Source organism: Achromobacter colocynthidis (genome assembly GCF_057334535.1).
The window spans coordinates 74,472-124,818 of record NZ_JBHFIZ010000025.1; the positions used below are offsets into that span (position 1 = coordinate 74,472).

The 50,347-nt window shown below is 62.5% G+C and carries 44 protein-coding genes, 1 tRNA gene and 1 pseudogene; 27 read left to right on the top strand and 19 right to left on the bottom strand.

Annotated elements, in window-relative coordinates:
- Positions 1 to 53: 53 nt before the first annotated feature.
- From ACE04A_RS11190 to ACE04A_RS11220, 7 genes are all read left to right on the top strand, one after another.
- On the top strand, positions 54 to 1,628 hold the full coding sequence (locus ACE04A_RS11190; protein WP_448719162.1) for an ABC transporter substrate-binding protein: 1,575 nt from the start codon (positions 54 to 56) through the stop codon (positions 1,626 to 1,628).
- 102 nt (positions 1,629 to 1,730) lie between these two features.
- Entirely contained in the window at positions 1,731 to 2,738 is a 1,008-nt protein-coding gene (locus tag ACE04A_RS11195; RefSeq protein ID WP_100855145.1) for an ABC transporter permease, read from the top strand.
- The gene (locus tag ACE04A_RS11200; protein ID WP_230693998.1) at positions 2,735 to 3,574 is read left to right on the top strand and encodes an ABC transporter permease; all 840 of its coding nucleotides are present in this window, start codon (positions 2,735 to 2,737) and stop codon (positions 3,572 to 3,574) included. Before ACE04A_RS11195 ends, ACE04A_RS11200 begins: the two co-directional genes overlap by 4 nt.
- 9 nt (positions 3,575 to 3,583) lie before the next feature.
- Positions 3,584 to 5,215 (top strand): ABC transporter ATP-binding protein, encoded by a 1,632-nt coding sequence (locus tag ACE04A_RS11205; RefSeq protein ID WP_438858593.1) that lies wholly within the window; start codon positions 3,584 to 3,586, stop codon positions 5,213 to 5,215.
- Between the two features lie 55 nt (positions 5,216 to 5,270).
- Positions 5,271 to 5,561: a cupin domain-containing protein gene (locus tag ACE04A_RS11210; protein ID WP_100855142.1), complete on the top strand. Its 291-nt coding sequence runs from the start codon at positions 5,271 to 5,273 to the stop codon at positions 5,559 to 5,561.
- A gap of 19 nt (positions 5,562 to 5,580) precedes the next feature.
- Positions 5,581 to 6,645: a histone deacetylase family protein gene (locus ACE04A_RS11215; RefSeq protein ID WP_448719164.1), complete on the top strand. Its 1,065-nt coding sequence runs from the start codon at positions 5,581 to 5,583 to the stop codon at positions 6,643 to 6,645.
- Between the two features lie 15 nt (positions 6,646 to 6,660).
- A complete protein-coding gene (locus ACE04A_RS11220; protein WP_259249178.1) occupies positions 6,661 to 7,554 on the top strand; it encodes a DMT family transporter in 894 nt (297 codons plus the stop codon).
- Between the two features lie 9 nt (positions 7,555 to 7,563).
- Here the strand turns inward: ACE04A_RS11220 and gntR are convergent, their stop codons facing one another.
- Positions 7,564 to 8,589 carry an HTH-type transcriptional regulator GntR gene (gntR, locus tag ACE04A_RS11225; RefSeq protein WP_259249179.1) on the bottom strand — a complete coding sequence of 342 codons (1,026 nt, stop codon included), beginning with the start codon at positions 8,587 to 8,589 and terminating at the stop codon, positions 7,564 to 7,566.
- Between the two features lie 132 nt (positions 8,590 to 8,721).
- On the opposite strand from gntR, the gene ACE04A_RS11230 reads away from it, so the two are divergent.
- The 4 genes from ACE04A_RS11230 (at position 8,722) to ACE04A_RS11245 (ending at position 13,500) form a co-directional block, all read left to right on the top strand.
- Positions 8,722 to 9,264 carry a TRAP transporter small permease gene (locus tag ACE04A_RS11230; RefSeq protein ID WP_448719165.1) on the top strand — a complete coding sequence of 181 codons (543 nt, stop codon included), beginning with the start codon at positions 8,722 to 8,724 and terminating at the stop codon, positions 9,262 to 9,264.
- A 55-nt stretch (positions 9,265 to 9,319) separates the two neighbouring features.
- Entirely contained in the window at positions 9,320 to 10,600 is a 1,281-nt protein-coding gene (locus tag ACE04A_RS11235; RefSeq protein WP_279997478.1) for a TRAP transporter large permease, read from the top strand.
- Between the two features lie 31 nt (positions 10,601 to 10,631).
- Complete coding sequence (locus ACE04A_RS11240) at positions 10,632 to 11,648, top strand: TRAP transporter substrate-binding protein (RefSeq protein WP_100855136.1); 1,017 nt, start codon at positions 10,632 to 10,634, stop codon at positions 11,646 to 11,648.
- A 70-nt stretch (positions 11,649 to 11,718) separates the two neighbouring features.
- The gene (locus ACE04A_RS11245) at positions 11,719 to 13,500 is read left to right on the top strand and encodes an IlvD/Edd family dehydratase (protein WP_259249183.1); all 1,782 of its coding nucleotides are present in this window, start codon (positions 11,719 to 11,721) and stop codon (positions 13,498 to 13,500) included.
- Between the two features lie 43 nt (positions 13,501 to 13,543).
- Here ACE04A_RS11245 and ACE04A_RS11250 read toward each other — a convergent pair whose 3' ends face one another.
- On the bottom strand, positions 13,544 to 13,942 hold the full coding sequence (locus ACE04A_RS11250) for a YbaN family protein (RefSeq protein ID WP_448719168.1): 399 nt from the start codon (positions 13,940 to 13,942) through the stop codon (positions 13,544 to 13,546).
- Positions 13,943 to 14,005: 63 nt separating this feature from the next.
- Positions 14,006 to 14,722 (bottom strand): hypothetical protein, encoded by a 717-nt coding sequence (locus tag ACE04A_RS11255; RefSeq protein WP_259249185.1) that lies wholly within the window; start codon positions 14,720 to 14,722, stop codon positions 14,006 to 14,008.
- Positions 14,723 to 14,842: 120 nt separating this feature from the next.
- Here ACE04A_RS11255 and ACE04A_RS11260 point away from each other — a divergent pair, with 120 nt between their 5' ends.
- The 3 genes from ACE04A_RS11260 (at position 14,843) to ACE04A_RS11270 (ending at position 16,057) form a co-directional block, all read left to right on the top strand.
- Entirely contained in the window at positions 14,843 to 15,121 is a 279-nt protein-coding gene (locus ACE04A_RS11260) for a hypothetical protein (protein ID WP_100855132.1), read from the top strand.
- A 26-nt stretch (positions 15,122 to 15,147) separates the two neighbouring features.
- Positions 15,148 to 15,396: a hypothetical protein gene (locus tag ACE04A_RS11265; protein WP_100855131.1), complete on the top strand. Its 249-nt coding sequence runs from the start codon at positions 15,148 to 15,150 to the stop codon at positions 15,394 to 15,396.
- A gap of 139 nt (positions 15,397 to 15,535) precedes the next feature.
- Positions 15,536 to 16,057 (top strand): anti-virulence regulator CigR family protein, encoded by a 522-nt coding sequence (locus ACE04A_RS11270; RefSeq protein WP_438859976.1) that lies wholly within the window; start codon positions 15,536 to 15,538, stop codon positions 16,055 to 16,057.
- A 76-nt stretch (positions 16,058 to 16,133) separates the two neighbouring features.
- On the opposite strand, the gene ACE04A_RS11275 is transcribed toward ACE04A_RS11270, so the two are convergent.
- Positions 16,134 to 17,684 carry an EAL domain-containing protein gene (locus ACE04A_RS11275; RefSeq protein ID WP_448719169.1) on the bottom strand — a complete coding sequence of 517 codons (1,551 nt, stop codon included), beginning with the start codon at positions 17,682 to 17,684 and terminating at the stop codon, positions 16,134 to 16,136.
- Positions 17,685 to 19,000: 1,316 nt separating this feature from the next.
- Between ACE04A_RS11275 and ACE04A_RS11280 the strand changes: the two are divergent.
- The 5 genes and pseudogenes from ACE04A_RS11280 (at position 19,001) to ACE04A_RS11300 (ending at position 21,227) form a co-directional block, all read left to right on the top strand.
- A pseudogene (locus tag ACE04A_RS11280) lies at positions 19,001 to 19,666 on the top strand (SOS response-associated peptidase).
- Positions 19,667 to 19,877: 211 nt separating this feature from the next.
- Positions 19,878 to 20,006, top strand: coding sequence for a hypothetical protein (locus ACE04A_RS11285; protein ID WP_448719170.1), 129 nt, complete (start codon positions 19,878 to 19,880; stop codon positions 20,004 to 20,006).
- A gap of 192 nt (positions 20,007 to 20,198) precedes the next feature.
- Positions 20,199 to 20,507 (top strand): BrnT family toxin, encoded by a 309-nt coding sequence (locus ACE04A_RS11290; protein WP_448719171.1) that lies wholly within the window; start codon positions 20,199 to 20,201, stop codon positions 20,505 to 20,507.
- A gap of 57 nt (positions 20,508 to 20,564) precedes the next feature.
- Entirely contained in the window at positions 20,565 to 20,915 is a 351-nt protein-coding gene (locus tag ACE04A_RS11295; protein ID WP_448719172.1) for a hypothetical protein, read from the top strand.
- 189 nt (positions 20,916 to 21,104) lie between these two features.
- Complete coding sequence (locus ACE04A_RS11300; RefSeq protein WP_448719173.1) at positions 21,105 to 21,227, top strand: hypothetical protein; 123 nt, start codon at positions 21,105 to 21,107, stop codon at positions 21,225 to 21,227.
- Between the two features lie 180 nt (positions 21,228 to 21,407).
- Here the strand turns inward: ACE04A_RS11300 and ACE04A_RS11305 are convergent, their stop codons facing one another.
- From ACE04A_RS11305 to ACE04A_RS11315, 3 genes are read right to left on the bottom strand one after another with little or no spacing between them, the layout of a single operon-like run.
- Entirely contained in the window at positions 21,408 to 21,854 is a 447-nt protein-coding gene (locus ACE04A_RS11305; protein ID WP_448719174.1) for a hypothetical protein, read from the bottom strand.
- Positions 21,851 to 22,258: a M15 family metallopeptidase gene (locus ACE04A_RS11310; protein WP_485820126.1), complete on the bottom strand. Its 408-nt coding sequence runs from the start codon at positions 22,256 to 22,258 to the stop codon at positions 21,851 to 21,853. Before ACE04A_RS11310 ends, ACE04A_RS11305 begins: the two co-directional genes overlap by 4 nt.
- Positions 22,255 to 22,545: a phage holin family protein gene (locus ACE04A_RS11315; protein ID WP_448719176.1), complete on the bottom strand. Its 291-nt coding sequence runs from the start codon at positions 22,543 to 22,545 to the stop codon at positions 22,255 to 22,257. Before ACE04A_RS11315 ends, ACE04A_RS11310 begins: the two co-directional genes overlap by 4 nt.
- 98 nt (positions 22,546 to 22,643) lie before the next feature.
- Here ACE04A_RS11315 and ACE04A_RS11320 point away from each other — a divergent pair, with 98 nt between their 5' ends.
- Complete coding sequence (locus tag ACE04A_RS11320) at positions 22,644 to 23,735, top strand: acyltransferase family protein (protein ID WP_448719177.1); 1,092 nt, start codon at positions 22,644 to 22,646, stop codon at positions 23,733 to 23,735.
- Positions 23,736 to 23,742: 7 nt separating this feature from the next.
- On the opposite strand, the gene ACE04A_RS11325 is transcribed toward ACE04A_RS11320, so the two are convergent.
- From ACE04A_RS11325 to ACE04A_RS11335, 3 genes are read right to left on the bottom strand one after another with little or no spacing between them, the layout of a single operon-like run.
- A complete protein-coding gene (locus tag ACE04A_RS11325; RefSeq protein ID WP_448719178.1) occupies positions 23,743 to 24,162 on the bottom strand; it encodes a tail fiber assembly protein in 420 nt (139 codons plus the stop codon).
- A gap of 11 nt (positions 24,163 to 24,173) precedes the next feature.
- Positions 24,174 to 24,401, bottom strand: a complete 228-nt coding sequence (locus ACE04A_RS11330) for a gp53-like domain-containing protein (RefSeq protein WP_448719179.1) — start codon at positions 24,399 to 24,401, stop codon at positions 24,174 to 24,176.
- Positions 24,398 to 24,637 (bottom strand): hypothetical protein, encoded by a 240-nt coding sequence (locus ACE04A_RS11335; protein WP_485820127.1) that lies wholly within the window; start codon positions 24,635 to 24,637, stop codon positions 24,398 to 24,400. The genes ACE04A_RS11330 and ACE04A_RS11335 overlap by 4 nt, the downstream gene beginning before the upstream one ends.
- Positions 24,638 to 24,859: 222 nt before the next feature.
- On the opposite strand from ACE04A_RS11335, the gene ACE04A_RS11340 reads away from it, so the two are divergent.
- Positions 24,860 to 26,881, top strand: a complete 2,022-nt coding sequence (locus ACE04A_RS11340; RefSeq protein WP_448719180.1) for a tyrosine-type recombinase/integrase — start codon at positions 24,860 to 24,862, stop codon at positions 26,879 to 26,881.
- A 164-nt stretch (positions 26,882 to 27,045) separates the two neighbouring features.
- On the opposite strand, the gene ACE04A_RS11345 is transcribed toward ACE04A_RS11340, so the two are convergent.
- From ACE04A_RS11345 to leuC, 9 genes are all read right to left on the bottom strand, one after another.
- Positions 27,046 to 27,122 (bottom strand) — tRNA-Val (locus ACE04A_RS11345).
- Positions 27,123 to 27,259: 137 nt separating this feature from the next.
- The gene (locus ACE04A_RS11350) at positions 27,260 to 27,922 is read right to left on the bottom strand and encodes a phosphoribosylanthranilate isomerase (RefSeq protein ID WP_448719181.1); all 663 of its coding nucleotides are present in this window, start codon (positions 27,920 to 27,922) and stop codon (positions 27,260 to 27,262) included.
- Between the two features lie 61 nt (positions 27,923 to 27,983).
- Positions 27,984 to 29,078, bottom strand: coding sequence for a TRAP transporter substrate-binding protein (locus ACE04A_RS11355; RefSeq protein WP_448719193.1), 1,095 nt, complete (start codon positions 29,076 to 29,078; stop codon positions 27,984 to 27,986).
- A gap of 67 nt (positions 29,079 to 29,145) precedes the next feature.
- Positions 29,146 to 29,955 carry a tRNA pseudouridine(38-40) synthase TruA gene (gene truA, locus ACE04A_RS11360; protein ID WP_259249188.1) on the bottom strand — a complete coding sequence of 270 codons (810 nt, stop codon included), beginning with the start codon at positions 29,953 to 29,955 and terminating at the stop codon, positions 29,146 to 29,148.
- 3 nt (positions 29,956 to 29,958) lie between these two features.
- A complete protein-coding gene (locus ACE04A_RS11365; RefSeq protein WP_448719182.1) occupies positions 29,959 to 31,770 on the bottom strand; it encodes a type IV pilus assembly protein FimV in 1,812 nt (603 codons plus the stop codon).
- A gap of 344 nt (positions 31,771 to 32,114) precedes the next feature.
- Complete coding sequence (gene asd / locus ACE04A_RS11370; protein ID WP_259249190.1) at positions 32,115 to 33,245, bottom strand: aspartate-semialdehyde dehydrogenase; 1,131 nt, start codon at positions 33,243 to 33,245, stop codon at positions 32,115 to 32,117.
- A 235-nt stretch (positions 33,246 to 33,480) separates the two neighbouring features.
- On the bottom strand, positions 33,481 to 34,557 hold the full coding sequence (leuB, locus tag ACE04A_RS11375) for a 3-isopropylmalate dehydrogenase (protein ID WP_259249191.1): 1,077 nt from the start codon (positions 34,555 to 34,557) through the stop codon (positions 33,481 to 33,483).
- A 29-nt stretch (positions 34,558 to 34,586) separates the two neighbouring features.
- Complete coding sequence (leuD, locus tag ACE04A_RS11380; protein ID WP_448719183.1) at positions 34,587 to 35,237, bottom strand: 3-isopropylmalate dehydratase small subunit; 651 nt, start codon at positions 35,235 to 35,237, stop codon at positions 34,587 to 34,589.
- A gap of 26 nt (positions 35,238 to 35,263) precedes the next feature.
- A complete protein-coding gene (gene leuC, locus ACE04A_RS11385) occupies positions 35,264 to 36,667 on the bottom strand; it encodes a 3-isopropylmalate dehydratase large subunit (protein WP_259249192.1) in 1,404 nt (467 codons plus the stop codon).
- Between the two features lie 517 nt (positions 36,668 to 37,184).
- On the opposite strand from leuC, the gene ACE04A_RS11390 reads away from it, so the two are divergent.
- The 6 genes from ACE04A_RS11390 to ACE04A_RS11415 all read left to right on the top strand — a co-directional run.
- Positions 37,185 to 38,702, top strand: coding sequence for a TolC family outer membrane protein (locus tag ACE04A_RS11390; protein ID WP_259249193.1), 1,518 nt, complete (start codon positions 37,185 to 37,187; stop codon positions 38,700 to 38,702).
- A gap of 25 nt (positions 38,703 to 38,727) precedes the next feature.
- The gene (locus ACE04A_RS11395; RefSeq protein WP_006218695.1) at positions 38,728 to 38,940 is read left to right on the top strand and encodes a hypothetical protein; all 213 of its coding nucleotides are present in this window, start codon (positions 38,728 to 38,730) and stop codon (positions 38,938 to 38,940) included.
- Positions 38,924 to 41,089: a type I secretion system permease/ATPase gene (locus ACE04A_RS11400; RefSeq protein WP_424917758.1), complete on the top strand. Its 2,166-nt coding sequence runs from the start codon at positions 38,924 to 38,926 to the stop codon at positions 41,087 to 41,089. The genes ACE04A_RS11395 and ACE04A_RS11400 overlap by 17 nt, the downstream gene beginning before the upstream one ends.
- Before the next feature lie 7 nt (positions 41,090 to 41,096).
- Positions 41,097 to 42,518: an HlyD family type I secretion periplasmic adaptor subunit gene (locus ACE04A_RS11405; RefSeq protein ID WP_259249195.1), complete on the top strand. Its 1,422-nt coding sequence runs from the start codon at positions 41,097 to 41,099 to the stop codon at positions 42,516 to 42,518.
- Positions 42,519 to 42,537: 19 nt separating this feature from the next.
- On the top strand, positions 42,538 to 43,194 hold the full coding sequence (locus ACE04A_RS11410) for a response regulator transcription factor (RefSeq protein ID WP_485820128.1): 657 nt from the start codon (positions 42,538 to 42,540) through the stop codon (positions 43,192 to 43,194).
- An 84-nt stretch (positions 43,195 to 43,278) separates the two neighbouring features.
- Positions 43,279 to 50,347, top strand: a 7,069-nt coding sequence (locus tag ACE04A_RS11415) for a retention module-containing protein (protein WP_485820129.1), incomplete at its 3' end; no start/stop codon positions are given.

Sequence of the window (50,347 nt, forward strand, 5' to 3'; positions counted from 1 at the left end):
CCGCCGCGCCGGGGCGCTCACCTGTCAGTCCCTTTCCAGCCCGGAGGCTCGCAGTGAAATCGAAGAAATGGTTCTCCCTAAGCATCGGCGCATTGGTCCTTGCGGCCGCGCTACCCGCCACCCAGGCATTGGCCCAGACCAAGGGCGGCACCCTGAACATGATTGTTCAGCCCGAGCCGCCTGTGATCGTCACGGCCATCAACCAGCAAGGGCCCACGCAATTCGTCGCGGGCAAGATCTACGAAAGCCTGCTGACCTATGACACCAACCTGAAGCCCAAGCCGGGCCTGGCCAAATCCTGGGAGGCGTCGGCCGATGGCTTGACCTACACCTTCCACCTGCAAGACAACGTCAAGTGGCATGACGGCAAGCCGTTCACGTCCGAAGACGTCGTGTTCTCGCTGGCCGAGATGCTGCCCAAGACGCATGCGCGCGCCCGCGTCATCCTGAACAAGTTCGTTGACTCGGTCACCGCGCCCGACGCCAAGACCGTCGTCATCAAGCTGAAGACCGCCTTCCCGGCCTTCATGCTGATGTTCGAACCGGGCTTTGCCCCCATGATGCCCAAGCATCTGTACGCCGGCACCGACTTCATGACCAATCCGGCGAACCAGAAGCCGGTGGGCACGGGCCCGTTCATGTTCAAGGAATGGAAGCGTGGCGAATACATCAAGCTGACGCGCAACCCCAACTACTGGAAGCCGGGCATGCCGTACCTGGACGAGTTGGTGTTCAACGTGATTCCGGACGCAGCCTCGCGCGCGGTGGCCTTCGAACGCGGCAGCGTGGACGTGCTGCGCGGCGGCGACGTGGACAACGTCGACATCAAGCGCCTGCGCGCCCTGCCCAAGGTGGAATACACCACCGCCGGCTGGGAGATGTTCTCGCCCCAGGCCTACCTGCTCTTCAACATGCGCAAGCCGCCCTTCGACAATCTGAAGGTGCGTCAAGCGGTCATGGCTGCGATGAACCGGCAGATGGTGGTCAACAATATTTTCTTCGGCCTGGGCAAAGTGTCGACCGGCCCGTTCGTCACCACCGAAATGTTCTACGACAAGAACACGCCGCCCATGCCTTTTGACATGAAGAAGGCGCGCGCGCTGATCAAGGAATCGGGCATCAAGCCCGAGGACTACACGATCCGCCAACTGAGCTTTCCGTACGGCTCCACCTGGGACCGCCTGGGCGAATACACCAAGCAGGCGCTGGAACAACTGGGCTTCAAGGTGAATCTGGAATCCACGGATGCAGGCGGCTGGGCCAGCCGCACCGGCAACTGGGACTTCGACCTGACCACCAACTTCACCTACCAGTACGGCGACCCGGCGCTGGGCGTGCAGCGTCTGTATATCTCGTCGAACATCGTCAAGGGTTCGCCGTTTGCCAACGTGCAGGGCTACAGCAACCCCGAGACCGACAAGCAGTGGGAAGCAGCCGCCTCTGAAGTCGACCCCGCCAAGCGCCAGGAGATCTACTCCAAGCTGCAGACGACGCTGGTCAACGAAGTGGCCAACGGCTTCATGGTGGATATGGAGTTCTCCACCCTGTACCGCGCCAACGTCAAGAACCTGGTCAAGACCGCCATTGGCCTGAACGAATCGTTCGACGACGTCTACATCGAAAAGTAAGCGCAGCAAGACGCCGCCGCGGAGCTCCCCGCGGCGGCGGATCCCGGCCGCGCGGCGGGCAGGCCCTTGGCTGCCCACGCCAGCCTGAGAAGGACTTCAAGCATGAAATTCCTGTCTTTTCTGTTGTCCCGCATCGGCAAGGCCCTGGTGGTCGTGCTGGGCGTGGTGATCATCAATTTCTTCCTGATCCGCCTGGCGCCCGGCGACCCCGCCGCCGTGCTGGCGGGCCAGGCCGGCGCGGGCGATGCCGCCTACGTCGACCAGTTGCGCGTGGCCTTCGGGCTGGACAAGCCCATCATGACGCAGCTCATGCTGTACCTGAAGGGCGTGGTGCAGCTGGACCTGGGCTTTTCGTATCGCAACCACGTCCCGGTGCTGGACCTGATCGTTGAACGCCTGCCCGCGACGTTCCTGCTGATGTCCTGCGCCTTTGTGTTTTCGATCGTGCTGGGCGTGTTCCTGGGTGTCGTCGCCGCCAAGGCGCGCTACCGCAACAAGCGCCGCTGGATCGACAGCTCGGTCATGACGGGCGCGCTGCTGCTGTACGCCACGCCGCTGTTCTGGCTGTCGCTGATGGGCATCCTGCTGTTCTCGGTGGTGCTGGGCTGGCTGCCCGCCTTCGGCATGGAAACCGTGGGCGCCGGCCTGACCGGCTGGGCCCGCGCCTCGGACATCGCGCAACATCTGATCCTGCCTACCGTCACCCTGGGCTGCTTCTTCATGGCCGTCTACGTGCGCTTGACGCGGGCATCAATGCTGGAAGTGATCGGCATGGACTTCGTGAAGACGGCGCGCGCCAAGGGGGTTAGCCCCAGCCGCGTGATCCGCGCCCACGTGTTGCGCAACGCCCTGCTGCCCGTCATCACCTTCGCCGGCATCCAGCTTGGCCAGATGGCCGGCGGCGCGGTGCTGACCGAAACCGTGTTTGCGTGGCCGGGCATCGGCCGCCTGATGTTCGACGCCCTGCTGCAACGCGACTACCAATTGCTGCTGGGCATCTTCCTCGTCACTTCCATCATGGTGGTGGTGTTCAACCTGCTGACCGACGTGCTGTACCGCCTGATCGATCCGCGCATTGGCGCCGGTGCGCAGCAAGGAGCCGCCGCATGAAGTCATTTGCCCAACGTTATATGCGCAACTACGGCGCGGTGGCTGGCCTTGCCATCATGCTGATCGTGGTGATCGTGGCGCTGGCCGCCCCGCTGCTGTATGAAGAGTCGCCCTGGATGATGGTGGCCGACCCTTTGATTCCGCCGTTCACCAATGCCGCCTACCCCTTCGGCACCGACATGCTGGGGCGCGACATCACGGCGGGCCTTGTGTGGGGCGCGCGCGTGTCGCTGATGGTGGGCCTGCTGTCGACCGCGGTGGCCTTGCTGTTCGGGATCCTGATCGGGTCGGTGGCCGGTTACTGCGGCGGCCGGGTGGACGACGCGCTCATGCGCTTCACCGAGTTCTTCCAGACCATTCCGCAATTGGCCATGGCGGTGGTGCTGGTGGCCATCCTGAGCCCATCGGTGTATTCCATCATGGGGGCCATCGCGGTGGTGTCCTGGCCACCGGCGGCGCGGCTGGTGCGTTCGGAATTCATGACGCTCAAGCAGCGCGAATTCGTCCAGGCCGCCATCGTCATTGGCCAGACGCCCGCGCGCATCGTCGGCACCCAGATTCTGCCCAACGCCATGTCGCCCATCATTGTGTCGGCCTCGTTCATGGTGGCGACCGCCATCCTGACGGAATCGTCCCTGTCCTTCCTGGGCCTGGGCGACCGCAACCTGATGAGCTGGGGCTTCATGATTGGTGCTGCGCGCACGATGATCCGAGAAGCCTGGTGGATGAGCGTCTGGCCCGGCGTGGCCATCTTGCTGACGGTGCTGGCCATCAACCTGATCGGTGAAGGCTTGAACGACGCCCTCAACCCCCAACTGCGCAAGCGCGGCGAATAGGAGGCCGACATGACTGAAGCCACGCCTCTGTTGTCCATTCAAAACCTGAGCATTGCGCTGCCCCGGGGCGGCGACCGACCCTTTGCCGTGCAGGACATTTCCTACGATATCCACGCCGGCGAAATCCTCTGCATCGTGGGCGAGTCCGGTTCGGGCAAGTCCATGAGCGCCAACGCCATCATGGGCCTCTTGCCCGACTACCTGACGCCGCAGCAAGGCCGCATTCTGTTCCGTGGCAAAGACCTGCTGCGGCAAGACGAAGCCACCCTGCAAGCCATGCGCGGCAAGGACATGGCGATGATCTTCCAGGAACCGCTGTCGGCCCTGAACCCGCTGATGACGGTGGGCGAACAGATCAGTGAAGTCATGCGCGTCCACAACGCCTATCCGGGCGCCGAACGCATGCGGCGCACGCTGGAACTGCTGGACTTCGTGGGCCTGCCGGACCCGGCAACCCTCTACCACGTCTACCCGTTCCGTTTGTCCGGCGGCCAACGCCAGCGCGTCATGATCGCGATGGCGCTGGCGCTGGAGCCCGCGCTGCTGATCGCCGATGAGCCCACCACGGCGCTGGACGTCACCACGCAGGCGCAGATATTGGCGCTGATTGCCCGCATCCAGAAGGAAAAAGGCATGGGCGTGATGTTCGTCACGCACGACTTCGGCGTGGTGGCCGAAATTGCCCATCGCGTTGCCGTCATGGAAAAAGGCATCTTGGTGGAGCAAGGCCCCGCCGACGAGGTCTTGAACCGTCCGCGCCATCCCTACACCCAGCGCTTGATCGCGGCGGTGCCGCACCGCCGTGGCGAAGAACGCGTGGCAACCGGCGACGACACGCCCGTGCTGGAAGTGAAAGACTTGAAGAAAACCTACGTGATCGGCCATGGCTGGCTGGGCGGCAAGCGTGAGATACATGCCGTGGACGGTGTCAGCTTCACCGTGCGGCGCGGCGAGACGCTGGGCATCGTGGGGGAATCGGGATCGGGAAAATCGACCATCGGAAAATGCCTGTTGAAGCTGGTGGGCATCAACGGCGGGCAATTGATCTTCAACGGCCAGGACATCGCCAAGATGTCGGAGTCGCGCTTTCGCCCGCTGCGCCACGATATCCAGATGATCTTCCAGGATCCGTTCGCATCGCTCAACCCGCGCCACACCGTGGGACGCATCATCAGTGACGGCCCGGTGGCCAACGGCGTGCCGCGCGCGAAGGCCGAGGCCCGCGTGCGCGAACTGTTGTCGCTGGTGGGCCTGGACCCGTCCGCCTTTGACCGCTATCCGAATCAGTTTTCGGGCGGGCAGCGCCAGCGCATCGGCATCGCGCGCGCGCTGGCGTTGGAACCCAAGGTGCTGGTGGCCGATGAATCGGTATCGGCGCTGGATGTGTCGGTGCAGGCCCAGGTGCTGCAACTGCTGCATGACCTACAACAGCGCTTGCAGATTGCGCTGGTGTTCATCACGCACGACCTGCGGGTTGCCGCTCAGATCTGCAATTCGGTGCTGGTGATGCATCGCGGCAAGGTGGTCGAGTACGGCTCGCCGTCACAGATTTTCGACAACCCCCAGGATGCCTACACGCGGCAGTTGATCGCCGCCGTGCCCGGCCAGCACTGGGACCCCACTCAGGCGACAATGGCCTGATCACAAACGCCCTTCCCCGCAAGACAATCCCAAGCAAACCTCAGGAGCATTCCTCGTGCAACGTCCCGCCGCCATTCCCACCGTGCAGATCGATAACGAATTGGTCACCGTCACCGAATGGCGCTTTCCGCCCGGTGGCGAAACGGGCTGGCATCGCCATGGCATGAACTACGTGGTGGTCCCGCAGACCACCGGCCCCTTGCTGTTGGACACGCCTACCGGCCAGGTCACCAGCCAGCTTACGACGGGCATCGCCTACTATCGACCGGTTGGCGTTGAGCACAACGTCATCAATCCCGGCGATACCGAATTCGTTTTTGTCGAAATCGAAATCAAGCAGGCCTGACGCATCAGCGAGGATCATCATGAAGGCGTTTTTCTCGGAAGAACAATTGCTGCACACCCCGCAGCAGTTCATGCGGCTGGGCCGGCTCAGCGCCCCCACCGATCTGCCGTCGCGAGCGGAGAGCCTGCAAGGCGCGCTGGCGGCGCGCGGCATCCTCGTGGAAGCCCCTTCCGACTACGGCCGCAAGCCGCTAGAAAGCATTCATAGCGCCGACTACCTGAACTACCTGGAAACCGCGTACACCCGCTGGCAGTCGCTGAAGGCGCCTGGCGTGGACCCCGGACCGGAAGTCCTGCCCAACCTGTCGCCCTACTACAGCGGGCGCATCGAACAGGCCGGGCGCGGGCCCTGCCCTTCGCCGTCCATCGTGGCGCAAACGGGCTACTACCTAAGCGACCTGTCTTGCCCGATCGGCCCGCACACCTGGCGCTCGGCGCTGCGGTCAACCCATAGCGCGGTGGCGGCGGCGGACCATGTCGCCAGCACGGCGGGCATGGCCTACGCGCTGTGCCGTCCGTCCGGGCATCACGCGCATCGTGACCGCGCCGGCGGCTTCTGCTACTTGAACAGCAGCGCGGCGGCGGCCAGCCGCTTGCTGCAAACCTGGTCCAAGGTGGCGGTGCTGGACGTGGACGCGCACCATGGCGATGGCACGCAGAACATCTTCTACCAGCGCGCCGACGTCATGACCGTGTCGCTGCACGCCGACCCCAGCGCCTACTACCCTTTCTACACCGGCTACGCGGACGAACGCGGCCACGGCGCGGGCGAAGGCTACAACCTGAACCTGCCGCTTGCGCATGGCTCGGGCAACGATCCCTTCCTGGCCGCGCTGGACACGGCATTGACGGCGCTGGCAGGCTACGGGCCGCAAGCGCTGGTGCTGGCATTGGGCTTCGACACCTACAAAGACGACCCGATCAGCGTGCTCAAGCTGGACATCGACGCCTACCGCGACATCGGCGCGCGCGTGGCCAGCCTGCGTGTGCCGACCGTCGTGGTGCAGGAAGGCGGCTACATGGTCCAGGCCATCGGCCCCGCGCTCGACGCCTTCATGCAAGGCATGAGCCAGGCCAGCGCCTGACGCGCGCATCCTTCCATGGCCTCCGTTCCAGACGCCGTCCTGCCCGCCCCCGCCGCGTCGCGCAACGCGGGCATCCTGCTGTTCTTCGCGGCGCTGGTGGCATTCGCCACGTTTGACGCCGGTTCCAAGCACATGCTGGAACGCTATCCCGCGCCCTTTCTGAACGTGATGCGGTATTTGGCGGTGATTGTCCTGGCGGTGTACATGCTGTGGCGCCACGCCCCCGGCCTGCGCTTGCGCGACGCGCCCGAGAAACCGCTGCTGGTGCTGCGCGGAGTAACGCTGGCCACGGTGGCCACGTGCTTCATGACCGCGCTGATCTGGATGCCGCTGTCGGAAGCCACCGCCATCTATTTCACCTCGCCGCTCATCATGGTGGCGCTGTCGCCCTGGCTGCTGCGCGAACGGGTGCGGCCCGTGCAGTGGGTGGCGGTAGCCGCGGGCTTTGCCGGCATGCTGTTGATTGTGCGCCCCGGCGCCGACCTGCCGCTGCTGGGCACACTGTTGATGGCGGTCTCGGCCGTGTGCTACGCGATTTTCCAGGTGCTGACGCGCAAGCTGTCGGGCAAGGTGCCCGGGCCGGTCCAATACGCCTATACCGCGATCATCTGCCTGATTGTCACGGCGCTGCCCGCCCCCTTCTTCCTGCCGGACCCCTGGCCTGGCGCCGCCGACGCCACGCTGATCATCGCGCTGGGCGCATGCAGCGGCTTGGCGCAGGTGTTGCTGATTGCCGCGTTCCAGCGCGTATCGGCCGCCACGCTGGCGCCCTTGAATTACTTCCAACTGCTGCTGGCGGTCTTGTTCAGCACGTTCTGGTTTCAACGGCCGCCAGACGGCCTGGCCTTGGCGGGCATGGGGCTGATCATGGCCTCGGGCGTGTTCCTGGCGCTGCGCCGCGCGGCATGACGCCGCCCTTCAACTGGTTTCGCGCTGCACCAGCGTAAAGCCCAAGTCCACATGGCGCTGGGCGACAGGCTCGCCGGCCAGGTGCCGCATCAACAGGTCGGCCGCCGACAGGCCGATCTGGTAGCGCGGCGTGGCGATGGTCGACAAGGGCGGAGTGGTCCAGGCGGTTCCGGCCAGGTCATGAAAGCCAATGATGGCCATCTGCTCCGGCACGCGCACGCCCAGCCTGCCGCACTGAAACACCGCGCCCTGCGCCAGGTCATCGTTGCAGAAGAAGACGGCATCGCAATCGGGATGCTGGGTGCGCAGCGTGTCTAGCAAGGACGCGCCAAGGCTGATGGACGATTTCTCCGGCGTCATGATTTCCAGCGTGGCGTCGTAGCAGCCCGCATCGCGCAGCGCCTGCCGCGCGCCTTCGCAGCGGCGCAGCGAACGCGGGTCCAATTGCGCCCCGATGATGCCGATGCGACGGCGGCCGCGCTCAACCAGGTGGCGGCAAGCGGCGTAACCCGAATCGAACTGGGAAAAGCCCACGCTCATGTCCTCGCCATCGGCCAGCGTTTCGATGGTGTGCACCGTGGCAATCCGCTGCGTGCGCAGCAACGCCCAGGTGCCTGGGTTGTGGTCGATACCGGTCAAGATCACGCCGTCCGGCGAATGCTGAAGATATTTGCGCAGCAAGGCTTCTTCCGCGTCGGGCGAATACCCCGTCACCCCGATCAGCATGTGATAACCCTGCTGGTCCAGCACTTCCTTGATGCCGGAAATAATGTCCACGAACACCACGTTGCTCAACGACGGAATCAACACCACGATGGTTTGCGACCGCGCCGACGCCAACGCGCTGGCGGCATGATTGGGCACGTAGCCCAAATCCTGGCAGACCCGGGCGATGCGCAGGCGCAAGGCCTCGGCCACCTTGTCAGGCGTGCGCAACGCGCGCGACACCGTGATGGCGCTGACGCCCGCACGGCGTGCAACCTCTTGCATGGTGACGCGGCCGGCGTGTGAGCTGCGGGGTTTACGGACGGACATTGGGCCTCGTGGTCGAATGGGAAGCGCGTAGTCTGACGCAAAAAACAGGGCTTGCCAAAGCCGAAATGTTAGCGCTAACATCCGCAAAAGCATAAGCGAAAAAAGCCCCGGAAAACGGGGTAGGAGACAAACATGCAAGCTTCCCGATCCGGGCGGCCCGGCGGTTCCCCGTTGGCCCGCGCCGCCGACTGGTGTTTCAAGTTGCAGACCTGGCTGATGGTGGCCTGTCTGGTCGTCATGGTCGTGCTGCTGTTCGGCAATGTGACGCTGCGCTACCTGTTCAATTCCGGCATCAATGCGTCAGACGAGGTGTCCCGCCTGGCCTTCGTCTGGCTGATCTTCCTGGGCGCGGTGATTGCCCTGCGCGATCACCACCACATTGGCGTCACCATGCTGGTCGACCGCTTCGGCCCCACGGCCCGCCGCGTGTCGCACGTGTTCTGCCAGTTGCTGGTGTTGTGGGTGCTTTGGCTGATGGCGCAAGGCAGTTGGGTACAGACCGTGATCGGCATGGGCACCGTGCTGCCCGTGACGGGAATGCGCCTGGCGGTGTTTACCAGCGCGGCGCTGTACGCCTCGGTCGCCATGGGCATCCTGACCGTGATCGACATCATCCGTGTGCTGGCAGGCGGCCGCTTGCCGGCGGAATCCAGCCCGGAAGACCCCGCCATCTGATCGCGGCCCTGCCCGCCCCCCGCATCCGCCTCACTGCCCCGCCCGGAAACTCGTAATGATCCTGACCGTCTTCCTGCTAGTGCTGCTTGGGCTGATCGCCCTGGGCATGCCGATTGCCTTCGCGCTGCTGCTTAGCGCCCTGGCGATGATGTTCCAACTGAATTTCTTCGATACGCAGATCCTGGCGCAGAACATGTTGACGGGCGCCAACAGCTTCACACTGATGGCGGTGCCGCTGTTCATGCTGGCGGGCGAGCTCATGAACGCGGGCGGCATTTCGCGCCGCATCGTGCGCCTGGCCAGCATGTTCGTCGGCCATATTCAGGGCGGATTGGGCTACGTGGCCATTTTTGCCAGCGTGCTGCTGGCCGCGCTGTCCGGCTCGGCCGTGGCCGATGCCGCCGCGCTGGGTTCCCTGCTGATCCCCATGCTGCGCGAAAAAGGCTATGACGCCGGGCAGGCTTCGGGGCTGATCGCCGCCGGCGGCATCATCGCCCCCATCATTCCCCCGTCCATCTCGTTCATCATTTTTGGCGTGGCCACGAATGTGTCGATCACCAAGCTGTTCTTTGCGGGCATCGCGCCCGGGCTGATGATGGGCATGACCTTGGTGGCGGTATGGACCTGGGTGGCGCGCAAGCACGGCAGCATCACGCCTACGCCGCGCGAGCCCTGGAGCAACCGCTGGAAAGCGCTGCGCGAATCGCTGTGGGCGTTGATGTTGCCCGTCATCATCATCGGCGGGCTACGCGGCGGCATTTTCACGCCGACCGAAGCGGCCGTGGTGGCGGCCGTCTACGCGCTGGCCGTCAGCCTGTTCGTCTATCGCGAAATCGGCTTGCGGGACCTGGTGCCGTTGTTCGTCAACGCCGCGCGCACCACGGCCGTGGTGATGTTCCTGGTGGCCGCCGCGATGGTGTCGTCCTACATGATCACGCTGGCTGACATGCCGCAAGATCTCATCGCGCTGCTTGCGCCCATCATGGACCAGCCCAAGCTGCTGATGTTCGCGCTGCTACTTCTGTTGATCCTGATCGGCACGGTCATGGACCTGACGCCCACCATCCTGATCCTGGCGCCGGTGCTGATGCCGGTTGTCACCAAGGCCGGCATCGACCCCGTCTACTTCGGCGTCATGTTCGTCATGGTCGGCTGCGTGGGTCTCCTGACCCCGCCCGTGGGCACGGTGCTGAACGTGGTGTGCGGCGTGGCCCGCATCAATATGGAAACTATCTGCAAGGGCGTGTGGCGCTACGTCGTGGCCTACGCGATCTTGCTGATTCTGTTGGTGATCTTCCCAGAACTGATCACCGTACCCGCACGCTGGATGCACTAGCGGCATAGAGAAAACCCCAAGGAGGAGCACCATGACCATTCGATTCAAGACCCGTCTACTTGTGCTGGCTACCGCGCTGTCCTGCGCCGTGGCCGGCGTGGCCGCGGCGGCCGACGTCAAGCCGCGCCTGATCCGCTTCGGCTACGGCCTGAACGAAGAAAGCGTCCAGGGCCGCGCCGCGCGCTTCCTGGCGCAAGAGCTTGAAAAAGTCAGCGACGGCAAGCTGAAGATGAGGACCTTCGGTTCCGCCACACTGGGTTCCGATGAACAAATGCAGGGCGCCCTGGCCGGCGGCGCACAGGAAATGATGGTGGGTTCCACCGCGCCATTGGCAGGCATGGTCAAGGAATTTGGCGTGTTTGACCTGCCCTTCCTGTTCAACAGCGAAAAGGAAGCCGATGCCGTGCTGGATGGCAAGGTGGGCCAGGACCTGTTGAAGAAGCTGGAAGCCAAGGGCTTGGTCGGCCTGGTCTATTGGGAAAACGGCTTTCGCAACATGACCAATTCCAAGCATCCGATCGTGCGCGCGGAAGACATGCAAGGCATCAAGCTGCGGGTCATGCAGAACCAGATTGCGTTGGGCGTCTTCAACACGCTGGGCGCGAACGCCGTACCGATGCCGTTCTCGGAACTGTTCACCGCCTTGGAAACGCGCACGGTCGACGGCCAAGAAAACCCCATTACCACCATCCAAAGCAGCAAGTTCTACGAAGTGCAGCCCTTCCTGACCATCACGCGCCACGTCTACACGCCGTGGGTGGTGCTGGCCTCGAAGAAATGGTGGGACACCTTGTCGCCTGACGAACAGAAGCTGATCCGGCAGGCAGCCGCGGCCTCGCGCGATTTCGAACGCAAGGACAGCCGCGAGGATTCGACCAAGGCCATGGCGACGCTTGAAAAGGCCGGCATGAAGATCAACACCGTCAGCCCCGAAGAAGTGGCCCGCATGCGCCAGAAGGTTCAGCCGGTGGTCGACAAGTACACCCAGGAACTGGGACCCGAGCTCATCAAGCAGATGAACGACGAGATCCAGAAGGCGCGTAACTAAGGCCTGTTTACTGACGTCTCAATATTGGCGTCTTATTACCTGACGCCCAAGCGAAGCAAGCGAGTCACCCATGTCTCAGATACCCCGCAAGTTGCGCAGCCAGAAATGGTTCGACGACCCCTCGCACGCCGATATGACGGCGATCTACGTCGAGCGCTATCTTAACTACGGCCTGACGCGGCAAGAGCTGCAGTCCGGGCGGCCGATCATCGGCATCGCCCAGACCGGCAGCGACCTGGCGCCCTGCAACCGGCATCACCTGGCGCTGGCCGAGCGCATCAAGGCGGGTATCCGGGACGCGGGTGGCATCCCGATGGAGTTCCCGGTACATCCGCTGGCCGAACAAGGCCGGCGGCCCACGGCGGCGCTGGATCGCAACCTGGCCTATCTGGGCCTGGTTGAGATCTTGCACGGTTATCCGCTGGACGGCGTGGTGCTGACCACCGGATGCGACAAAACCACCCCCGCTTGCCTGATGGCCGCCGCCACGGTCGACCTGCCCGCCATCGTGCTGTCGGGCGGGCCGATGCTGGACGGCTGGCACGATGGCCAGCGGGTGGGATCCGGCACCGTCATCTGGCATGCGCGCAACCTGATGGCGGCGGGCAAGCTGGACTACGAAGGCTTCATGACACTGGCTACGGCATCGTCGCCGTCGGTCGGGCACTGCAACACCATGGGCACGGCGCTGTCCATGAACTCGCTGGCGGAAGCGCTGGGCATGTCGCTGCCCACCTGCGCCAGCATTCCGGCGCCTTATCGCGAACGCGCGCAGATGGCCTACGCCACCGGCATGCGCATTTGCGACATGGTGCGCGAAGACCTGCGACCGTCACACATCCTGACCCGCCAGGCCTTCGAAAACGCCATCGTCGTGGCGTCGGCGCTGGGCGCGTCCAGCAACTGTCCGCCCCACTTGATCGCCATGGCCCGCCACGCCGGCATCGACCTCAGCCTGGACGATTGGCAGCGCTTGGGGGAAGACGTGCCGCTGCTGGTCAATTGCGTGCCGGCCGGCGAACACCTGGGCGAAGGCTTCCACCGGGCGGGCGGCGTACCCGCCGTCATGCACGAACTGCTGGCCGCGGGCCGCCTGCACGCAGACTGCGCCACCGTGTCCGGCAAAACCATCGGCGACATCGCCGCCGCCTCCAAGACCCGCGACGCCGACGTCATCCGCACCTGCGAGGCGCCGCTTAAGCACCGCGCCGGCTTCATCGTGCTGTCGGGCAACTTTTTCGACAGCGCCATCATCAAGATGTCGGTCGTGGGCGAAGCCTTCCGCCGCACGTATCTGTCGGAGCCCGGATCGGAGAACGCCTTCGAGGCGCGCGCCATCGTGTTCGAAGGCCCCGAGGACTATCACGCCCGCATCGAGGACCCGTCCCTGAACATCGACGAGCACTGCATTCTGGTGATACGTGGCGCCGGCACGGTGGGCTATCCGGGCAGCGCGGAGGTCGTCAACATGGCCCCGCCTTCGCACCTGATCAAGCGCGGCGTGGACTCGCTGCCTTGCCTGGGCGACGGCCGCCAAAGCGGCACATCGGCCAGCCCCTCCATCCTGAACATGTCACCGGAAGCCGCTGCGGGCGGGGGCCTGGCGCTGCTGCGCACGGGCGACAAGATTCGTGTCGACTTGAACCAACGCAGCGTGACGGCATTGGTTGATGACGAAGAAATGGAACGGCGCAAACAGGAACCGGCATACCAGCCACCGGCGTCGCAAACGCCTTGGCAGGAGCTCTATCGGCAACTGGTCGGCCAATTGTCGACCGGCGGTTGCCTGGAACCCGCAACGCTTTATCTGAAAGTGATCGAAACGCGGGGCGATCCCCGGCATTCACACTGAACGCAGAAGGCTGAATGCCCCCGCGCCGATTCGGCGCGAAGCCCTATCGTTGCAAAGGCTCGCTACCGGCACCCGTCGTCATCTTGGGTGCCGGGCGGCTGAGCACATACGCCGCGCTGGCCAGAAAGAACAGGCCAACGCCCACGGCCAGCGGCCACGACGGATGCGCGCTCCACCAGAAAATGCCGTATCCCACCATCATGCCCAGGCAAGCGAACGCTTTGCCCTTGCGCGACACGGCCTTCTGTTCGCGCCAGATACGCAAGGGCGGCCCGTAAGTCGGACTATCCAGCAGCCATTTTTCCAGGCGCGGAGACGAGCGCGAAAAGCAGCCCACCGCCAAAATCAGGAAAATCGTCGTCGGCATGACCGGCAAGAACGCGCCGATGACGCCCAATGCCAGCATCACGCAGCCCAACGCCAACCATAGAGCTTTGATCATGATGGTCAGCAGAATATCGCAAATGCCGCCAACGCAGCCGGATTCACCCGCATGATGCGCGGCCTATGTGCGAGGCTCCGGCATTTGGGCGCTTAGCATGTCGATGAATTTCGGGCTTGGCGATCCGCCCGCCGCGCGCGCGCGCACCACCATTGCCCAGGCCTGGTCATATTGCCCGCGCCAGTAATAGGCGGTGGCCCAGGACGAATACAGATACCCCTTATCCGGTTCGACGGCCTCGCCTTTGCGGTACCACTCGTCGGAACGGGCAGTTGCCGCCACCCGCGCTTCAGGAGGCAGCGTCTTGTCTTCCGCCGCGCAGCGGGCCGCGATACGCCCGGCATCCGCATAGATACCCTGGAAGGTGGGTGGATCATGGCTGATCGCCAAATCCATCATGCTCATGGCCTGGCAGAACTTATTCTGGTCATGCAGCACGGCGGCAAAGCCGGTATAGACCTCGGGGTTGTTCGGATTCAACAGCCAGGCCTGATTGAAGCGGCGCATCGCCATGCCCAACTGGTCGGCTTGATAAAAACGGTATCCCTGGGACACCCACGCCCGCGACGCCTTGTCGGCGGATCCGAACGCCTGGACAGCATCCGCAACAAGCTTTTTATCGCTGGCCTCAAGTTCGGCGGCGGCGGATCGGTCCATACCCCCGTACATGGGCAATTCGTCGATGCGTGGCTGCGCTTGCGTTGCAGGCGGCGGCTTGATGGCGCAAGCCGCCAGTCCCAGGCAGGGAACCAGCAGTAGTGCCTTGAGCGATTTATTCATGGTGTGGCCGGTAGGAAAGATACGCCGGACCTTATCAGATATGGCGCGGCACTGGCGCACGCCGTGCCTGGCATGTCACTTGCTGAGTGGGACCCAGTTTCTATTCTTTGGGGGACCACCATGAAATCCGACGACGTTGTGGAAATGGAACCGGTCGAGCGCGGCAATCGCTCGCTACTTCGCGATTTGAAAGACATAGATGCCAGACGCCCCGACTTTCCTGGCGAGCATGTGATCGTATTTGGCTTGGGCGCATTGCTGATGGTGGCCGGCCTGAAGGGCCGAACCTTCTTCAAGCGCACCGTGCTGACGGCTGCCGGTACCGCGCTGATGGGCCGAGCCGCAAGCGGCACGGGCGGCATCGCGAAACTGGCGCGTGTCGTCAAGAAATTAGGCTGAAGACGACCGCGAGCCAAATACGCACCATGGAAGCGCTATGGGATTTTCTTCAATGGCCGGCGATGCTTACCTCGCTAGCCGCCGCCTGGCTGGTGGCGTCGCAAGGAAAAGCGAAACGCCAATGGGGATTCTGGGTATTTCTATTCAGCAACGCCTTGTGGATTGCATGGGGATTGCACGACGGGGCGTTTGCGCTGATCGCGCTTCAAGTTGGGCTGGCCGCGTTGAATATCCGTGGGGTGATGAAAAACAAACGAGCGGGCAGTGCAACATAGGCAGCGGGATACCCCTAAAGTCGCCACACATCTACGGCCAATTCCGCTTACATCTTTATCAATTCCGCCCCTACTCCAAAAGACTACGACCACCCTAGAATCGGTTCACTGCCACTTTTGGCTGATCAGGAGCCATTCCATGGATGCCGCCCCCACTATCAAGAAATATGCCGCTGCCATGATCTGCTGTCTGTACGTGGGTGGCAGCGCAGTTGCCGCTCCGCCCGAAGGAAAAGGGAAACCCGATAACGCGGGCCAAAGTCAGGGCCAGGGCAACAAGAACAACGGCAACGGCAACGGTAAAGGCAATGGCAACGGTAATGGTGGCAATAAGGGCGGCTCGTCCAAGGGGGGAGCCGCCGATTCTCGCGACACGAACGTGACGCTACGCCACGCCGGCATCACGATCTCGGTCGCGCGGGGCTACGCGGACGAGTACGGATTGTCGGGTTACAGCGCATTGCCGCCCGGCGTCCGAAAGAACCTGGCACGCGGCAAGCCCCTGCCCCCGGGCATTGCAAAAAAGATGGTCCCAGGTCCGATGCTGGCACGCCTGCCCGCCTATCCTGGCTACGAATGGCGAGTCGCAGGATCCGATCTGATCCTCGTGGCTGTCGCGACCGCCGTGGTCGCCGATGTGCTTTTTGATGTTTTTGATTGAAGCAAGACCCGGCGAAACCCTAGGCGAAACTGGCAGGGTGCGGCGCAGATTGCAAAAAAGCCGCGAAGTCCAAGACTTACGCGGCTTTCAGAGCATTGCCCAGCTCGCCAGCAGGAACTGGTTTTCCAAAAAACCAGCCCTGTCCTACGGCATGCGGCGCACGTTCTACGATGTAGTCAACCTGCCTGCGCATTTCTATGCCTTCCACGACGAGTTGAATGTCCAACTGATTGGCCATTTCGATTACTTGATCTAATACCGGAATGGCGCTGGAAACATCTCCAATCGCCCCAACAAAGATTCTGTCCAGCTTGATCCCGCTGACGTCCCATTGGAAAACGTTCACCAGGTTGGAATACCCCACGCCAAAATCGTCCAGGAAGACTCTGAAACCCGCTTGGTGATAGCGCTTGAACAGATCTGCCGGTGAGGTGGTTGAGAACCTCGCGGACTCAGTCACTTCAAGCACAATCCGCTCGGGCGAAACCCCACGCTCTTCTACCCAATGAACGAGAAATTCAAGGAACAGGTCGTCTTCCAAATCCGCGGGAAAGACATTGACACTCAAATAGAACGGCTGCGCGGCGGCCAACCGTTCCCGCACGCCGTCAATCGCAGTGCGGACGATGTATCTCGTGAAAAGTCGACGCAGTCCCATGGACTCAACCCACGGAATGAACGTGTCCGGAGAAATAGGCCCCACTTCGTCATGCGTCCAGCGGGCTAGCGCTTCAGCGCCAACCATTTCGCCAGTCGCAAGAGAACAGAGCGGCTGATAGTGAACGTGTATTTTCTCTTGACGCAGGGCCTGGGCCATACTTCCGCGCAAACCGTTTGATCCTCGCCACCAGAGGAACAACGCTATGCCACTGGCCGCGCCCAGCACCATCCCGATCAGGGCGGACACCAGCACCGAAACGCGCGCATCCACCCGGGTAAAAGACTCAACACAGACGTCGGGCTCACCAGCCGACGAACACGTGACCCCATGCCGAATGATCCCAAGCCGGCTCGCTAACCGCCCCATAACGCTCGAGTCTTTCGTCGCATGTGGCTGAGAACCGAATTCTTGGATCGTGCTTCCGTCTCTTGAAAATACCCGTCCCCAGAAACGGCCAGAGTGCTCTTCCACCTCGCCAAGTGCATTGGGGATAATAAATACCGCCACGCGGTCATTTGCCGCTAGCCCGCCAACGAACGATGGCTCAACCGGGTTTGTCAGATCTCTCCACAGGGTGATGCCGTTGCGCACGCGCTTCCCGCCAGGAGGAAGAGCATACGATTCTTTCCAGTGTCCCCACACGGCCGAGCATCTCAATGCCCCATCGGAAATCCGAGCGATGTCGCCGGCATACCTGGACTTAAAGAGGCGCGCCCTCATCCGGGCAAGGTCCTCGTCCGAACAGGATTCCGCCGGAGCGCTCAGCTCAACAATCGTGGCGATTTGCTCATTGGCAATGTCGAGCGAACGTCGAAGTAGATGGTCATTATTGTGATCAACGATATCGTCCGCGTGCGAAGCTTCAAGCGAATAGCCGATTGCCCCACAAAGCAGGGTGAGCACCACAACAGTTGGCACGAGGACCAAAAGCAACCCATACCGGCTTGGGAGACGGCCTGTCGTCATAATCATCCTTAGGAACTAAAGAGATTCTACGATCAGCACAGACGGCGGCAATCATTCCATCAGAGCTACTATCCCCGCTCTCTTTTTTGCGCAAAATTGATGCGCGGCAATAGGTTTGCTTGATGCAGGCTCTGACCACATCACCCGCCCGCCTCCCTTCCCGCAGTTGGCGGCGCAGAATGCAAAAAAGCCGCAAAGTCATAGACTTATGCGGCTTTCGGAGCAGTGCTGGGCACTGCTTTGCAGGAATCTGGTAGGCGGTATTGGAAGCGGAACCCAGGTGTAAGCCGCTGATTTATAAGGAAGTGATCGCTGTGCGTCTGCCCGCTTACCCTCATTCCTACCTTTATTTCCGTCGGTCGGTGCCGTGATGGGGCTCGAGCTTGCGCCACTATTCCCGCAGCCTCTGCCCTTAGTCGCAACGCTTCAGGAATGACTGCAGTGTAGATCTGATTTAGAGATATTTTGATACTTTTCGTGATATCATCTACTCGCTTAGCTGCGAGCGACGGAATCATAACCCGCAGGTCCCCCGTTCGAATCAGGGCTGCGCCACCGAAGAATTCAAAGGCCTCCACGTAACTGGGGGCTTTTTTCATTGGTGTGTTTTGGACGAAATATTAGACAGCGTCCAATATCCAGTAGGCCATACAGTACCCACCATCTCTCAGATTTTTCTATCAAAAAGGAATGAAGTGGACGCGTTCATTGCTTGGCTCTTCTCCTCACCTCCGGCGGCATGGATCCAAGCTTTCGGCACCCCCCTTATTGGGCTGGTAGCTGCCTACATCGCTCTCCAGGGAGCCAGAACGGCTCGCAACAAGTTGAAGTACGACATGTTCGAGAAGCGACTACAAACTTATCGTGAGCTCTCCACGCTGATATCAGAAGCCAAGAGTGCGGGTTGGTTTTCCTTTCCGTTGATGTCCAGTTTCAGGCAATTGCAGGCCCAAGCTCGTTTCTTGTTCTCCGATGGGGCAATCGACTCACATCTGGAGGCGGTAAGCTCCCATTTATTCAGCCTAATTCCCGAACTTACAGCCTCTGATCCCCCACCCGAAGAGGAAGCTGAGCTTCAGCTCCATCGTCGAGGCACTTTTATTTGTTGGAGGTTCCGCCTAAGTCCCAACCTAGCAAAGAGCCGCAAGGAACTGGAACGAGAGAATCCTTGGCTATCGTCGATCGGTTGGCTTGTCGCACACGAGTCGGAATTGGACAATTTAACGCTACCCTACCTCCGCCTCTCACACTGAGGATCGCGCCCGCTATTGCTGTCGACGACCCGCCCTATACTGGGCTTCTCCTTGGAGAGCTCCATGTGCAGCCACTATCAAACACTCAAAGACGCCGAGCTGCGGCTCAAGAAGTTTGGCGTGCGCGAGAAGCCAACCGCCATCAGCAAGTACGACATGTGGCCGCGCTACCAGGGCGTCTTCGTGCGCCGGCCGGTGGAACATGATGCGGGCGACGAGGCAGTGCCGGAACGCGAAGCGGTGGTTGGCCGATGGGGCCTGATCAGTGCGATGACGAAGGCCGACGGCCTGGACAAGGCCGGCAAGCTGTCGACGTTCAACGCCCGCAGCGAGACTGCACCCAAGTCCTTCACCTTCGGGAACGCCTGGCGCCGCGGGCAGCATTGCATCATCCCGGCCGACGCCATCTTCGAGCCCGATTGGAGATCCGGCGCCGCGGTGGCGACGCGCTTCACCCGGGCCGACGGCGCGCCGCTGGGGATTGCCGGCCTCTGGGATCGGTGGCGCGAAGCCGCCGGCCAGCTGCAGGAAAGCTACACCATGCTGACCATCAACGCGGACGAGGATCCCCTGTTCAGGGACTACCACCAGGCCGGGTAGGAAAAGCGCATGGTCGTCATCCTGCCAGAGGGCGCTTACAGCGACTGGCTGACTGCGCCGGCCGAGGCAACCCGCGAATTCCTTGTGCCCTTCCCCGCCGACAAGCTGGTCGCAACGCCGATGAAGTGACCCCGATTTAGCTGGAATGCACTGGATATTACAACAGTATTTTCCACTATGCCCTTCAAAGCCCCTCGACCCATGCCGACCTCAGGGCCATCCGCGAGCGTCAGCCCTGGAACCCCTATGTAATCGCCCTGCTATGGGAGGTCAAGCGGATGCGCTCGGAATTCCTGCGCTGGCATCAGGTACGAATGACCTGAAGCGGCCCACCGGCCTGATGAGCGATATCTACGACGAGCTGCTGGGGCGCCTGGCGGTAGAGCCGTGCATGGCTGAATGCGACCGGGATACCCAGGATCGGACGGAAGCTGCCAACAAGCTGCGCAAGGGCATTGCGCCGCGATGATTGACGACGATGATACGTACACCTTAATCAGCCAGCACCCGCGGCCGAATCAAGGCTATGCAATCCCAGTCACCGGACTTCGACGGGTAGTTACAACATCAATGCAACATCCAAACAACTGCCCGAAAAAAATTTGCGTACGCCGCACTTTGTATATACACTGTCCTCTCTGTCTCTGTATATACAAAAAAAATGCTACTCAATAACATCGTGATCGTACCCGAGATCCGGCATAAGCTTGAGACCAAGCATCAAGTGCGCGAGATCGAAGTCCACCAGTGCTTTCTCAATCGAGATGGCCCCTACGTCGAGGACACTGAGGAGGAACATGCAACTGACTCTGGATATCCGACCGAATGGTTTGTTGCCGAAACGGACAAAGGCCGCCTGTTGAAGGTGTGTTTCGTCTTCGAAAACGGCAACGTTTATGTGAAGTCTGCTTACGACGCCAACGAAAAGTCCATTGCTCTGTATGAGCAAAAAAGGGACGCCGCGGGTTAGCAGCAATTTAGCAGTGTAGTGAACAGAAAGAACGTGAAAACAGAACTAGGAGTCGCAATGACTGACGCTCAAAAAATCCCCGGTACGGAAGCGGCGTGGGATTCCGGTGATCTGGGTGAAAACCCGGACACTGCTCGAGTCGTGTCCAAAGAGAAAACCGCTGAGATCGAAGACGCAATTGGCCTGCAGTCGATCTCTATCCGCCTTCCGAAGTCGCTGATCAACAATTTCAAGCTAATTGCGCGCATCCATGGCATGGGCTACCAGCCGTTGATGCGCGAAGCCCTCAACCGCTTTGCGCAAGGAGAGATGAATATCCTCCTCGCTGACTACGCCTCCCGCCTAAAGCATGAGCAGGCGAGCGCAGAGCCAGAAGCCGAGCAGCACCTAACCCGACAGGCCGCGTGAGCGGTCAACAGTAGAATGAGATAGGGCCCCGTAGCGCGCCAACGCAAAGGGGCCCTTAATAAGTGCGAAAGTCCAAAGGTCCCATGGGCAACGCACCTTGACTGCAAGGTAGAAATTGCATCGTAGTCGGTCGCCAAGCCGGCTGTCAATGTCAAGGTAGATGTTGGGACGGCGTTTAGGAGCATCAATATGCACCCGAGCGACACCGAAGAGGTCATCTATCGTATGACCATCACCGTCAAGGGGCGTGTTATCCGTCGCCCGGACGGTCGGCCGTTCCGGATTGTGTTGCGCAAGAAAAAAGCCAACTAACAAGCCGGTACCCCAAAGCCCCTGACTCCGGTCGGGGGCTTTTTGTTTATCAAAGATCAATCGAGGGCTGAGCGCTAAGTGCTCGGCCAGGCCCGCACCGTCTCCCGGTGCCGCGACGCGCAGATCCCCCAGAGCACTAGCACCTGCTCCTGCGCCCAAACCTGCCAGTCGTCGTAGCTGTCAGGGTTTCGCGGCGGGTCCGGGATCAGCGGGCATGGCTCGGCCAGGCTGCTGTCCAGAGGCGGTACCTCGCGCGGCACGTACTGCGTCGGTGAGACTGCGCACCCGGACATCATCAGGGCGGCAGCCAGCAAGAAGAGGTTTCGCATTTTTCAGTGCCTTTGTGATTTCGCTCACCTGCCTCGGAAGTGCGCCGGCGTCGGCCGCTGCGCGCGCTGTCGCGCCCGCGATCGCGCTGATATCGCCCTTGATGGCGTCTAATACCGCTGCGTTCGTGTCTGCCCTGGTCTGCTGCTGATCGCGCTGCAATTCGGCGATGTGAACGTCCTTGCGCCAGCCCTGCGCGGTCCACGCTGCGCCACTGGCCAACCCAGCAGCGACCAGCGCCACAGCCCCGTAACCTCTCCACCCAGACAGCGCTTGAGCAAGCCTGCCAGCGGCGGTCATGGCCGGCCTCGCCAATCGCGCGGGATCTGGAAATGGGGACCGTCTCGCATCCTCCAGGTGCCGCCCCACTCCACCGGCACGCCAAGCTCTGCGGCGCATGCCTTGACCACGTCGGCTAGGTCGGCGAAAGCCTGCCAATCGTTCCAGGGAATCGCGCCGCGCACCAACGGCGCCAGGTCGACGGCGTGGCCGAAGCCGTCGGCCTGCGGCAAGTGGTAGCTGCTCATCGTTTGGCTGGCGCCCTTGGTCACGTACTCGCGCTGCTGCGCCAGCGGCCGGACGCCCTCCACCACCATGAAATCGACGGTGGTGCGCTGAATGGCAAGTTTGACGACTTCGACAAGGTCGGGATGCACACCGATGAGGCGTGTCAGGCTGCGCTGCGAAAGTCGGAACTGGCTCATTTCGGGTCACCTCCCAGCTTGAACGAGATGAGCCGGCGCACCGCCAACTCCAAAACTTGCTCACCCAAAATTCCCATGGCCGCGCCTGCCCCGACCAAGACGGGCATGGGTGCATCCGGATACGGAATCAAGAGCAGCGTCACAACCATCGACAGCGCACTGCCGAGGATCACGCGCCCGACTACTACGCGCCATGACATCGCCTCCTTGTTCGTCAGTGCGCGGCCCACTGCCACCAACGCTCCGACGCCAGCCAGCCATGCAAGCGTTCTTTCCCAATCGTTCATAACATCCCCTGAAGACGAAAAAAAGCCCGCTTCGGCGGGCATAAAAATTAAAGGTACTTTCGGCTAACATCGCCGCAACTCACATTCATCCATTCAAAATGCTAAATAGCGTCCAGCTTTTGCGCGTCGTTGCAGCGCTCCTTGTATTTGGAGCCCACATCCCGAAATGGGCGCTTCCCACGCTGAACCCCCTTAACTGTGGGCGTGACGCCCTCATGTGCGGCGCAATCGGCGTAGATATATTTTTCTGCATCAGCGGATTCTTGATGTATGTGACGACTATCAACAAGGCCCCAGGCATTCGCACCGCCGCATCGTTCTTGACGCGTCGAATATTTCGGATTTGGCCGCTCTACATAGCCGCCACGGTGCTCTATATGAGCTATTGGCAAGTGCCGGTGCTCAACTATCTGCGCCCGCTACTCTTCCTGCCCATCTATCAAGAAGTCGGGTTTAGGGACCCCCCAATTTCTGCCGGGTGGACACTAAATTTCGAGATGTATTTCTACCTTTTGGCGACCATTGCATTGCTCTTCCCATGGAAGATGAAAGGCGTTGCTGTTCTGGTGGCCTGTCTAGGCGTAGTGTCTCTGCTGCTGGGCGATACGACTTACTTCATCGGGTCGATCATCGTAGAGTTTTCCTTGGGAATCCTACTTGGGGCTCTATTCGTCCATAAGGAGACTTGGTCAAAGCTCCAGAGCATGCGGGTGCCGTTGCTTATTTCAAGCGCCATCTTGTTCATGCTGGTAGCGCATGGCACTGACTGGCCCCGCGACCCCGGCGCATCAGTACCTCGGATGGAAATTCTCGTATATGCCCTTGGAATGCCACTTCCCCGTTTTATTGCTTGGGGGATCCCCGCCGCACTTCTGATGGCGTCAATCATGCTCTTCGAAGATCGCATTCCACGGCGCGTGGCATGGCTGGGTGACTACACGTATTCCATCTACCTGCTTTACCTTCCTGTCGCGTGGTGGATTGAGGTCTATTCAAAGACGCTGACATCTGAGACCTACGCCTCCGTGCAAGCTTACGGTGGGTTCACCACGCTTATGGTGGGCGCATTGTTTGCAGCGTCCTTTGTCTCCTACCATGTGATCGAACGCCCCTTCCAACGGCTTGGCGGAGCACTTGCAAATGGCGTCGAGCGCCGACCTCTGACGAAATCCTTCACGACGGTTGTCTGATGATTATTCACAGAGGGGGGGCCGGCCAATCTACCGAAAGCGCGAAACGTTCGCCTTCCTCAATACGGTTAAGCGCAACGCGGTACTTCTTCCAGGAAAGCAGCCGCGCCTTGTCCTCTGCCGTCGAAACATCAATGTCCACCGCATCTTGCAGGGGTGCGATTCGAATTGCAGCTTGAGACAAGCGGAAGTCACGTTCGGCGAGTGTTTGAGCTCGTACCGACTCTGCGGTCTCTGGCGGCGGTTCAGCCAACTTCGGATACCCATCTTCGCCCGCCACAATGAACATTCCCTGCGCTTGCCCTTCAAGCAGCTGCTGGTGTTCTTGGACGCCGCCTTCAATAGGCAAGCAGTCGCTCGGCATACTGTCGCCATGGATCTCACGGGAATAAAAGCCCTTAGAAGCGGCGCTGTAGAGAATTTCCATATCAGATCCTTTCAATATCCAATTGCAATCACGTTAGCCAGCGCGCCCGTATAGGTGACAAATCCGCTGCCATTCCAACGGTAAGCCGTTACGCCGACAGAAGTCCTGGTCAGATTGAACACCCCATAGACTGTCAAATCGTTGGTAAACCATGCCGATGAGTTGGACTCTGAGGCGATAGCCTTCAAACACGCATTCGGTAACGCAAACGGGAAAGTGGCGGTTGTCGAAGAGTTCACCGTGGCCGGCGCAGTAGGAATTGAAGAATCAGACCGCCGGGCAGCTTTTGATATCCATTCGTGACCAGCGACTGATTCGCACCCTTAAAGGCGTCAGCCAGCTTCTTCGGTGTCAGCGCCGTCGCGTCATCAATTAACCCTTGCGACTGTGCAACCGTCGCAAGCTTGAGAATGCCAGCCGTTGATGCTGCCGCATCCGGCAGCGTTAGCGCGTGGGTATGGCTTGTGGACTGCACGGCATTAGTGGTGTCGCTCGAAATGGTGCCCGGCGTTCCCAGCGTGACCGTTCGATTTGCCGTCAGAAGGCTGGCAGGCGGATATCCCGCCGTTCGACCCGGGCGCGTTGGACAAGGCGCGCGCCGACTTGGCCGCGCTGGACAGCCGTATGGAAGCGACCGCGCAGTCCCTGGGCGCCCCTGGAGCAAAAGGCTACGACCTACGCGGCTGCCCGCGACCAGTTGGCGGCACGCCAAGCCAAGACCGCCCAACTGCCAGCGCTGCGCCAGAAACTGGAGTTTGACCAGGCTAAGCATGCCAAGCTGGCCGAGCGTGTGGAAGATCTTCAGGCCAAGGCCGGATCGGGTCCGCGCGAAGGACTTGTCCATGAACTGGCCGATTGGCTGTTCTGCTCCCCGGAGGTCATCAACACCCAGGGCGGCGGCTTCGAAGGTCGCGACGCAGCTGAAGTATCGCTGGACAAGTATGTGAAGCAGTACGGTCCGATCGATGGCAAGGGTGATCCCGACGCATCGGCCGCCCTGCCCAAGGCCATCGAAGCCCGTGATCTGATGGCGCGCAGCGTCGAAAACGACCGGCGCGACATCGCTGCGGCCGAGGCGGCGGCCGAACAGTTGCAAGGAACGCCTGAAGCGGACGCGATCCAGCCGGCCGACGTGGAGGCCGTCCGCGCCAAGGTCACCGCGCTGCGCGCCGAACGCAAGGCAATCGACGAACGCGTCCAGACCCTGCTTAACGCCAAGCGGGCGGCAACCAGCGCCACCGAGCGCACCGCGAACGCCGCGCAGTACCACCAGGAAGTGCTGGCTTGCGTTGCCATCGGCGACGCCCTGTCGCCCGACGGTATCCCGGGTGAGATCGTGGCCGAGGCGCTGCAGCCGGTAAACGACAAGCTCGCCGACCTCGCTGACCTGGCCGGCTGGCGAGTGCCCAAAATCGGTGCCGACATGGTCATCACGTTCGGTGGCCGCGCCTACCGCCTTTTGTCGGAATCCGAACGCTGGCGTGTAGATGCTCTCGTCGGCGCCGCCCTGGCCGAAATCTCCGGGCTGCGCTGCGTCATCTTGGACCGTTTCGACTACCTGGACCTGCCCGGCCGCAGCGACGTTCTCGGCTTGGTGCACGCCTTGGTGGCTGATGGTCGCATGGACACCGTCCTGATGCTCGGCACGCTCAAGGCCGCGCCGGCAGCGCCCTCCGATGCATTCACTCGCGCCCGGGCCGAGCGCGCGCGCGTCGATCAGTTGCTCGCTCAAGGTGAAGACCCGGTCGCCCAGCGGCAGGAAGATGCGCAGGCGCAGAAGGCGGCGGCCGACCGCCAGTTCCAGGCGGTCGTAGCGGAATTGCTCAAGCTTCGGCGCCCGGCATGGAGTGATGGGTATCACGCGCGGATCTCAAACACGCTCAAGAACGACGCCTATCCCTATTTCGGCACACACGCGGTGGACGAGATCCCCGGCAAAATGGTCTTGGATGCTGCGAAGCGCATTGAGGCCCGCGGGGCGCCCGATATGGCAGATCGGTTCATCAGCGCCACCAGCATGGTCTTCCAGTACGCGGTGGGCACCGGCCGCGCGCCGGCTGATCCGACCCAAGGGCTAAAGCGCTTCCTCGACCCGCGAGCCCCGGTGAAGCACTTCCCGCATGTCGATGAGGCAAGCCTGGGCAAGTTGATCACCCGAGTGAGGAACTACCACGGCCGGCCCGAGACGCGCATCGCCATGCAGATCATGATGCACACCTTCCCGCGCACCAACGAACTGCGCTGGGCCGCTTGGACCGAGTTTCACACCGAGGACGCGCTGTGGCGGATTCCGGCCGGCCGAATGAAAGGGACGTTGATCGCCAAAGAAACTGGCGCTGACCACGTCATCCCGTTGTCGCGCCAGGTCCTGGCGCTGCTGACAGAGTTGGGCCAGTACACGGGGCGTTATCGGCTGCTGTTTCCAGGGTTGCGGGATCCGGCCAACACGCCCATGAGCGCCGAGACCATAAACAAGGCGCTCAAGATCCTGGGCTTTGAGGGCGAGCAGACAGGCCATGGCTTTCGCGGCCTGGCGTCGACCATCATGAACGAGCGAAGCGGTGCGCGCGCGGAAGTGATCGAACGCCAGCTCGCGCACAAGGAACGCAATATGGTCCGCCGCGCTTATAACCACGCGGAGTATCTGGACGAGCGCCGGCAGTTAATGCAATGGTGGTCGGATTATCTTGATAGCTGCGCGACCAACGCCGGGAAATGAGGAATTGGGGGCCTACCCTTATCCGTTTCAGCCCTACCCTCATTCATACCCTTAAATCTGCTGGCACCCCTTGGCGGCAATTGGCGGGCAAAATGCAAAAAAGCCGCAAAGTCATAGACTTGTGCGGCTTTCGGAGCAGTGCTGGGCACTGCTTTGCAGGAATCTGGTAGGCGGTATTGGGTTCGAACCAACGACCTCCACGATGTCAACGTGGCGCTCTAACCAACTGAGCTAACCGCCTGCAAAGAAGAAGAATTATATAGTGCTTTTTTGAACTGTGCAAATCGTCATAATCGATTTTTTGCTATGTTCGTTGCGTGGTAATGGCTTTGCTTTCGCTGCCATAGCTGTGAGCATTTTTCTGCCCACATCACCGCACTACTTTCTCTTCAATTTCGCGTCCGCAGCATGTGCTGCATCAACGAAGACCGAGATTCTATCAGAACTTTTTATTCCTTGCTCAAGCTCAACGCCGCTGCTTACATCGACCCCCCAAGGCCTGACCCGCTCGATTGCCTGGCCGACGTTATCGCCGTTCAAACCACCCGACAAGATCAAGGGACGCGACACGGGATCCGCGCGCACCTCGTCCAGCAAGCTGTAGTCAAAACCATGGCCGCTGCCGCCGTAACCGGCGCTGTAGCTGTCGAACAGCCAGCCCGCCGCTTCGCCGAAAGCCCGGCAGTACGTGGCCAGGTTTTCAGCCGTGTCCAGGCCGGGCGCGCCCGCGCGGAAGGCGCGTAGAAAGCGATGGCTGTAGCGGCCGCAATCCTGCGGTGACTCGTCGCCGTGGAACTGCAGCAATTCAGGTTCCACCTCGTCCAGCACCGCTTGTACCTCAGACGGATCCGGATTCACGAACAAGGCCACAACGTCGACAAACGCCGGTACGGTGCGGCGCAACTGCGCGGCGCGCGTCGCCGTCAGGCAACGTTTGCTCTTGGGGTAGAAGACGAATCCGATCGCATCGACGCCGGCGGAAACAGCGGCCTCGATGTCTTGTTCGCGGGTCAATCCGCAGATTTTGATGCGTGTGCGCATGGCATTTACCTGTCGCCCAACGGGACGCGGCGTATCAGTATATCGGGTGCGCCAGCGGCATTCAGGTGCCGGGCTGGCCCACCGAGGAGATCAAGGAATCAAAGCTGCCCTCGGCGACGCGAAACCACGGCACCTCTTTGTTGCGGAAGGCGGTCATGCTGTCGTAGAGCTTTTTGAACATGGGATCTTTGGCGCTCAATTCCTTGTAAGCCGCCATCGACGCCTCATAGCATGCTTGCAGCACCGGCTTGGGAAACGCCTTCAGCTGCGCCCCCTTGGACACCAGCCTTCGCAGCGCGTCGGGATTACCGGCGTCGTACTTGGCGATCACGTTGGCGGTTGCCATGCGGCACGCCAAGGCCAAAGCCGACTGGAATGGCTTGGGAAGCTCATCGTAGGCGCTTTGATTCACGTACAGCGATAGCTGCAAGGTACCGGCCCACCAGCCCGGAAAATAATAATTGCGCGCGACTTTATACAGCGCCAGGTTCTCATCGTCGTACGGCCCGATCCACGCCACCGCGTCGACCGTCCCCTGCTCCAACGCGGCATAGAATTCCGCCACCGGCACATCCACCGGCGTGGCACCCAGGCGCGACAGGACATGGCGCGCAAAGCCGCCCGCCTTCACCTTCAGCCCGCGCAGGTCGTCCACGGTTTTGATCTCGCCGCGAAACCACCCACCCATCTGCGCACCCGTGTAGCCGCAGGGGAAGTTCATGATGTTGTACTTGTCGAACAGCACCCGCGTCAGCGCCAGGCCTTCGCCCTCGCTCATCCAGGCATTCATCTGCCGCGTGTTCAAGCCGAAGGGAACGCCGGCATCAAAGCTAAGCGCGGGATCAACATCAAAGTAACGGGTCGACGCCGTATGGCCGCAGTCCACCACGCGATGCTGCACGGCTTCAAGCACCTGGCCGGGTTGGACGAGATCACCCGCCGGAAAAATCTCGATGGTGAAGCGGCCGTCGGTGACCTCGGCGACATACCGCGCAACGTCTTCGGCGCCCGCGAACAACGTGGGCGATTCATTCGGAAAACTGGATGCCAGCCGCCACGCGATCGTCGGCGCATCTTGCGCAAAGGCCGGTGCGGCGATCGTGGCGGACCCCGCGGCGCCCAAGGCGGCCTGCTTCAAAAACGCGCGGCGCTGCATGGCGAAATCCCCCCTGATAAGCGCGATTAAGGCGTCGTCCACGACAACGTCTTTTCACAACGTCTGTTCAATAAGATTGCGTGAATGGCGACAACAACAGCGCGCCACCATCCAGTTCTTCCAAACCGAACTCCGCCGGATAGTCAATGGCGGACAAGTACAGGCCGTCCGGCGAAAAGGTGGGCGCGCCTTGCGTGCGATCGCGCCAGGACAGCAACTGCGCCATCCACTCTACCGATTCCCTACCCTGCCCCACCTGCAGCAGCGCGCCCATGATGTTGCGCACCATGTGATGCAGGAACGCATTGGCCTTCAAGGTAAACACCAGAAACGGCCCGCGCTCCGCGATCTCAAGCCGGTGCATATGCCGCACCGGGTGCTTGGCCTGGCATTGCGAAGAACGAAAGCTTGAAAAGTCGTGTTCGCCCACCAGGGCCTGCGCTGCGGCACGCATGGCGTCCACATCCAGCGGTTGAAAACACCAGCCCGCCCGCCCCGCCCACAGGGCCGGCCGCACGCGGCCACGCCACAGCAGGTACACATAGGTGCGGGCGCGCGCGGAGAAACGCGCATGAAACTCGTCTGACACTTCTTGCGCCCATTGCACAGACACGCTGGGCGGTAGAAACGCGTTCACGCCCCGCACCCAGGATTCCATGCGCCGATCCAACGCGGTGTCCAGGTGGACCACCTGCATGGCGCCATGCACACCGGTATCGGTGCGGCCGGCGCATATGGTGGGCACGGCTTCTTTCACACCACAGAATCTTGCCAAGGCAGACTCCAGTGTGTCCTGCACCGTTTGCCGATGCGGCTGTGTCTGCCAACCCTGCCAAGCGGAGCCGTCATACGCCAGCCCCAATGCAACTCTAGACATCATTCAAACCCGAGGACCGCTGACTCGGCGCGGTTCGTCCGTGGGCGGTTCATCCAGGTCGAGATTGATCGTATCGAGCTTGCGGTTCAGCGCTGCCGTGTCCAGCGCCGGCTCGTTATAAGCGTAAGTGTCCTCGTCGTCGTCATCGCGACGCGCGCCGGCTCGGCGCAGCAGCCATGCAATAACGAATGCGATCAGCGCCAGCAAGGCGGTGACGATGACGAGAAGGTTGTCGGCCAGCCAGCTGGGCATGTTTGACGTTGCGTCCTTTGTATTGTTGGCGGAAGCGCCGCCTGTCGCGTTGTCGGTGGTGGACGCGCCGGGCGAGCCAGCCGCACTGGAACTGCCTGATGCGCCAGGGGTGGCTGCTACACCTGGTGTGCCTGTTGCACCCGGTGTGCCTGCTGCCCCCGATGTACCTGCTGCGCCCGATGTGCCTGCTGCGCCCGATGTGCCTGCTGCACCCGGAGTGCCTGCTGCACCCGGTGTGCCCGCTGCACCCGGAGTGCCTGCTGCGCCCGGTGTGCCTGCTGCACCCGGTGTGCCTGCTGCACCCGGTGTGCCTGCCGGTGTGCCTGCTGCACCCGATGTAGCTGCTGCGCCCGATGTGCCTGCTGCGCCCGGAGTGCCTGCTGCACCCGGAGTGCCTGCTGCGCCCGAAGTGCCTGCTGCACCCGGAGTGCCTGCTACACCTGGAGTGCCTGTTGCGCCCGGAGTGCCTGCTGCACCCGAAGTGCCTGCTGCACCCGGAGTGCCTGCTGCGCCCGAAGTGCCTGCTGCACCCGGAGTGCCTGCTACACCTGGAGTGCCTGTTGCGCCCGGTGTACCTGCTGCGCCCGGAGTGCCTGCTGCACCTGGCGTTCCCGCTGCGCCCTGTTGCGCCACGGCTTTGTTCAATTCGTCGACATTGCTTTGCAGCTGATTCACGCGACCTTCGACGTCCTTCATCGCGCGTTCATTCGATGTCCTGGCATCCGCCTGCGCATCGGCTCGCGCGGCGGGGCTATCCGTTGCCAGCCCCGTGGACAGGCGCACTCGGTCTTGTGGCGGCGCGGCGCTGGCCACACCGGTGTCGCCCGGCTGCGCCACGGTACCCGACGCCGCATCCTGCCCCTTGACCACTGACGGATTGGCGCTGGCAGCGGCGCCGATTCGGCCGCGATACCTGGCAAACGCCTCGGCATGTTCATTGAAGATGCGGAGTGCCTCGGCCGGGTCAATCGCCCTGACCGTTGCCGCATCCGGAATCTTCAAGGTCTGGCCTGCGCGGACCAGGTTCATATTGTTCTGAATGAACGCTTCGGGGTTGGCGCGCCACAACGCCACCAACATCTGATATACCGAGGCGTTCGGCACCTTGTTGCGTTGTGCGATGGCGAACAGGTGATCACCACGCTTCACATTCACGCTGGCAGCCGCGCGCCCCGTGCCGCCCACCGCAGCCGGCGTCACATCAGCGCCCGTGCCGCGCAGCGGCACCAGAATGCTGACCTGTACCTGGCGCTGCCCCGAACTGGAACTGATGTCCAACAGCAGGTCGACCGCGCCACTTGCGGGAGGCTGTGTCGCCCGGACGCGAAGATTCTTGCGCGTGCCGTCCATGCCGTCTTCAACGCGGACCACCATGCTGGCCAGCGGCACTGGCGGCTTCAGGCCGGCGCGCTGCCAAGCAGCTTCGTCAGCCACCGACACCTTCAGCGACGACACTTCATCAGGCGTCAGTTCCTGCAACCCCACGACCGCCTGCAACGGCGCGCCCGGCACCGACACCACGCGGGAATGCCCGACCCGCATGGCCAGCGCCGAACTGCACATGCTCGACCCTATCGCCAAAGCGATTGCCCATTGAAGGGCTTTCAAACGGCGGGCATGCTTCACATGGCGCGAACGCTGGGTCATAAGCTGGAATTCCGTTCTTGTAGTCGAATTACGGGCTAGCGCTGGTCTCGCGGCAGATAGGCGGGAACAGGCCTCAATTCACGGGAAAAGTGTAATGGATGATGCCCATTTCACAAACCTGAAAGGCGCGTAGGCGTTGGCTCTCGAGCACATCCGCCACACCCTCACTACGATTGCGCAAACGTCAAGGGCACCCGAAGGTGCCCCTGCTTGTCTTGACGACCCAGCAGGCGCCTTTGCCAGGCGCCCGCGATGGGATATCAGGCTTCGGCCAGCGCGATGCGCAGCATACGGCGCAACGGTTCGGCGGCGCCCCACAGCAGCTGGTCGCCCACCGTGAACGCACCCAGGTACTGCGAACCCATCGACAGCTTGCGCAGACGGCCAACCGGAATGTCCAGCGTGCCGGTGACAGCCACCGGGGTCAGCGCGGAAACGGTGGCTTCCTTGGTGTTCGGCACCACCTTGGCCCACTGCGTGCCCTGCGCGATCAACGCTTCGATCTCGTCCAGCGGCACATCGCGCTTGAGCTTGATGGTCAGCGCCTGGCTGTGGCAGCGCATTGCGCCGATACGCACGCACAGGCCGTCGATCGGGGTGGCGGGCGTACCGAACGCAGCGCCGCGGCCCAGGATCTTGTTGGTTTCGACTTCGGCCTTCCACTCTTCCTTCGACATCCCGTCGCCCAGATCCTTGTCGATCCAGGGAATCAGGTTGCCGCCCAGCGGCACGCCGAAGTGTTCGTGGGGCAGCGCGGCATCTTTCTGCTTGGCCAGCACGCCACGGTCGATCTCCAAAATGGCCGACGCGGGGTCGTCCAGCAAGGGCTTGACGGCCTGGTTGATCTCGCCGAACTGGGTCAGCAGTTCACGCATGTGCTGCGCGCCACCGCCGGAAGCGGCCTGGTACGTCATGGAGCTCATCCATTCCACCAGGTCGTTGTTGAACAGGCCGGCCAGGCCCATCAGCATGCAGCTGACCGTGCAGTTGCCGCCGATGAAGTTGCGCACGCCGCGCTTGAGCGCTGCGTCGATGACCGGGCGGTTGACCGGGTCCAGCACGATGATGGCGTCATCAGCCATGCGCAGAGTGCTGGCCGCATCGATCCAGATGCCGTTCCAGCCCGCGCCGCGCAGCTTGGGATAGACCTCGGACGTGTAGTCGCCGCCTTGCGCCGTCAGAATAATCGGCAGTTTTTTCAGAGCGTCAATGTCGTAGGCATTTTGCAAGGGGCCCGCGCCTTCGGCCCACGTGGGCGCGGCGCCGCCAGCATTGCTGGTGGAAAAGAACACCGGTTCGATCAGTGCGAAGTCGTTCTCGTCGCGCATGCGTTGCATGAGCACCGAGCCGACCATTCCGCGCCAGCCGATAAGGCCTACTGCTTGATTCATTTCAATCGCTCTATAAAGGTGGAGACAAGGTCCAGGTGAAAAAGGCGTGCAATTCAACAATTTATCAGAATGCACGGAGGGATGTTGCGGTGCAGCTAGAAATAATGGGGGTCGAAAGCCTTGAAAACCCCTTTCGCGGCGCCGTCGCAACACGGTCGAAAAAAGGGCCGCTACGCAGGCGGCCCTTCAAAAAAACGGGGCGCGCGCCGCAAGGGCGCTACCCCTTGCCAGGTATTCAGGCCAAGGCTTTCAGTACTGCGTCGCCCATGCCTGCCGTGCTGACTTTCGTCGTGCCCGGCTCGAAAATATCGGCGGTACGCAGGCCGTCAGCCAGCACGCGGCGCACGGCGGCTTCAATGCGGTCGGCTTGCGGAGCCAGATTCAGCGAATAGCGCAACAACATGGCGGCCGACAAGATCGTCGCCAAGGGGTTGGCGATGCCCTGGCCCGCGATGTCCGGCGCCGAACCGTGGCTGGGCTCGTACAAGCCCTGGCCGCCCGCGTTCAGCGAGGCCGACGGCAACATGCCGATCGAACCCGTGAGCATGGCCGCTTCGTCCGACAGGATGTCGCCGAACAGGTTGCCGGTGACGATCACGTCAAACTGGCGCGGGTTGCGCACCAACTGCATCGCGGCGTTGTCGACATACATGTGCGACAGCTCGACGTCCGGATACTCGCGTGCCACTTCGATGACGATGTCGCGCCAGAATTGCGAGGTTTCCAGCACGTTGGCCTTGTCCACGCTGCACAGCTTCTTGTTGCGCTTCTGGGCCGATTCGAAGCCGATGCGCGCAATGCGGCGCACTTCGGATTCGGCGTAACGCATGGTGTCGTAGCCTTCGCGTTCACCGGCGAACACGCCGTCGGGCGACGACCGAACGCCGCGCGGCGTGCCGAAATAGATGTCACCAGTCAGTTCGCGGATGATCAGGATATCCAGGCCGGACACGATCTCGGGCTTCAGTGACGAAGCGCTGGCCAGCTCGGGATACAGAATGGCGGGACGCAGGTTGGCGAACAGGCCCAGCGCCTTGCGCAGGCCCAAAATGGCCTGTTCCGGGCGGAATTCGCGCGGCAGACTGTCGTACTTCCAGTCGCCCACGGCGCCAAACAGCACGGCATCCGATTCCTTGGCCAGGTTCAGCGTGGCCGGCGGCAGCGGGTGCTCGAACTGGTCGAACGCGGCGCCGCCCACGGGGGCTTGTTTGATGTCGAAGGAAACGTCCAGCGCCTTGAGCACGCGCACGGCCTGCTCGACGATTTCCGGTCCAATGCCGTCACCCGGCAAGACTGCGATGTTGTGGGTCATTTAAATGCGATCCTGTGATCAGTATGGGTTCAGGCGATGGGACGGCTTTCCAGCCACGGGTGGCGGGCCAGGCGTTCGGCCTCGAAGGCGCGGATCTTGTCGGAATGGCGCAGCGTCAGGCCGATGTCGTCAAAGCCGTTCAGCAAACAGTATTTGCGGAAAGGTTCGATGTCGAAGCCCATGGCGCGGCCGTCCGCGGCAATCACCACCTGGCGGTCCAGGTCGATTTGCAGCTTGTAGTTCGGGAAGGCTTTGACTTCGTCGAACAGGCGGGCCACTTCCAATTCGGACAGCACGATCGGCAGCAGGCCGTTCTTGAAGCTGTTGTTGAAGAAGATGTCGGCATACGACGGCGCGATGATGGCGCGAAAGCCGAACTGCGTCAGCGCCCAGGGCGCGTGCTCGCGGCTGGAGCCGCAGCCGAAATTCTTGCGCGCCAACAGGATCGATGCGCCTTGGTAGCGCGGCTGGTTCAGCAGGAAGTCCGGGTTCAGCGGACGCTTGCTGTTGTCCATGCCGGGTTCGCCGTGGTCCAGGTAACGCAGCTCGTCAAACAGGTTGGGGCCGAAACCGGTGCGCTGGATCGACTTGAGGAACTGCTTCGGGATGATGAGGTCCGTGTCGACGTTTTCGCGGTCGAGCGGAGCCACCAGGCCTTCGTGAGTGGTAAATGCTTGCATGATGTCGGTACTCGGTGCGTGATCGCTTAACGGAACGTGCGGACGTCGACGAAATGGCCGGCCACGGCGGCGGCTGCTGCCATGGCGGGGCTGACCAGGTGGGTACGCCCACCCTGGCCTTGCCGGCCCTCGAAGTTTCGGTTCGACGTGGAGGCGCAGCGTTCGCCGGGCTCAAGGCGGTCGGCGTTCATGGCCAGGCACATCGAGCAGCCCGGTTCGCGCCATTCAAAACCGGCTTCGATGAAGATCTTGTCCAGGCCTTCGCGTTCCGCCTGCTGCTTGACCAGGCCGGAACCCGGCACAACCATCGCCTGACGCACGTTGGACGCCACACGCTTGCCGCGCGCCACGGCAGCCGCCGCGCGCAGGTCTTCAATGCGCGAGTTGGTGCACGAACCAATGAACACGCGGTCGACGCGAATGTCGGTCAAAGGCGTGTTGGGCTTCAGGCCCATGTATTGCAAGGCGCGCTCCATGCCGCTGCGGCGCACGTCGTCTTTCTCGCGGTCGGGGTCCGGCACACGGGAATCCACCGGCAGCACCATTTCAGGCGAGGTGCCCCAGGTAACTTGCGGCTTGATGTCGCGCGCGTTCACTTCCACCACCGTGTCGAACTTGGCGCCGTCATCGGTGTGCAGGGTGCGCCAGTACTTGACGGCCTGGTCCCACACCACGCCCGAGGGCGCGAAGGGGCGGCCACGGAAGTAGTCGACGGTCTTGTCGTCCACCGCGACCATGCCCGAACGGGCGCCAGCTTCGATGGCCATGTTGCACACCGTCATGCGCCCTTCCACGGACAGCGCGCGGATCGTGCTGCCGGCGAACTCAATGGCATGGCCCGTGCCGCCCGCCGTACCGATGATGCCGATGATGTGCAGGACCACGTCCTTGGCCGTACAGCCGAAAGGCAAGTCGCCGTCGACCTTGATCAGCATGCTCTTGGCTTTCTTCATCAGCAGCGTCTGGGTCGCCAGCACGTGCTCGACCTCGGACGTGCCGATGCCAAAGGCCAAGGCGCCCAGCGCGCCGTGCGTGCTGGTATGCGAATCACCACAGACGACAGTCATGCCAGGCAGCGTTGCGCCTTGCTCGGGTCCGATCACGTGCACGATGCCCTGACGCAGGTCATTCATGCGGAATTCGGTGATGCCGTATTTCTCGCAGTTGGCGTCCAGCGTATCCACTTGCAGGCGCGAGATGGGGTCGTCGATGCCTTGGGCGCGATTCAGCGTCGGCACGTTGTGGTCCGCTACCGCCAGATTGGCGCCCGTGCGCCACGGCTTGCGCCCGGCGATGGCCAGGCCTTCGAACGCCTGGGGGCTGGTGACTTCATGCACCAGGTGGCGATCGATATAGAGCAGACAGGTGCCGTCTGATTCCTGGTGGACGATGTGGGCGTCCCAGAGTTTGTCGTAAAGGGTTTGGGCCATGGATGCGCTCTGCAAATAGACAATCCGGCTTGAGCCTCACGCGGTTGAAAAGCAAATCGCTCCCGCGCCGGCCACTGCGGCATGAATGAATTATGCCCACGCTCCAAACCTAGTACAAGCGCACGATACATACTAGTACCACCACTACCATGATGCGCTGCTACGTCTCCCTTCAGCCCTGTGCGGTCTCACACTTTTGGTGGGTGAATGAAGTTAATCAACCACACAATAGATGTAAATAAAATAGATACACAATTATCAAGCCGATATAATCCCGTTTCACTCAGGACACATAGCTTTCGAAATAATGCGCAATAAACCGTATTAATAAACGCGATAGCAAAACAAACCTGCGTAGTTCGTGCAAATTCAGTCAAATTACGTGATGTTGCGCGACGATAAGTTATGGACCGCTGTTTGTTAAATACCAAGACTTAACAAATCTTGACTAGTCGAATATGACATTTACATACAACATGGCGGCCATTCATCCCAACCTGACCCGCGAATAATCACTATGGCTTCGTTTTTGCTCAAACGCACGACTACGATTTTTGCCCTGGCCTTTGTTCCCGCTGCATTTGCCCAAACTTCCGCGCCCGCTGCCCCCCCTGCCGCTGTGCCCTCTGCCAGCGCACCCGCAGTGACGCTGAATCAGATTGTGGAGCAGACCCTGCTCAGCAATCCGGAGATCCAGGCGAAGTACCACGACTTCCAGGCGTCTTTGGAAGGCCAGTCGGTTGCCCGTGCCGCGTTCTTCCCGCAGATCAACGCGCAGGGTTACCTGGGCCGGGAATATCGCAGCAACGTGCCCGACGTGGGCTCACAACGCTGGAGCCGTCCGGGCTACACCGTTGAACTGCGCCAATTGATTTTCGACGGCTTCCGCACTAGCAACGACGTCAAGCAAGCCGGTTTCGATAAACTGGCCCGCTTCTATGATGTGCTGGCCACCAGCGACAACACGGCCTTCGCGGCGGTGCAGGCCTACATTGACCTGCAGCGCTATCGCGACATGGAACTGTTGGCGCGCCAGAATTATTCGCTGCACGAAGAAACGCTGAAGCAAATCGGCGAACGTACGGAATCGGGCGTTGGCCGCCGGGTCGACCTTGAACAGGCTGGTGGTCGCTTGTCCCTGGCTCAGACAAACCTGATGACCGAGACTGCAAATTTGCTGGACGTGCAACAGCGCTTCCAGCGCGTGACCGGCGCCTTCCCGCCTGAAGCCATGCAACCGCCGCCCGACGTCACCGGCAAGCTGCCCGTCAAGCCGGGTGACTTCAACGAGTCGCTGCGCCGCAACCCCAGCTTCCTGTCCAAGCAGGCCGGGCTGCAAGCCGCGCAAGCGGGTGTCGCCTCGTCCAAGGGCGCTTTTTCGCCCAAGTTTGAATTCGTGGCGTCTTCGGGCCGTGACCAGAATGACCCCACCCCCGAAAACCGCGACATCCAGAGCTCCAGCGTTCAGGTAGTGATGAGCTACAACCTGTACCGCGGCGGCGCCGACTCGGCCCGCGTGCGCCAGACGGCCGCACAGTCCTACGCCGCACGCGACATCCGCGACTACACCTGCCGCAACGTGCAGCAAGACTTGGCCGTGGCCTGGAACAACATCACCAGCCTGAGCCAGAAGCTGCCCTTCCTGCGTGACCACGAAGTGGCCACCACCAAGGTGCGCGATGCGTATCGCCAACAGTTCCAGATTGGCCAGCGTTCGCTGCTGGACTTGCTGGACACCGAGAACGAGCTGTTTGAGTCACGCCGCGCATTGACCAACGGTCTGTATGACCTCAAGCTTGCGCAGTATCGCTGGCTGGCGCTGTCGCACACGCTGCTGCCCGCCCTGACGCTGCAACCCGCGCGCAACGAGATGCCCGAGGAAAACGGCAAGCTGGAGGTAACCGACGAAGTGATCAAGCTTTGCAACTCGACGGTTCCCGACTCTGCCCGCCTGGCTCCGGTGCGCGTTCAATACAACGAAGGCACGTTGCCGCCCACGCTCGTGCCGCTGAACGTATCCAACGCCAAGCCGTAATGGCGGTAGGACGCAAGGAGGCCATATGACGCCCCAGGGCAACGAATTTTCGCAGTTGGACGCGGACTTTGTCCGCGTTCTGGAAGACCTGATCGACGCCTTGATCGCCAATGGCACCTTGCGCATGACGGACCTGCCTATTCAGGCACAGCAGAAGCTTTCACAGCGCAAGCAGCAACGCGCGCGCCTCTCGGAACACCTCGACCTCCTGGATGACGAAGATGGACAAGTTATCTGAATCGGCGGCTCGGGAATGGCGCACCGACGCTCGCGCGGCGCACGATGACCCGCTCTTGGATTGCCTGGTTGAAATCACGCGCCTGCATGGCGTGACGGCCACGGCCCAGGCCTTGTCTTCCGGCTTGCCGCTGGAAGAGCACCGCCTGACCCCTGCCCTGCTTCCGCGCGCCGCGGCGCGCGCCCAACTTTCCGCGCGCGTGGTCAAGCGCACGCTGGACAGCATTTCCCAGGACCTCTTGCCCGCCATCCTGCTGCTGCAAGGCGAACGCGCCTGCCTGCTGCTGAAGAAAGAAGACGGCAAGTACCTGGTCAGCCACCCCGAGCTGGGCGGCAGTTCCGTCGAGATGACGCCCGAAGCCCTGGCCGCGCAGTACACCGGCCTGGTGTGCTTTGTACGCCCGCAGTTCCGCTTCGACGCCCGTGCGCCGGAAGTCGCCAAAGTGCGCGAGCGCCATTGGTTTTGGGCCGCAGTCATGGAAAACCGGCGCCTGTACCGCGACGCGCTGGTCGCCGCGCTGCTGATCAATATCTTCGCCATGGCCATGCCCTTGTTCACGATGAACGTGTACGACCGCGTGGTACCCAACAACGCGGTTGAAACGCTGTGGGTGCTGGCCATCGGCATCACGCTGGTGATCATCTTCAACATGATCTTGTCGACGGCGCGCTCGCATGTGGTGGACAGCGCCAGCAAGCGGGTCGACGTGCGCCTGTCCGCGCAGATCATGGAGCGGGTGCTGGACTTGCGCCTGGAGGGCCGCCCGGTGTCGGTGGGGTCTTTCGCGGCCAACCTGCGTTCGTTCGAGTCCATCCGCGACTTCATTGCATCGGCCACGATCACCACGCTGGTCGACCTGCCCTTCATCCTGCTGTTCCTGGCCGCGCTGGCCTGGATTTCCCCGTGGATGATCCTGCCGCCGCTGGTTGCCATCGTGTTGATTCTGCTGGTGTCTTTTGCCGCGCAAGCCCGCATGGAGGCGCTGACCATGGCCAGCTTCCAGGCCAGTTCGCAGCGCAACGCGACGCTGGTGGAAGCGCTGACCGGCCTGGAGGCCGTGAAAACGCTGAACGCGCAAGGCTCCGTCCAGCGCAACTGGGAACGCGCCACCGAGTTCATCGCGCAAACCGGCGGCAAGCTCAAGCTGATTTCGTCGTCCACGGTGGGCTTTGTGCAGGCCGTGCAGCAAATGGTGTCGATCGCCGTTGTGATCATTGGCGTTTACCAAGCGCAGGAATCCGCGATGTCAATGGGCGGCATCATCGCCGCATCCATGATCGCCAGCCGCTGCCTGGCGCCGCTGGGCCAGGTGGCGGGGCTGTTGATGCAGTACCAGAACGCGCGCACATCGCTGGGTTCCATCGACAACTACATGAAGCTGCCGATCGAGCGCCCGGCCGAAGCCGAGTTCCTGCATCGCCCCGTTTTCCATGGCGGTCTGGAATTCCGCGACGTCACCTTCACCTACCCCGGCAGCACCCAGCCGGTGCTGAAAAAGGTGTCGTTCAAGCTCAAGCCTGGCGAAAAGGTCGGCATCATCGGCCGCATCGGTTCCGGCAAGACCACGCTGGAAAAGCTGGCGCTGGCGCTGTATCAGCCCACCGAAGGCGCCGTGCTGCTGGACGGCGTGGACGTACGCCAGATCGACCCGGCCGACGTGCGCCGCGCCATCGGCCATGTGCCGCAGGATCCGACGCTGTTCTACGGCAGCCTGAAGCACAACCTGGCCATGGGCGCGCCCTATGCCGACGACGCCAGCATCCTGGCGGCCGCCAATCTGGCCGGCGTTACCGACTTTGCCAACCTGCACCCCAACGGCTTTGACATGGTGATCGGCGAACGCGGCGAATCGCTGTCGGGTGGCCAACGCCAGTCCGTGGCGGTGGCGCGCGCGTTGATCAACGACCCGCCGATTCTGCTGCTGGACGAACCCAGCAGCAACATGGACCACCAAAGCGAAGCCCAATTGCGCAAGCGCCTGGGCGAGGCCAGCGCCACCAAGACCATCCTGCTGGTCACGCACCGCACCGCGCTGCTGGACCTGGTCGATCGCCTGATCGTGATCGACAACGGCCACATCGTGGCGGACGGTCCTAAGGAGCAGGTTGTCGAGGCACTGCGTCAAGGACGCGTTGGACGCGGGAGCTAAGGGCGCCATGCAGAATAACCCTGGAGAAATCAAGCACGGCCTGTTCGGCGGCTTGTGGCGCAAGCTGCGCAACATCTTCGTATTCTTCTTCGATCGGCTGCTGGACGGCGCCGACAAGGGCAATCGGGAAAAGCGTTCCGACTATGTCGGCAACGCCGAATGGGTCATCCACGAATCGCAGGCCCGCAGTTCGCGCGTGCTGCTGTGGGTGGCGCTGCTGGCAACATTCCTGCTGATCGTCTGGGCGGCAACCGGCAGCATTGACGAAGTCGTGCGGGGCGAAGGCAAGGTCGTGCCGTCGCGCCAAGTGCAGATCATCCAAAGCCTGGACGGCGGCATCGTCGAGGAAATCCTGGTCCGCCCGGGCCAGGAAGTGCAAGCTGGCCAGACGCTGCTGAAGATTGATTCCACGCGCTTTGCGTCCTCGCTCGGCGAGAACAACGCCGAATACCTGTCGTTGCTGGCCAGGTCCGCCCGCCTGAATGCGCTGGCCACCGGCGAACCGTTTGTTGCCCCGGAAGAGGTGCTCAAGCAAGCCCCCGGCCTGGTCGAAATGGAACGCAACGCCTACCTGGCGCGCAACACCGAGCTGAACGCCACCATCAACGTGGCGCGCGAACAGCTCAAGCAGCGCGAAGAAGACTTGCGCGAGACCATCGCCAAGCGCGACCAGGCCTCGGCCAGTTGCAGCCTGACGTCGCGGGAACTGCAGGTGACGCGGCCGCTGCTCAAGAGCGGCGCCGTGTCTGAAGTGGACCTGCTGCGTTTGCAGCGCGATGTGGCGCGCTATTGCGGCGAGCAGAAAGGCGCCGAAGCGCAGATCGACCGCTTCCAGGCGTCCATCAAGGAAGCGCAAAGCAAGCTTGAAGAATCCGAGCTCAATATTCGCAACCAGGCGCGTAGCGAACTGTCGGAAACCAACACCAAGCTGGCCACGCTGCGCCAGGGCAAGCTGGCATTGGCCGACCGCGTGAAGCTGGCGGAAGTCCGCGCGCCCCTGGCCGGCACCATCAAGACGCTGTTCAACAACACGGTTGGCGGCGTGGTGCAGCCGGGCAAGGACATCATCGAAATCGTGCCCAAGGACGACACGCTGCTGCTGGAAGTGCGTATCCAGCCGCGCGACATCGGCTTCCTGCACGCTGACCAGAAGGCGGAAGTGAAGTTCACCGCCTACGACTTCGCCATCTATGGCGGCCTGGAAGGCAAGGTTGAACAGATCGGCGCTGACACCGTCACCGACGAGAAAGGCAATTCCTATTACGTGGTGCGCGTCCGCACGGACCGCAGCACGGTGGGCGACAAGCTATTGCCCATCATCCCCGGGATGGTGGCAGAGGTTCATATCCTGACAGGTAAACGCACCGTGTTGCAGTACCTGCTCAAGCCGATTTTGCGTGCCAAGGCGAACGCCTTCACCGAACGTTAAAGGAGAGCTGGAAGGCTTTATGAAACCTGTTCCCGTCTTGTTGATTACGCACGACGACCTGCTCTGGCAGCACTGGCGCACGCTGGATTCCACGCGCTGGCTGGCTGCCCGCGGACGCGGCCTGGCCGACTTGCAACGCTGGCGCGAGCAAGGCCGCACGCTGGCCGTGCTGGATACCGACGTGCCGCGCTTGCCGTCCTGGCAGGACCCCATCTGGGCGCCTGCCGTGGCCGGCCTGCACCTGGTGGTGGCCAGCCCCAGCCCCAACGACGAACAAGGCACCCAAGTGCGGGGCGCGGGCGCCCACGGCTACTGCCACAGCTATGCGCCCGCCGCCGCCCTGTCGCAAGCGCTGGAAGTGGTTTCGTCCGGTGGGATCTGGATGGGCCGTTCTTTGGTGGCGCGCCTATTGAAGCTGGTGACGGAACGCGCCCAGGACTCGTATTCCTGGGATGACGGCGTGTTGACCGAACGCGAGACCACGGTGGCCCGATACGCCGCCAGCGGCCAGGCCAATGCCCAGATCGCCGAAGCGCTGGGCATTACCGAACGCACGGTCAAGGCCCATCTGTCCGCCGTTTTCGAGAAGCTCAAGGTGTCTGACCGCCTTCAGCTCGCCTTGCTGGTCCACGGCATTTCGGCCCCGGCCGACATGCGCAGCAAAATACCTTCCTGAACCTGTCCTTGAGGACAATATCGCGCCGACGCGGCGCTCTTTAGTATCTGGCCATCTTGGATAACTCCCTGAAACGGAACCCACATGGCCAACTCTTCTCCCGCAGTCGTCAATGAAATCTCCGGTCGCGCGTGGATACGCAATAGCGACGGCTCACTGACCGAACTGCATCAAGGCAGCAAAGTCCCCGCCGGCAGCGACATCGTCACGGCTTCGGGCGCCACGGTTTCCCTTCAGGTTGAAAACGGCATGCCGATCGTCATCGGAGAAAGCCGTGAAGTTGCCGTGAACGGCGACATGGCGGGCCCGTTGGCCGATGCCAGCGAAGCCGCCGTAGTACCGCCCACCGGCACCGATTCCGACCGCCTGCTGGCCGCCCTGCAAGCCGGCCGCGACCCGTTTGACGAACTCGACCCCACCGCCGCCATCGTGGCGGGTGGTGGCGACGCCGGCGGCAGCAGTTTTGTCCGCCTGGCCCGCATTCTGGAAACGACCTCGCCGCTGGACCTGGCCTACCCCAACCCCGCCCGTGGCGACGACACCCTGCCCCGCGCGGCTGGCGCGGGCGCGACCGGCGATGATGGCGATGCGGCCGTAACGCCGCCCACGGTTGGCAACAACGCGCCGAACGCGTTGAATGACGCCAGCAGCGGCGACCAGAACTCCCAAAGCCGCGGCAACCTGCTCAGTAACGACTCCGATCCCGACGGCGACCCGCTGGCGATCACGTCAATCAATGGTCGTCCGATGGTTCCGGGCGGCATCAGCGTGCCGGGCTCCACTGGAGGCTCCTTCGCTGTCCAGCCCGACGGTAGCTATGTGTTCACACCGGGCGGTCAGTACGACTACCTGGCCGTCGGCGAAACGGCCACCAGCACCATCTCGTACACCATCACGGACCCCAGCGGCGCGACCTCCACGGCGACGGTCGTGGTGACGGTAACCGGCACCAACGATGGTCCCGTGTCCTCCGCGCTGTCCGACCAGTCGGGCACCGACGCCCAGACGGAAATCCGCTACGACGTGTCGGATCGCTTCTCGGACACCGACACCAGCGACAAGCTGACGTTCAGCGCCACCGGCCTGCCGCCGGGCCTGTCCATCGATCCGGACACCGGCATCATCACCGGCACGATTGATCATTCCGCTTCCCAAGGCGGCAACGACGGCGTCTACACGGTAACCGTGACCGCGACGGATCCGTCCGGCGCGTCGACCTCGCAGGAGTTCAACTGGGACGTCAGCAACCCCGCTCCGACCGCCGCGAACGACAACGGCGCAACGGATGAAGACACGGGTCTGAGCGTCAACGCCCAGAACGGCGTGCTGGCGAACGACACCGATCCGGACGGCGACACGCTGACCGTCTCGCAAGTCAACGGTCAGCCCGGTAACGTGGGCACGGCTATCGCTGGTTCCAACGGCGGCACGTTCACTTTGAACGCCGACGGCTCCTACAGCTTCAACCCGGGTTCGGCCTTCAACAACCTGGCCGCCAACCAGACCGCGACCAGCTCGATCACCTACACCGTCTCTGACGGCGAAGGCGGCACGTCGACTGCAACGCTCACGGTCACCATCACCGGCACCAACGACACCCCGATCCTGACCCCGGATGTGACGTTGGACGACCAGACCGGTAACGATGGCCAGGCCATCACGCCGGTCGATGTCTCCGGCCAGTTCGCTGACGTGGACGATGGCGATGTACTGACCTACTCCGCCACCGGCCTGCCCCCGGGCCTGAGCATTGATCCGACCACCGGCATCATCTCCGGCACGCTGGACAACTCGGCGTCGCAAGGTGGTGATCAAGGCGTCTATGCCATCACGATTACCGCCACCGACAAGAGCGGCGCCTCGGTCTCGCAAGACTTCTCGTGGGACGTCAAGAACCCGGCTCCGACCGCTAACGATGACAGCGGCGCGACTGGCCAAGGCGTGGGCTTGAACGTCAACGCCCAAGATGGCGTGCTGGCGAACGACACCGATCCGGACGGCGACACGCTGACCGTCTCGCAAGTCAACGGCCAAGCAGCCAATGTGGGCACGGCTGTGGCCGGCCAAGGTGGCGGCACGTTCACCCTGAACGCCGACGGCTCCTACAGCTTCAATCCCGGCATCGCCTTCAACAACCTGCCGGCCAACCAGACCGCGACCAGCTCGATCACCTACACCGTCTCCGACGGCGAAGGCGGCACGTCGACTGCGACGCTGACGGTCACCATCACCGGCACCAACGACACCCCGATCCTGACCCCGGGTGTGACCCTGGACGACCAGGCCAGCAACGACGGCCAGGCCATCACCCCCGTCGATATCTCCAGCCAGTTCTCTGACGTGGACACCGGTGATGTGCTGACCTACTCCGCCACCGGTCTGCCCCCGGGCCTGACCATTGACCCGACGACCGGCATCATCTCCGGCACGCTCGACAACTCGGCTTCCCAAGGCGGTCAAGACGGCGTCTACGCCATCACCATCACCGCTACCGACACCAGCGGCACCTCGGTCTCGCAAGACTTCTCGTGGGACGTCAAGAACCCGGCTCCGACCGCCACCAATGACAGCGGCGCGACCGACGAGGACTCGGCCCTCAGCGTGGATGTTCAGAACGGCGTGCTGTCCAACGACACCGATCCGGACGGCGACACGCTGACCGTCTCGCAAGTCAACGGCCAGGCGACCACCGGGGGCGCGGCCGTGGCCGGTTCCAACGGCGGCACGTTCACCCTGAATGCCGACGGCTCCTACAGCTTCAACCCCGGTTCGGCCTTCCAAAGCCTGCCCGTCGGCGAGAAGACGGTCAGCTCGATCACCTACACCGTCTCTGACGGCGAAGGTGGCACCAGCACCGCAACGCTCACGGTGGAAATCACCGGCACGAACGACGCGCCGACCGCAGTTGCGCTGGACAACCAAAGCAACATGGACGGCGATACCGTCGACTACAACCTGTCCGGTTTCTTCAGCGACATCGACGACGGCGACTCCCTGGTCTACTCCGTCGACCATATCCCTGGCGGCCTGAAGTTCGATCCCACCACCGGCACGTTTACCGGCCAGTTCGCCAACTGGGCGTCCGACCACACCAATACGGGCGTCAAGGGCGAATACCTCATCACGGTGACCGCCACCGACAAGTCGGGTGCGACCGTCTCTCAGACCTTCGTCTGGACGGTGGGCAACCCCGAGCCGGTTGCCACCAATGACCAAGGCACGACCAGCGAAGACAATATCCTGGTCGTCGACCACCGCACCGAAGGCGTGCTGGGCAACGACAGCGACCCCGATGGCGACGCCCTCCATGTCTCGCAAGTCAATGGTATCGATGCCGACGTCGGCAAACCCGTCGCCGGCTCCAATGGCGGCACCTTCACCCTCAACGCCGACGGCACCTACTCGTTCAATCCGGGTACGGCATTTCAGTATTTGAATGACGGCCAGACGGCGACCACGTCGATCATCTACACCGTTGCCGATGCCCAGGGCGCGACCAGGACCGCCACGCTGACCATTACCATCACGGGCCAGACCGACGCTCCGCCGGTCATCACCCCCGAGGATAGCGACGGCAACGTCACCAGCGCGGACAACAGCGTGGTCGAAGCCTCCGGCGACACCATCAACGGCTCCGTGACCGTCTCCGCCGAAGCCGGCATCGCCGGCGTCACCGTCGGTGGCAAGGACGTCACCGGCGCCAGCGCCGCCCACCCCGTCGTCATCACCACCGACAAGGGCATCCTGACCGTCACCGGCTACAACGCCGCTACCGGCACGATCTCCTACGCTTACCAGGAAACTGGCGGCGCCGACGATCACACGGCCGGCGACGACGCCGTCCATGATCTCTTCGAAGTTGTCGTTACCGACTTCGCGGGCCAGACCCATCGCGACAATCTGGATATCCAGATCATCGACACTGCACCCGTGGCCACCGACGACGCGGCCTCCGTCACGGAAGACGCGACCGCATCGGTCACCGGCAACGTGCTGACCAACGACACGCTCGGCGCTGACGCCAGCACGGTCGTCATCAATACCGGCGACGCCAAGTACGGCAAGCTTGTGGACAACGGCGATGGCACCTGGTCGTATCAGCTCAACAACAACCTGCAGGCTGTCCAGGCGTTGAACGACGGCCAGAAGCTGACCGAGACCATCCGCTACACCATCACCGATGCCGACGGCGACACCACCACGGCTGAGCTGACCATCTCCATCAACGGCCAGACCGACGCTCCCCCCGTCATCACCCCCGAGGACAGCGACGGCAACGTCTCCGGCGCGCATAACAGCGTGGTCGAAGGCACCGGCAACACCGTCACGGGCTCCGTGACCGTCTCCGCCGAAGCCGGCGTGGCCGGCGTCACCGTCGGCGGCAAGGACGTCACTGGCGCCAGCGCCGCCAACCCCGTCGTCATCACCACCGACAAGGGCATCCTGACCGTCACCGGCTACAACGCCGCCACCGGCACGATCTCCTACTCCTACCAGGAGACGGGCGGCGCCGATGACCACACCGCGGGCGACGACGCCGTCAAGGACAACATCACCGTCACCGTCACCGATGTGGCCGGCGTGTCCACCAGCAATGACCTGGTCATCCAGATCCTCGACACTGCCCCGGTCGCCAATGACGACAACGGCGGCACCGTCACCGAGGACGCCGCGCTCAACACGCTGAGCGGCAACGTCGTGACCAACGACACCAAGGGCGCTGATGCCATCACCGGCGTCACCTGGAACGTCACCGACGCCCAGAAGGCCGCCATCGAGCAGTACGGCACCCTGACCCTGAACAACGACGGCACCTGGGCGTTCAAGCTCGACAACACCAAGCCTGCCGTGCAGGCGCTCAACGCCAGCGACAAGCTGAACTTCACGCTCGGCTACACCGTGGCCGACGCCGATGGCGATACGTCCACCGCCAACCTGAACTTCAGCATCAACGGCCAGACCGATGGCCCCCCGGTGATCACCCCCGAGGACAGCGACGGCAACGTCTCCGGCGCGCATAACAGCGTGGTCGAAGGCACCGGCAACACCGTCACGGGCTCCGTGACCGTCTCCGCCGAAGCCGGCGTGGCCGGCGTCACCGTCGGCGGCAAGGACGTCACTGGCGCCAGCGCCGCCAACCCCGTCGTCATCACCACCGACAAGGGCATCCTGACCGTCACCGGCTACAACGCCGCCACCGGCACGATCTCCTACTCCTACCAGGAGACGGGCGGCGCCGACGATCACACCGCGGGCGACGACGCCGTCAAGGACAACATCACCGTCACCGTCACCGACGTGGCCGGCGTGTCCACCAGCAATGACCTGGTCATCCAGATCCTCGACACCGCGCCGGTCGCCAATGACGACAACGGTGGCATCGTCACCGAGGACGCCGCGCTCAACACGCTGAGCGGCAACGTCGTGACCAACGACACCAAGGGCGCCGACGCCATCACCGGCGTCACCTGGAACGTCACCGACGCCCAGAAGGCCGCCATCGAGCAGTACGGCACCCTGACCCTGAACAACGACGGCACCTGGGCGTTCAAGCTCGACAACACCAAGCCTGCCGTGCAGGCGCTCAACGCCAGCGACAAGCTGAACTTCACGCTGGGCTACACCGTGGCCGACGCCGATGGCGATACGTCCACCGCCAACCTGAACTTCAGCATCAACGGCCAGACCGATGGCCCCCCGGTCATCACCCCCGAGGACAGCGACGGTAACGTCTCCGGCGCGCACAACAGCGTGGTTGAAGGCACCGGCAACACCGTCACGGGCTCCGTGACTGTCTCCGCCGAAGCCGGCGTCGCCGGCGTCACCGTCGGTGGCAAGGACGTCACCGGCGCCAGCGCCGCCAACCCGGTTGTCATCACCACCGACAAGGGCATCCTGACCGTCACCGGCTACAACGCCGCCACCGGCACGATCTCCTACTCCTACCAGGAGACGGGCGGTGCCGACGATCACACGGCCGGCGACGACGCCGTCAAGGACAACATCACCGTCACCGTCACCGATGTGGCCGGCGTGTCCACCAGCAACGACCTGGTCATCCAGATCCTCGACACTGCCCCGGTCGCCAATGACGACAACGGCGGCACCGTCACCGAGGACGCCGCGCTCAACACGCTGAGCGGCAACGTCGTGACCAACGACACCAAGGGCGCCGACGCCATCACCGGCGTCACCTGGAACGTCACCGACGCCCAGAAGGCCGCCATCGAGCAGTACGGCACCCTGACCCTGAACAACGACGGCACCTGGGTGTTCAAGCTCGACAACACCAAGCCCGCCGTGCAGGCGTTGAACGCCAGCGACAAGCTGAACTTCACGCTGGGCTACACCGTGGCCGACGCCGATGGCGATACGTCCACCGCCAACCTGAACTTCAGCATCAACGGCCAGACCGATGGCCCCCCGGTCATCACCCCCGAGGACAGCGACGGCAACGTCTCCAGCGCGCATAACAGCGTAGTTGAAGGCACCGGCGACACCGTCACGGGCTCCGTGACCGTCTCCGCCGAAGCCGGCGTGGCCGGCGTCACCGTCGGTGGCAAGGACGTCACCGGCGCCAGCGCCGCCAACCCCGTCGTCATCACCACCGACAAGGGCATCCTGACCGTCACCGGCTACAACGCCGCCACCGGCACGATCTCCTACTCCTACCAGGAGACGGGCGGTGCCGATGACCACACCGCGGGCGACGACGCCGTCAAGGACAACATCACCGTCACCGTCACCGACGTGGCCGGCGTGTCCACCAGCAACGACCTGGTCATCCAGATCCTCGACACCGCTCCGGCCGCCAATGACGACAACGGCGGCACCGTCACCGAGGACGCCGCGCTCAACACGCTGAGCGGCAACGTCGTGACCAACGACACCAAGGGCGCTGATGCCATCACCGGTGTCACCTGGAACGTCACCGACGCCCAGAAGGCCGCCATCGAGCAGTACGGCACCCTGACCCTGAACAACGACGGCACCTGGGCGTTCAAGCTCGACAACACCAAGCCTGCCGTGCAGGCGCTCAACGCCAGCGACAAGCTGAACTTCACGCTGGGCTATACCGTGGCCGACGCCGATGGCGATACGTCCACCGCCAACCTGAACTTCAGCATCAACGGCCAGACCGATGGCCCCCCGG

Bases quoted from the DNA above. Each gene is read 5' to 3' on its own strand.
- ACE04A_RS11195 (WP_100855145.1), top strand. From the start codon at position 1,731: ATGAAATTCCTGTCTTTTCTGTTGTCCCGCATCGGCAAGGCCCTGGTG.
- ACE04A_RS11200 (WP_230693998.1), top strand. From the start codon at position 2,735: ATGAAGTCATTTGCCCAACGTTATATGCGCAACTACGGCGCGGTGGCT.
- ACE04A_RS11205 (WP_438858593.1), top strand. From the start codon at position 3,584: ATGACTGAAGCCACGCCTCTGTTGTCCATTCAAAACCTGAGCATTGCG.
- ACE04A_RS11215 (WP_448719164.1), top strand. From the start codon at position 5,581: ATGAAGGCGTTTTTCTCGGAAGAACAATTGCTGCACACCCCGCAGCAG.
- ACE04A_RS11220 (WP_259249178.1), top strand. From the start codon at position 6,661: ATGGCCTCCGTTCCAGACGCCGTCCTGCCCGCCCCCGCCGCGTCGCGC.
- gntR (WP_259249179.1), bottom strand. From the start codon at position 8,589: ATGTCCGTCCGTAAACCCCGCAGCTCACACGCCGGCCGCGTCACCATG.
- ACE04A_RS11230 (WP_448719165.1), top strand. From the start codon at position 8,722: ATGCAAGCTTCCCGATCCGGGCGGCCCGGCGGTTCCCCGTTGGCCCGC.
- ACE04A_RS11235 (WP_279997478.1), top strand. From the start codon at position 9,320: ATGATCCTGACCGTCTTCCTGCTAGTGCTGCTTGGGCTGATCGCCCTG.
- ACE04A_RS11240 (WP_100855136.1), top strand. From the start codon at position 10,632: ATGACCATTCGATTCAAGACCCGTCTACTTGTGCTGGCTACCGCGCTG.
- ACE04A_RS11245 (WP_259249183.1), top strand. From the start codon at position 11,719: ATGTCTCAGATACCCCGCAAGTTGCGCAGCCAGAAATGGTTCGACGAC.
- ACE04A_RS11250 (WP_448719168.1), bottom strand. From the start codon at position 13,942: ATGATCAAAGCTCTATGGTTGGCGTTGGGCTGCGTGATGCTGGCATTG.
- ACE04A_RS11255 (WP_259249185.1), bottom strand. From the start codon at position 14,722: ATGAATAAATCGCTCAAGGCACTACTGCTGGTTCCCTGCCTGGGACTG.
- ACE04A_RS11260 (WP_100855132.1), top strand. From the start codon at position 14,843: ATGAAATCCGACGACGTTGTGGAAATGGAACCGGTCGAGCGCGGCAAT.
- ACE04A_RS11265 (WP_100855131.1), top strand. From the start codon at position 15,148: ATGGAAGCGCTATGGGATTTTCTTCAATGGCCGGCGATGCTTACCTCG.
- ACE04A_RS11270 (WP_438859976.1), top strand. From the start codon at position 15,536: ATGGATGCCGCCCCCACTATCAAGAAATATGCCGCTGCCATGATCTGC.
- ACE04A_RS11275 (WP_448719169.1), bottom strand. From the start codon at position 17,684: ATGACGACAGGCCGTCTCCCAAGCCGGTATGGGTTGCTTTTGGTCCTC.
- ACE04A_RS11285 (WP_448719170.1), top strand. From the start codon at position 19,878: ATGAGCGATATCTACGACGAGCTGCTGGGGCGCCTGGCGGTAGAGCCG.
- ACE04A_RS11290 (WP_448719171.1), top strand. From the start codon at position 20,199: ATGCTACTCAATAACATCGTGATCGTACCCGAGATCCGGCATAAGCTT.
- ACE04A_RS11295 (WP_448719172.1), top strand. From the start codon at position 20,565: ATGACTGACGCTCAAAAAATCCCCGGTACGGAAGCGGCGTGGGATTCC.
- ACE04A_RS11300 (WP_448719173.1), top strand. From the start codon at position 21,105: ATGCACCCGAGCGACACCGAAGAGGTCATCTATCGTATGACCATCACC.
- ACE04A_RS11305 (WP_448719174.1), bottom strand. From the start codon at position 21,854: ATGACCGCCGCTGGCAGGCTTGCTCAAGCGCTGTCTGGGTGGAGAGGT.
- ACE04A_RS11310 (WP_485820126.1), bottom strand. From the start codon at position 22,258: ATGAGCCAGTTCCGACTTTCGCAGCGCAGCCTGACACGCCTCATCGGT.
- ACE04A_RS11315 (WP_448719176.1), bottom strand. From the start codon at position 22,545: ATGAACGATTGGGAAAGAACGCTTGCATGGCTGGCTGGCGTCGGAGCG.
- ACE04A_RS11320 (WP_448719177.1), top strand. From the start codon at position 22,644: ATGCTAAATAGCGTCCAGCTTTTGCGCGTCGTTGCAGCGCTCCTTGTA.
- ACE04A_RS11325 (WP_448719178.1), bottom strand. From the start codon at position 24,162: ATGGAAATTCTCTACAGCGCCGCTTCTAAGGGCTTTTATTCCCGTGAG.
- ACE04A_RS11350 (WP_448719181.1), bottom strand. From the start codon at position 27,922: ATGCGCACACGCATCAAAATCTGCGGATTGACCCGCGAACAAGACATC.
- ACE04A_RS11355 (WP_448719193.1), bottom strand. From the start codon at position 29,078: ATGCAGCGCCGCGCGTTTTTGAAGCAGGCCGCCTTGGGCGCCGCGGGG.
- truA (WP_259249188.1), bottom strand. From the start codon at position 29,955: ATGTCTAGAGTTGCATTGGGGCTGGCGTATGACGGCTCCGCTTGGCAG.
- ACE04A_RS11365 (WP_448719182.1), bottom strand. From the start codon at position 31,770: ATGTGCAGTTCGGCGCTGGCCATGCGGGTCGGGCATTCCCGCGTGGTG.
- asd (WP_259249190.1), bottom strand. From the start codon at position 33,245: ATGAATCAAGCAGTAGGCCTTATCGGCTGGCGCGGAATGGTCGGCTCG.
- leuB (WP_259249191.1), bottom strand. From the start codon at position 34,557: ATGACCCACAACATCGCAGTCTTGCCGGGTGACGGCATTGGACCGGAA.
- leuD (WP_448719183.1), bottom strand. From the start codon at position 35,237: ATGCAAGCATTTACCACTCACGAAGGCCTGGTGGCTCCGCTCGACCGC.
- leuC (WP_259249192.1), bottom strand. From the start codon at position 36,667: ATGGCCCAAACCCTTTACGACAAACTCTGGGACGCCCACATCGTCCAC.
- ACE04A_RS11390 (WP_259249193.1), top strand. From the start codon at position 37,185: ATGGCTTCGTTTTTGCTCAAACGCACGACTACGATTTTTGCCCTGGCC.
- ACE04A_RS11395 (WP_006218695.1), top strand. From the start codon at position 38,728: ATGACGCCCCAGGGCAACGAATTTTCGCAGTTGGACGCGGACTTTGTC.
- ACE04A_RS11400 (WP_424917758.1), top strand. From the start codon at position 38,924: ATGGACAAGTTATCTGAATCGGCGGCTCGGGAATGGCGCACCGACGCT.
- ACE04A_RS11405 (WP_259249195.1), top strand. From the start codon at position 41,097: ATGCAGAATAACCCTGGAGAAATCAAGCACGGCCTGTTCGGCGGCTTG.
- ACE04A_RS11410 (WP_485820128.1), top strand. From the start codon at position 42,538: ATGAAACCTGTTCCCGTCTTGTTGATTACGCACGACGACCTGCTCTGG.